The 48,352-nt window shown below is 74.0% G+C and carries 52 protein-coding genes; 26 read left to right on the top strand and 26 right to left on the bottom strand.

The window, feature by feature from the left end; all coding sequences use genetic code 11:
- Positions 1–243 precede the first annotated feature (243 nt).
- From ribB to Q8W71_RS24960, 7 genes are all read right to left on the bottom strand, one after another.
- A complete protein-coding gene (gene ribB, locus Q8W71_RS24930) occupies positions 244–1,320 on the bottom strand; it encodes a 3,4-dihydroxy-2-butanone-4-phosphate synthase (protein WP_305528113.1) in 1,077 nt (358 codons plus the stop codon).
- 144 nt (positions 1,321–1,464) lie between these two features.
- Positions 1,465–2,562: a chorismate synthase gene (gene aroC, locus Q8W71_RS24935; protein ID WP_305528114.1), complete on the bottom strand. Its 1,098-nt coding sequence runs from the start codon at positions 2,560–2,562 to the stop codon at positions 1,465–1,467.
- 48 nt (positions 2,563–2,610) lie between these two features.
- On the bottom strand, positions 2,611–3,618 hold the full coding sequence (locus Q8W71_RS24940) for a lysozyme inhibitor LprI family protein (RefSeq protein WP_305528115.1): 1,008 nt from the start codon (positions 3,616–3,618) through the stop codon (positions 2,611–2,613).
- 75 nt (positions 3,619–3,693) lie between these two features.
- Positions 3,694–4,296 carry a DUF3578 domain-containing protein gene (locus Q8W71_RS24945; protein ID WP_305528116.1) on the bottom strand — a complete coding sequence of 201 codons (603 nt, stop codon included), beginning with the start codon at positions 4,294–4,296 and terminating at the stop codon, positions 3,694–3,696.
- A complete protein-coding gene (locus tag Q8W71_RS24950; protein ID WP_305528117.1) occupies positions 4,293–5,426 on the bottom strand; it encodes an anhydro-N-acetylmuramic acid kinase in 1,134 nt (377 codons plus the stop codon). The genes Q8W71_RS24945 and Q8W71_RS24950 overlap by 4 nt, the downstream gene beginning before the upstream one ends.
- An 81-nt stretch (positions 5,427–5,507) precedes the next feature.
- Complete coding sequence (locus Q8W71_RS24955; RefSeq protein ID WP_305528118.1) at positions 5,508–5,981, bottom strand: hypothetical protein; 474 nt, start codon at positions 5,979–5,981, stop codon at positions 5,508–5,510.
- The gene (locus tag Q8W71_RS24960) at positions 5,981–7,099 is read right to left on the bottom strand and encodes an AAA family ATPase (protein ID WP_305528119.1); all 1,119 of its coding nucleotides are present in this window, start codon (positions 7,097–7,099) and stop codon (positions 5,981–5,983) included. Before Q8W71_RS24960 ends, Q8W71_RS24955 begins: the two co-directional genes overlap by 1 nt.
- Positions 7,100–7,265: 166 nt before the next feature.
- Here Q8W71_RS24960 and tyrS point away from each other — a divergent pair, with 166 nt between their 5' ends.
- On the top strand, positions 7,266–8,537 hold the full coding sequence (gene tyrS, locus Q8W71_RS24965) for a tyrosine--tRNA ligase (protein WP_305528120.1): 1,272 nt from the start codon (positions 7,266–7,268) through the stop codon (positions 8,535–8,537).
- Positions 8,538–8,595: 58 nt separating this feature from the next.
- On the opposite strand, the gene Q8W71_RS24970 is transcribed toward tyrS, so the two are convergent.
- On the bottom strand, positions 8,596–9,030 hold the full coding sequence (locus Q8W71_RS24970; RefSeq protein ID WP_305528121.1) for a hypothetical protein: 435 nt from the start codon (positions 9,028–9,030) through the stop codon (positions 8,596–8,598).
- 238 nt (positions 9,031–9,268) lie between these two features.
- Here Q8W71_RS24970 and argS point away from each other — a divergent pair, with 238 nt between their 5' ends.
- The 8 genes from argS (at position 9,269) to Q8W71_RS25010 (ending at position 16,720) form a co-directional block, all read left to right on the top strand.
- The gene (gene argS, locus Q8W71_RS24975) at positions 9,269–11,020 is read left to right on the top strand and encodes an arginine--tRNA ligase (protein ID WP_305528122.1); all 1,752 of its coding nucleotides are present in this window, start codon (positions 9,269–9,271) and stop codon (positions 11,018–11,020) included.
- Positions 11,021–11,058: 38 nt separating this feature from the next.
- Entirely contained in the window at positions 11,059–12,522 is a 1,464-nt protein-coding gene (locus tag Q8W71_RS24980) for an SPOR domain-containing protein (protein WP_305528123.1), read from the top strand.
- Positions 12,523–12,718: 196 nt separating this feature from the next.
- Positions 12,719–13,726 carry a beta-N-acetylhexosaminidase gene (gene nagZ, locus Q8W71_RS24985; RefSeq protein WP_305528124.1) on the top strand — a complete coding sequence of 336 codons (1,008 nt, stop codon included), beginning with the start codon at positions 12,719–12,721 and terminating at the stop codon, positions 13,724–13,726.
- A gap of 164 nt (positions 13,727–13,890) precedes the next feature.
- Positions 13,891–14,163: a twin-arginine translocase TatA/TatE family subunit gene (locus tag Q8W71_RS24990; RefSeq protein WP_305528125.1), complete on the top strand. Its 273-nt coding sequence runs from the start codon at positions 13,891–13,893 to the stop codon at positions 14,161–14,163.
- A 113-nt stretch (positions 14,164–14,276) separates the two neighbouring features.
- The gene (gene tatB / locus Q8W71_RS24995; RefSeq protein WP_305528126.1) at positions 14,277–14,897 is read left to right on the top strand and encodes a Sec-independent protein translocase protein TatB; all 621 of its coding nucleotides are present in this window, start codon (positions 14,277–14,279) and stop codon (positions 14,895–14,897) included.
- Entirely contained in the window at positions 14,894–15,694 is an 801-nt protein-coding gene (tatC, locus tag Q8W71_RS25000) for a twin-arginine translocase subunit TatC (protein ID WP_305528127.1), read from the top strand. The genes tatB and tatC overlap by 4 nt, the downstream gene beginning before the upstream one ends.
- Before the next feature lie 74 nt (positions 15,695–15,768).
- Positions 15,769–16,062, top strand: a complete 294-nt coding sequence (locus Q8W71_RS25005) for a hypothetical protein (RefSeq protein WP_305528128.1) — start codon at positions 15,769–15,771, stop codon at positions 16,060–16,062.
- On the top strand, positions 16,049–16,720 hold the full coding sequence (locus tag Q8W71_RS25010; RefSeq protein WP_305528129.1) for a nucleotidyl transferase AbiEii/AbiGii toxin family protein: 672 nt from the start codon (positions 16,049–16,051) through the stop codon (positions 16,718–16,720). Before Q8W71_RS25005 ends, Q8W71_RS25010 begins: the two co-directional genes overlap by 14 nt.
- A gap of 139 nt (positions 16,721–16,859) precedes the next feature.
- Here the strand turns inward: Q8W71_RS25010 and Q8W71_RS25015 are convergent, their stop codons facing one another.
- Entirely contained in the window at positions 16,860–18,119 is a 1,260-nt protein-coding gene (locus Q8W71_RS25015) for a deoxyguanosinetriphosphate triphosphohydrolase (protein ID WP_305528130.1), read from the bottom strand.
- 122 nt (positions 18,120–18,241) lie between these two features.
- Between Q8W71_RS25015 and Q8W71_RS25020 the strand changes: the two genes are divergently transcribed.
- On the top strand, positions 18,242–18,568 hold the full coding sequence (locus tag Q8W71_RS25020; protein ID WP_305528163.1) for a HesB/IscA family protein: 327 nt from the start codon (positions 18,242–18,244) through the stop codon (positions 18,566–18,568).
- Between the two features lie 151 nt (positions 18,569–18,719).
- A complete protein-coding gene (locus Q8W71_RS25025) occupies positions 18,720–20,597 on the top strand; it encodes a hypothetical protein (RefSeq protein ID WP_305528131.1) in 1,878 nt (625 codons plus the stop codon).
- Between the two features lie 68 nt (positions 20,598–20,665).
- Here the strand turns inward: Q8W71_RS25025 and Q8W71_RS25030 are convergent, their stop codons facing one another.
- The 3 genes from Q8W71_RS25030 to Q8W71_RS25040 are packed head-to-tail and all read right to left on the bottom strand — an operon-like array spanning position 20,666 to position 23,213.
- A complete protein-coding gene (locus Q8W71_RS25030; protein WP_305528132.1) occupies positions 20,666–21,445 on the bottom strand; it encodes an ABC transporter ATP-binding protein in 780 nt (259 codons plus the stop codon).
- Positions 21,426–22,163: an ABC transporter permease gene (locus Q8W71_RS25035; protein ID WP_305528133.1), complete on the bottom strand. Its 738-nt coding sequence runs from the start codon at positions 22,161–22,163 to the stop codon at positions 21,426–21,428. The genes Q8W71_RS25030 and Q8W71_RS25035 overlap by 20 nt, the downstream gene beginning before the upstream one ends.
- 60 nt (positions 22,164–22,223) lie before the next feature.
- Entirely contained in the window at positions 22,224–23,213 is a 990-nt protein-coding gene (locus Q8W71_RS25040) for an ABC transporter substrate-binding protein (RefSeq protein ID WP_305528134.1), read from the bottom strand.
- Between the two features lie 206 nt (positions 23,214–23,419).
- Here Q8W71_RS25040 and Q8W71_RS25045 point away from each other — a divergent pair, with 206 nt between their 5' ends.
- Positions 23,420–23,797, top strand: a complete 378-nt coding sequence (locus tag Q8W71_RS25045) for a 4a-hydroxytetrahydrobiopterin dehydratase (protein WP_305528135.1) — start codon at positions 23,420–23,422, stop codon at positions 23,795–23,797.
- A gap of 6 nt (positions 23,798–23,803) precedes the next feature.
- Here Q8W71_RS25045 and Q8W71_RS25050 read toward each other — a convergent pair whose 3' ends face one another.
- Positions 23,804–24,025 carry a hypothetical protein gene (locus Q8W71_RS25050; RefSeq protein ID WP_305528136.1) on the bottom strand — a complete coding sequence of 74 codons (222 nt, stop codon included), beginning with the start codon at positions 24,023–24,025 and terminating at the stop codon, positions 23,804–23,806.
- Between the two features lie 112 nt (positions 24,026–24,137).
- Between Q8W71_RS25050 and xseA the strand changes: the two genes are divergently transcribed.
- Both xseA and Q8W71_RS25060 read left to right on the top strand, forming a co-directional pair.
- Entirely contained in the window at positions 24,138–25,802 is a 1,665-nt protein-coding gene (gene xseA, locus Q8W71_RS25055; protein WP_305528137.1) for an exodeoxyribonuclease VII large subunit, read from the top strand.
- A gap of 112 nt (positions 25,803–25,914) precedes the next feature.
- Positions 25,915–26,343, top strand: a complete 429-nt coding sequence (locus Q8W71_RS25060; RefSeq protein WP_305528138.1) for a type II toxin-antitoxin system HicB family antitoxin — start codon at positions 25,915–25,917, stop codon at positions 26,341–26,343.
- Positions 26,344–26,356: 13 nt separating this feature from the next.
- On the opposite strand, the gene Q8W71_RS25065 is transcribed toward Q8W71_RS25060, so the two are convergent.
- Positions 26,357–27,112: a GNAT family N-acetyltransferase gene (locus tag Q8W71_RS25065; protein WP_305528139.1), complete on the bottom strand. Its 756-nt coding sequence runs from the start codon at positions 27,110–27,112 to the stop codon at positions 26,357–26,359.
- Positions 27,113–27,244: 132 nt separating this feature from the next.
- Here Q8W71_RS25065 and Q8W71_RS25070 point away from each other — a divergent pair, with 132 nt between their 5' ends.
- The 3 genes from Q8W71_RS25070 (at position 27,245) to dctP (ending at position 31,397) form a co-directional block, all read left to right on the top strand.
- On the top strand, positions 27,245–28,687 hold the full coding sequence (locus tag Q8W71_RS25070) for an alpha/beta hydrolase (protein WP_305528140.1): 1,443 nt from the start codon (positions 27,245–27,247) through the stop codon (positions 28,685–28,687).
- Positions 28,684–30,234: a GMC family oxidoreductase gene (locus Q8W71_RS25075; protein WP_305528141.1), complete on the top strand. Its 1,551-nt coding sequence runs from the start codon at positions 28,684–28,686 to the stop codon at positions 30,232–30,234. The genes Q8W71_RS25070 and Q8W71_RS25075 overlap by 4 nt, the downstream gene beginning before the upstream one ends.
- 140 nt (positions 30,235–30,374) lie before the next feature.
- Positions 30,375–31,397, top strand: a complete 1,023-nt coding sequence (gene dctP / locus Q8W71_RS25080; protein WP_305528142.1) for a TRAP transporter substrate-binding protein DctP — start codon at positions 30,375–30,377, stop codon at positions 31,395–31,397.
- Positions 31,398–31,485: 88 nt separating this feature from the next.
- Here the strand turns inward: dctP and Q8W71_RS25085 are convergent, their stop codons facing one another.
- From Q8W71_RS25085 to Q8W71_RS25095, 3 genes are read right to left on the bottom strand one after another with little or no spacing between them, the layout of a single operon-like run.
- Complete coding sequence (locus tag Q8W71_RS25085; RefSeq protein ID WP_305528143.1) at positions 31,486–32,229, bottom strand: sulfite exporter TauE/SafE family protein; 744 nt, start codon at positions 32,227–32,229, stop codon at positions 31,486–31,488.
- Positions 32,230–32,239: 10 nt separating this feature from the next.
- Positions 32,240–32,956: a GNAT family N-acetyltransferase gene (locus Q8W71_RS25090; RefSeq protein ID WP_305528144.1), complete on the bottom strand. Its 717-nt coding sequence runs from the start codon at positions 32,954–32,956 to the stop codon at positions 32,240–32,242.
- Entirely contained in the window at positions 32,953–33,579 is a 627-nt protein-coding gene (locus Q8W71_RS25095; RefSeq protein WP_305528145.1) for an FMN-binding negative transcriptional regulator, read from the bottom strand. The genes Q8W71_RS25090 and Q8W71_RS25095 overlap by 4 nt, the downstream gene beginning before the upstream one ends.
- A 95-nt stretch (positions 33,580–33,674) precedes the next feature.
- On the opposite strand from Q8W71_RS25095, the gene pdxR reads away from it, so the two are divergent.
- Positions 33,675–35,168, top strand: coding sequence for a MocR-like pyridoxine biosynthesis transcription factor PdxR (gene pdxR, locus Q8W71_RS25100; protein WP_305528146.1), 1,494 nt, complete (start codon positions 33,675–33,677; stop codon positions 35,166–35,168).
- Here pdxR and Q8W71_RS25105 read toward each other — a convergent pair.
- From Q8W71_RS25105 to Q8W71_RS25115, 3 genes are all read right to left on the bottom strand, one after another.
- Positions 35,143–35,445, bottom strand: a complete 303-nt coding sequence (locus Q8W71_RS25105; RefSeq protein WP_305528147.1) for a hypothetical protein — start codon at positions 35,443–35,445, stop codon at positions 35,143–35,145. The genes pdxR and Q8W71_RS25105 overlap by 26 nt on opposite strands.
- Before the next feature lie 398 nt (positions 35,446–35,843).
- Positions 35,844–37,061 carry a hypothetical protein gene (locus Q8W71_RS25110; RefSeq protein WP_305528148.1) on the bottom strand — a complete coding sequence of 406 codons (1,218 nt, stop codon included), beginning with the start codon at positions 37,059–37,061 and terminating at the stop codon, positions 35,844–35,846.
- Positions 37,062–37,223: 162 nt separating this feature from the next.
- Complete coding sequence (locus tag Q8W71_RS25115; protein WP_305528149.1) at positions 37,224–38,846, bottom strand: inorganic phosphate transporter; 1,623 nt, start codon at positions 38,844–38,846, stop codon at positions 37,224–37,226.
- A 292-nt stretch (positions 38,847–39,138) separates the two neighbouring features.
- Between Q8W71_RS25115 and Q8W71_RS25120 the strand changes: the two genes are divergently transcribed.
- The 4 genes from Q8W71_RS25120 (at position 39,139) to Q8W71_RS25135 (ending at position 41,192) form a co-directional block, all read left to right on the top strand.
- The gene (locus Q8W71_RS25120; RefSeq protein WP_305528150.1) at positions 39,139–39,351 is read left to right on the top strand and encodes a TOBE domain-containing protein; all 213 of its coding nucleotides are present in this window, start codon (positions 39,139–39,141) and stop codon (positions 39,349–39,351) included.
- A gap of 690 nt (positions 39,352–40,041) precedes the next feature.
- On the top strand, positions 40,042–40,422 hold the full coding sequence (locus tag Q8W71_RS25125) for a DUF6481 family protein (protein ID WP_305528151.1): 381 nt from the start codon (positions 40,042–40,044) through the stop codon (positions 40,420–40,422).
- A gap of 112 nt (positions 40,423–40,534) precedes the next feature.
- The gene (locus Q8W71_RS25130) at positions 40,535–40,822 is read left to right on the top strand and encodes a hypothetical protein (protein WP_305528152.1); all 288 of its coding nucleotides are present in this window, start codon (positions 40,535–40,537) and stop codon (positions 40,820–40,822) included.
- Between the two features lie 82 nt (positions 40,823–40,904).
- Positions 40,905–41,192, top strand: coding sequence for a hypothetical protein (locus Q8W71_RS25135; protein ID WP_305528153.1), 288 nt, complete (start codon positions 40,905–40,907; stop codon positions 41,190–41,192).
- 9 nt (positions 41,193–41,201) lie between these two features.
- On the opposite strand, the gene Q8W71_RS25140 is transcribed toward Q8W71_RS25135, so the two are convergent.
- The 4 genes from Q8W71_RS25140 to Q8W71_RS25155 all read right to left on the bottom strand — a co-directional run bounded on the left by Q8W71_RS25140 (position 41,202) and on the right by Q8W71_RS25155 (position 43,382).
- Complete coding sequence (locus tag Q8W71_RS25140; protein ID WP_305528154.1) at positions 41,202–41,408, bottom strand: hypothetical protein; 207 nt, start codon at positions 41,406–41,408, stop codon at positions 41,202–41,204.
- Positions 41,409–41,598: 190 nt separating this feature from the next.
- A complete protein-coding gene (locus Q8W71_RS25145; RefSeq protein ID WP_305528155.1) occupies positions 41,599–42,264 on the bottom strand; it encodes an HAD family hydrolase in 666 nt (221 codons plus the stop codon).
- A 133-nt stretch (positions 42,265–42,397) separates the two neighbouring features.
- Positions 42,398–42,778 carry a DUF2934 domain-containing protein gene (locus Q8W71_RS25150; protein WP_305528156.1) on the bottom strand — a complete coding sequence of 127 codons (381 nt, stop codon included), beginning with the start codon at positions 42,776–42,778 and terminating at the stop codon, positions 42,398–42,400.
- A gap of 145 nt (positions 42,779–42,923) precedes the next feature.
- Positions 42,924–43,382 carry an atp-dependent helicase gene (locus tag Q8W71_RS25155; RefSeq protein ID WP_305528157.1) on the bottom strand — a complete coding sequence of 153 codons (459 nt, stop codon included), beginning with the start codon at positions 43,380–43,382 and terminating at the stop codon, positions 42,924–42,926.
- Between the two features lie 184 nt (positions 43,383–43,566).
- On the opposite strand from Q8W71_RS25155, the gene Q8W71_RS25160 reads away from it, so the two are divergent.
- The 4 genes from Q8W71_RS25160 to Q8W71_RS25175 all read left to right on the top strand — a co-directional run bounded on the left by Q8W71_RS25160 (position 43,567) and on the right by Q8W71_RS25175 (position 46,393).
- A complete protein-coding gene (locus tag Q8W71_RS25160; protein WP_305528158.1) occupies positions 43,567–44,133 on the top strand; it encodes a NifU family protein in 567 nt (188 codons plus the stop codon).
- A 184-nt stretch (positions 44,134–44,317) separates the two neighbouring features.
- Positions 44,318–44,998, top strand: a complete 681-nt coding sequence (gene tsaB / locus Q8W71_RS25165; RefSeq protein WP_305528159.1) for a tRNA (adenosine(37)-N6)-threonylcarbamoyltransferase complex dimerization subunit type 1 TsaB — start codon at positions 44,318–44,320, stop codon at positions 44,996–44,998.
- Positions 44,995–45,513 (top strand): GNAT family N-acetyltransferase, encoded by a 519-nt coding sequence (locus Q8W71_RS25170; protein ID WP_305528160.1) that lies wholly within the window; start codon positions 44,995–44,997, stop codon positions 45,511–45,513. Before tsaB ends, Q8W71_RS25170 begins: the two co-directional genes overlap by 4 nt.
- A 4-nt stretch (positions 45,514–45,517) precedes the next feature.
- A complete protein-coding gene (locus Q8W71_RS25175) occupies positions 45,518–46,393 on the top strand; it encodes a lysophospholipid acyltransferase family protein (RefSeq protein ID WP_305528161.1) in 876 nt (291 codons plus the stop codon).
- Positions 46,394–46,406: 13 nt separating this feature from the next.
- On the opposite strand, the gene Q8W71_RS25180 is transcribed toward Q8W71_RS25175, so the two are convergent.
- Both Q8W71_RS25180 and Q8W71_RS25185 read right to left on the bottom strand, forming a co-directional pair.
- Positions 46,407–46,862, bottom strand: coding sequence for a DUF3617 domain-containing protein (locus Q8W71_RS25180; RefSeq protein WP_305528162.1), 456 nt, complete (start codon positions 46,860–46,862; stop codon positions 46,407–46,409).
- Between the two features lie 224 nt (positions 46,863–47,086).
- Positions 47,087–48,130, bottom strand: coding sequence for an IS110 family RNA-guided transposase (locus tag Q8W71_RS25185; protein ID WP_305524651.1), 1,044 nt, complete (start codon positions 48,128–48,130; stop codon positions 47,087–47,089).
- Positions 48,131–48,352 lie beyond the last annotated feature (222 nt).

The following is a 48,352-nucleotide window of genomic DNA, read 5'->3' on the forward strand; positions in this document are numbered from 1 at the left end:
CCCCACCCGGCGCAGCCCCAATCTCAGCACATCACAGGGCCGCCTCCTAGATACAAGGGTGGCGCCCGAAGGGCGTCGGGTGAGGGGAGCGGCGGTGCAGACCGTGGCGCCCGGGATCGGCTGCGAAGACTTCTTCTGAGGCCGGGCTCCCCTCTCCCGACTCCTGCCGACGCAGGAGCCACCCTCCCCCGCAGAGGGGGGAGGGAGAGCGGCGGCGTCGCGATCTGTCCGTGGATCCCCCGCTCACCCCTCCAGCGGCACATCCCCCAGAAGCTCGATGCCGAAGCCCGACAGGCCGACATAGGACCGCGCCGAGGTGGCGAGGTTGCGGATCGAGACGACGCCGAGGTCGCGCAGGATCTGCGCGCCGAGGCCAACCTCGCGCCACTGGCGGGCGCGCAGCGCCTCGGTGCCCTCCTCCGTCACGCTCTTGAGCGGCACGCCCGCCGTGCCGTCGCGCAGGTAGACGAGGACGCCGCGGCCCTCCGCCGCGAAGCGCTTCAGCACCGCGTCGATCTGGTGGCCGCCGCCGATCACGTCGGCGGCGACGTTGGAGCGGTGCAGCCGCACCAGCACGTCGCGGCCGTCGCCGATCTCGCCGGTGACGAAGGCGAATTGCTGGATCGCCTCGAACGGCGTCGAGAACACGTAAGCCGTGACCGGCCCGTGGGCGGAGGCGACGGGGAAGTGGCCGACCCGCTCCACCAGACGGTCGCGGGCCTGCCGGTAGGCGATCAGGTCGGCCACCGAGACCCGCTTGAGGCCGTGCGTCTCGGCGAAGGCGTCGATCTGCGGCCCCTTCATCACCGTGCCGTCGTCGTTGGCCAGCTCGCAGATCACCCCCACCGGCGGCAGCTCGGCGAGCCGGCACAGGTCGACCGCCGCCTCGGTATGGCCCGAGCGCATGAGCACGCCGCCGTCGCGGGCGATCAGCGGGAAGACGTGGCCGGGGCGGACGAAGTCGTTCGCGCCCATGTTGCCGTTGGCGAGCGCGCGCACCGTGTTGCAGCGCTGCTCGGCCGAGATGCCGGTGGTGAGGCCGTGCTTCACGTCCACCGTGACCGTGAAGGCGGTGCCGAGCGGCGCGTCGTTCGAGGCGACCATCGGGTCGAGCCGCAGGCGCCGCGCCTCGGCCAGCGTCAGCGGCGCGCAGACGATGCCGCAGGTGTTGCGGATGATGAACGCCATCTTCTCCGGCGTGCAGAGGGAGGCGGCGACGACGAGGTCGCCCTCGTTCTCGCGATCGTCGTCGTCGGTGACGACGACGATCTCGCCGCGGGCGAAAGCCGCGATGGCCTCGGTGACGGTGCAGTGGGGCAAGGGCCGGTCTCTCGTCTCACATCTCTCCTCCCCCTTGTGGGGAGGAGCCGGAGGTGGGGGTGGTCCAGGGGGCACCGGAGCGCTCGATCCTGGGCCACCCCCACCCCTACCCCTCCCCGCGAGGGGGAGGGAAGCGATCGCGGGTCAGGCGGATCCCACCTGCCCGCGATGGCGCAGATGGTGATCGGCCAGCACGCAGGCCATCATCGCCTCGGCCACCGGCACCGCGCGGATGCCGACGCAGGGGTCGTGGCGGCCCTTGGTGACGAGGTCGATCTCGCGCCCGTCCCGGGTCACCGAGCGGCGCGGGGTCAGGATCGAGGAGGTCGGCTTGACGGCGAAGCGCACCACCACCGGCTCGCCGCTGGAGATGCCGCCGAGGATGCCGCCGGCGTGGTTGGCGAGGAAGCGCGGGCGCCCGCCGTTGCCGGCCCGCATCTCGTCGGCGTTGTCCTCGCCGCGCAGCGCGGCGGCCGCGAAGCCGTCGCCGATCTCGACGCCCTTGACCGCGTTGATCGACATCATCGCCGCGGCCAGATCCGCGTCGAGCTTGCCGTAGACCGGGGCGCCGAGGCCCGGCGGCACGCCCTCGGCCACCACCTCGATCACCGCGCCGACCGACGAGCCGTCCTTGCGGATCTCGTCGAGATAGGTCTCGTAGAAGGCGGCCGTCTCCGCATCGGGACAGAAGAACGGGTTCTGGCCCACGGCCTCCCAGTCCCAGCGGGCGCGGTCGATCGCGTGCGGGCCCATCTGCACCAGTGCCGCGCGGATCGTGATGCCGGGGATCACCTTGCGGGCGACCGCGCCGGCCGCCACCCGCGCCGCGGTCTCCCGGGCCGAGGAGCGGCCGCCGCCGCGGTAGTCGCGGATGCCGTACTTGGCGTCGTAGGCGTAGTCGGCGTGGCCGGGGCGGTAGCTGTCGCGGATCTCGGAATAGTCCTTCGAGCGCTGGTCGGTGTTCTCGATCACCAGGGCGATCGGCGTGCCGGTGGTGAGCTGGCGCCCGCCGGTGCGGTCGTCCGAGAATACCCCCGACAGGATCTTCACCGCGTCCGGTTCGCGGCGCTGGGTGGTGAAGCGCGACTGGCCGGGCTTGCGGCGGTCGAGTTCCGCCTGCACGTCGTCGGCCTCGAGCGGCAGGCCGGGCGGGCAGCCGTCGACCACGCAGCCGAGCGCGACCCCGTGGCTCTCGCCGAAGGTCGTGACGCGGAACAGGTGGCCGAACGTGTTGTGGGACATGGGCCCCGCTCTAGCGCGGGAGGCGACCCCCCGGCAATTCGCCGGGCGTCAGCGCAGCGGGATCCGGGCCGCCCGGTCGAGGAGCGCGGCCGGCAGGGGGCACTCGTAGGCGCCCTCGGCGTAGGGGCCCACGCTGTAGGGGTCGAAGTACACGGTCGCGCCCGCGCCGGTGAACACCCAGTTGCGCAGGTCGGCGACCACGGGCGCGATCTTCTTGAGCAGCGCCGGGTCGGGCTCGGCCTCGCCCCCCTTCTCGGCCCGGGCCGCCTTGATCGTCTTCAGGCAGAGCGCGGCGAAATCCGCCGCCACCGGCTTGGCGAATAGGTCCGGGAAGGTCAGGATCCGGCCCGCGGCGTCGACCGTCAGGCCGAGCGTCCCGCTGGTCCCGTGGGCGCCGCCGGTGAACTCCCAGGTGTCGCGCTTGATCGAGATCAGGCGCGGCGTGGCATAGGCGATCGTCCAGAGTTCCTCGTAGCCCCAGGTGCCGGGGCCGTCCGGGTCCTCGGGCTTGTAGGGGATCGCGGCGAGCGCCTTGTCGGCCTCGGCGTTCACCGTGCGCTCCAGGGGATCGGCGGGATCGGGGAAACGGTAGACGCGGACCGCCACCGCGACCTTGTCGCGCGCGCCCGCCTGCCGGACGAAGACCGGCACCGGCCGCCGCTCCAGCGGCGGGCCGGCCTGCGCCTGCCCGGTCAGGACCCGCGTCCGGGCGGCGTCGGCCTCCGCGAGGCAGCGCGTCATCGCCGTGCCCTGGCCGGCGGGCTGGCCGGCACCCTGGGCCGCACCTTGGCCCGCGCCCTTCTCGGCGCAACGGGTGTTGCGGTCCTTCAGCCACGCGCGCTGGTCGTCGAGGGCGGCGCGGCGGTTCTCCCCGGCGATCCCATCGCGCAGGCGGTTGAAGGCCACCTCCATCGCCGCGTCGGCCGCCTTGGCGGCGGGATCGGCGCAGATCGCCCGCTCGACCGGCGAGCCCGCCTTGGCGCAGTCGAAGGCCCGGGCGGGCGCACACGCGGCGAGCACGGCGACAAGGCTGAGCCCGAGGACAGGTTGGCGCATCGCGAATCCCGCAGCGTTCGACGCCCACCGATGGCACCGGCGCGCCGGGCGATCCAGCCCCGCCGGCCCCCGCCCTCAGCCCGTCCCCAGGTCGAGGCCGCCCCGCGCCTTGAGCGCCCGGTAGGCGTCCACCGCGACGGCGAGGTCGGTGCGCAGCCGCCGCTCATCGCCGAGTTGATCGAGGGCGTAGGTCAACCCGAGGATGTGGGCGGCCTCGTAGCCCTCGGGCAGCGCGCCCGCGGTCCCGAGCGCGATGCCGCGATTCGGCAAGCGGTCGGCGAAGTCGGCGAGGCGCGCGCGCAGGCGGTCGCCGCTGGCGCGCAGGTGGGCCCCGGCGCGCGGCCCGTGCTCCCGGAGCGCGGCCACCGTGCCCTGTGCCAGCGACAGGTGCACCGCCGGGGTGTGGGCCGGGAACAGGTAGACGAGGTAGTAGCCCCGCGTCGCGCTGGTGGTGACCGCGGGGTCGAAGGTCGCGAGCCACGGCACCGCCGCCCAGCGGGTGCCGCGCCCGGGGCTGCCCTTGACGAGTAACGGCCCGTCGATCCCGGCGAGCGCCGCCCGCAGCTCGTCCGGCGCGCCCCGGCGGATCACCGCGGCGAGCGGGTGCCCGGCCGGCGGGTCGAGGCGGGCTTCCGGGTACTCTTCGGCGATCCGGCGCAGGGCGTGGCCGAGACTCACGGCCGGGCCAGCACCCCGCCGGTGATCGGCTCGCGCACGCCGGTGGTGGCGGGAAACGTGATCGGCAGCCCGAGCATCGAGCGCACGGCGAGGTAGGCGAAGGCCTGCGCCTCCAGGTAGGCCGAGGACCAGCCGATCGCGTCGGCGGTCGTGATCTCGGCGCGCAGGTGGTAGGTCAGCAGCCGCACCAGCTCGCCGTTGCGGGCACCGCCGCCGGCCACGATCCAGCGGGTCGGGATCTCCGGCGCGTGGTCGAGGGCGCGGGCGACCGCGCGGGCGGTGAAGGCGGTGAGCGTCGCCGCCCCGTCCTCGGTTGAGAGCTGGCCCGCGAGCTTGTGCGAGAACCAGTTGCGGTCGAGCGATTTGGGCGGCTTGCGGAAGAAGAACGGGTGCATCAGGAGCCACGCGAGCAGGGGCTCGTCGGCCCGGCCCCGGGCCGCGGTGCGGCCGCCGTCGTCGAGGTTCTTGCCCTCGCGCTCCTGCATCCACTCGTCGATCAGGGCGTTGCCGGGCCCCGTGTCGAAGGCGATGACGCCGCCCTTGGAATCGATCAGCGTGGCGTTGGCCACCCCGCCGATGTTGAGGATCCCGAACGGCCCGGCAAATCCCGAGGCTTCGGCCAGCGCCTTGTGGAACACCGGCACCAGCGGAGCCCCCTGCCCGCCGGCCTCGATGTCGGCCCGGCGCAAGTCCGACACGACCGGGATGCCGAGCCGCGCGGCGAGCGCCTGCCCGTCGCCGACCTGGACCGACAGGCGCTGGTCCGGCCGGTGGATCACGGTCTGGCCGTGGAAGCCGATCACGTCGATGTCGGAGGGCTTGAGGCCGTTCTCGGCGAGGAACCGCTCGACCGCCTCGGCATGGGCCTGGGTGACGAACGCCTCCGCCTCCGGCAGCCGCCCCGGCCGGTCGCCCGGCAGCACCACCGCCTCCGCGTCCCGGGTGGCGGCGCGCAGCAGCGCCTTCTCGTCGTCGGAATAGCCGCGGTAGCCCGTGGGCCCGAGCGGCTCCAGGAAGTTGTTGTGGCCCTTGCCGACGCGGATCGCCTCGCCGTCGGTCTCGATCAGCGCGATGTCGACGCCGTCGAGCGACGTGCCGCTCATCAGACCGATCGCCCGCGTCCACCCCATCGCCCTGACCTCCGTCGTGTCGCCGATGCGCCGAACAGGCTCCTAGACGGCGCACAGGGCCAGCCTGTCGTACTCAAGAAATCAGGATACCGCGGCGAGCGCCGCACAGACGCGCTCGATCTCCTGGCCATTGTGCCTCAAGAGTTCACCCTGGAGGATGCTGCCATCCTGCTGCCGGCAGCCGCGCGCGAGGGCTCGGCCGATCTCCTCGTAAGTCGCCGCCAGGCTTCTGCGCAACGCCTCGGGCTCGCTCCAGGTGCCGAGGACGAAAACCCGTTCGGTCAGGTCAGCCGGAATTCGAGTCCCGACAGAGCGCCGCCGGTCTGGATCCTCGTCGAAGTCGATCAGCAGGATGACCGCCCGATGCGGGCAGTTGCGCATCGCCTGGACATGATCGCTCTCGAAATTTTTGCAGACATTCAGCCATCCGCCGGCTTCTCTCAGGACCTGGATTTGCCTGCTGTCGAATTCAAGCGCGAAACCGACCGCCAATTGCCGGTTTGCATCGTCTTCCGGCAAGATGAAGACGTGAGATCGGAAGCGATTGACAGCCATCAGCCGACATCGCCGCGCAGGATCGCGTCCACGAAGTTGCCCGTGAGCACCTTGGACGCGCGCAGGTCCTCGACCGAACGCACGACGGTCGGGTCAAGATGGCTCGCACGCTCGCAGATCAGCGTGTTCTCGTCCGAGAATTGTCGGACGACCTCCGGATTGTGCGACGTGACGATCAGTTGACCGCCGCTGAGGAAGGCTCGGCGCAGGGCCAGGATCGACTGACCGATCTCGGCCGGCGCGAGGAAGTTGTCCGGCTCATCCCAGAAGCACAGCGACGGTCCGTAGACCTTCCGAGCGGCAATGGTCAGCGCATATACCATGAAGCACTTCTCACCATCGGACAATTCTTCAAAGTCGAGGCTCATCGTGCCGATCGCATTTGCGAATTGCACGATCAGACTTCTCGTCTCGCGTCCGATAACGGGATTCTTTATATCTTCGAGGTCCGGCATGACCTGCTTCAGGTAGCCGTCGATGAGCCCGTAAGCCGAAGGCTCGGAGGCGAGCAGTCCCGTGAACCACGCACCGAAATTGCCGACCGCCGCGTCCGGCTGTGCCGCTTCGACCTCCGAGTCGCCGCGCATCGCGCTCGGGACGGGGCGCAGGATCAGGATCCGGCCCAGCCACGCCCTGAAGATCGCGATCGGGTCGTCGGCCGCGTGCCGCTGGATGATCGGCAGGCCCACGAGGTGCCAGTCGATGCGGAAACTCGCTTCGCTGGCCCGGCCGGACGGAGCCAGACGGACCTCCGCCAACTCGCGCGCGAACAGAACGTCACCGTCGACGGTGATCGTTTCCTGAGCCACCCGCATTTCCCGGAAGCCGGCCGGAAAATCGAAGACCAAGGTATATCGATAGACCCGTCCGTCGATGCCGGCCTCAAGGTCGAAACTGACCGGTACGTCCCTGCGACCGCGGGTCGAGTCCTGCGGCGAGATCAGATCTCCGACCCTGTTGGTGCCGCGGGCGATGCGCTGGAAGATCTCGATCGCCAGCCCGATCGTGGTCTTGCCGGACCCGTTCCGGCCGATCACCAGAAGGCTCGGAAGATCTTCGAGCTTCAGCTCGAAATTCTCCAAACAGCGGAAATTGTGGATGTAGAGCCGTCGAATCATCGGTGGGCCATGAGGGTCTCGTCGGGCCCACACTCCGGTCTGTTCGCGCGCCCGGTCCGGCGCCGTTGCGTCCGGCAGGCATTTCGCTCATTGGCGAGCCCTTGCCGTCCATCGATAGCATGGCGGCGTGACCCTGTCGCGCCGCGGGACCCGACGAGATCACGCCATGACCGCCGACAGCTTCAGCCCGAAATCCGATTTCCTGCGGATCCTGACGGAGCGCGGCTACATCCATCAGGCCTCCGACCTCGCGGGCATCGACGCGGCGGCGCTTGAGGGGCGGCTGACCACCTATGTCGGCTACGACTGCACGGCGCCCTCGCTGCATGTCGGGCACCTCTTGTCGATCATGATGCTGCACTGGCTCCAGGCCACGGGCGGAAAGCCGATCGCGCTGATGGGCGGCGGCACCACCCGCGTCGGCGACCCCTCCGGCCGGGACGAATCGCGGAAAATCCTCACCGTCGAGCAGATCGACGCCAACAAGGCCGAGATCCGCAAGACCTTCGACCGGTTCCTGCGCTTCGGCGCGGGCCCGGGCGACGCGGTGATGACCGACAACGCCGAGTGGCTGACGCAGCTCAACTACATCGAGATGCTGCGCGATATCGGCCGGCACTTCTCGGTCAACCGCATGCTGTCGATGGACAGCGTGCGCCTGCGGCTGGAGCGCGACCAGGAGCTGTCGTTCCTGGAGTTCAACTACATGATCCTCCAGTCCTACGACTTCGTGGAGCTGAACCGCCGCTACGGCTGCGTCATGCAGATGGGCGGCTCGGACCAGTGGGGCAACATCGTCAACGGCATCGATCTCGGCCGCCGGATGGGCACGCCGCAGCTCTACGCGCTGACCTGCCCGCTGCTGACCACGTCGTCGGGCGCCAAGATGGGCAAGACCGCGGCCGGCGCGGTGTGGCTCAACCCGGAGATGCTGAAGCCCTACGATTACTGGCAGTTCTGGCGGAACACCGAGGACGCCGACGTGGCCCGCTTCCTCAAGCTGTTCACGCTTCTGCCGATGGACGAGATCGCCCGGCTCGCCGCGCTCGGCGGCGCCGAGATCAACGCGGCCAAGACGGTGCTGGCCACTGAGGCGACGGCGCTGATGCACGGGCGCGAGGCGGCGCAGGCCGCCGCCGAGACCGCCCGGAAGACCTTCGTGGAGGGCACGCTGGCGGCCGACCTGCCGAGCGTGACCGTTCCGGCCGCCGCGCTGGAGGCGGGCCTCGGCGTGCTCACCGCCTTCGGGCCGGACTACGCGGGGCTCGTGCCCTCGACGAGCGAGGCGCGGCGCCAGATCAAGGGCGGGGGCCTGCGCGTCAATGACGTGGCGGTGTCCGACGAGAAGGCCCTGCTCGGCCGCGCAGACGTGACCGCCGACGGGGTGATCAAGCTGTCCTTCGGCAAGAAGCGCCACGTGCTGCTGCGGCCGGCCTGACCGGCGCGGCCGCCGCTGCGCCGGATCCCGGGCGATCCCGGGATCCGGCGCGCCCGGCTCAGCAGCCGCAGTTGCAGCTCGCGACGTAGGTCGCGCAGCCGCCGTAGCCGTACCCGTAGCCGCCGTAGGCCGCGGGGGCGTAGCCGTAGCCGTAGGCGGGATAGGCGTAGCCCCCGCCATAGCCGCCATAGCCGCCGTAATACCCCCCGTAGCCGCCGTAGAGGCTGCTCGCGGCCAGGCCGACGCCGAGACCGACCGCCGCGCCGGCGAGCCCGTAGCCGAGACCGCGGCCGTACCCGTAGCCCCGCCCGTAGCCCCAGCCCCGGCCGTAGAAACCGCGCCCGTAGCCGAAACCCCGCCCGTAACCCACGCCGCGGTAGCCGCCGAACCCGCCGCCGTACCAGCCGCCGCCGCGGAAGCCGCCGGCCTCGGCCGCCGGGGTCGCCGCGAGGACCGCGCACAGGGCGGTCCCGCCGATCAAAAGAGCCCTCATTCCGTGTTCTCCCGAGTCGATACTCACCCGTCCGGGGTGGAGAACACAGGCTTCGCCGAAATGCTGCAAGTCTTCCGGCTACGTATCGGTAGTCGATAGCTGGGGAAAGCCTGTTGCGGTTAATGCGCGGCGACCGTCCGTGACACCTTCCTCCCCCCTTGGTATGCCGCGGCGCGGGCGCGCCCGACGGACCCGCCATCCCTGGCGCCGAGGCGGCGCGCGAGACGATTCGGACACCATGAACATCTTCGCCCTGTTCGAGGCGCGCGTGCGCGAGGCCCTGGAGGCGCTGACCCGCGCCGGACGCCTGCCCGAGGGGCTGGACCTCGGCCGGGTCGTGGTCGAGCCGCCGCGCGATTCCAGCCACGGGGACCTCGCCACCAACGCCGCCCTGGTGCTCGCCAAGGAGGCGCGGACCAACTCGAAGGCCCTGGGCGAGGCGCTGGCAGCCGAACTCGCCGCCGACCCGCGCGTGGTCGCGGCGAGCGTGGCCGGTCCCGGCTTCATCAACCTGCGGCTCGCGCCCGCCGCGTTCCACGACGTGCTGCGCGCCGCGCTGGCCGACCCGGACGGGTTCGGGCGGGCGCGGATGCAGGGCGGCCCGGTCAACATCGAGTACGTCTCGGCCAACCCGACCGGACCGATGCACGTCGGCCACGGCCGCGGCGCGGTGTTCGGCGACGCCCTGGCGAGCCTGCTGGTCGCCGCCGGCCGTCAGGTGACGCGGGAATACTACATCAACGACGCCGGGGCGCAGGTCGACGTGCTCGCCCGCTCCGCCTACCAGCGCTACCGCGAGGCGCTGGGCCTGCCCTTCGCGATCGGCGAGGGCCTGTATCCGGGCGACTACCTGAAGCCGGTCGGCGCGGCGCTCGCCGCGGCGCATGGCCGCGCCCTGCTCGACCGGCCGGAGGCGGAGTGGCTGCCGACCGTGCGCGAGACGGCGGTGGCGATGATGATGGAGGCGATCCGCGGCGACCTCGCCGCGATCGGCATCCGCCACGACGTGTTCTTCTCCGAGCGCACCCTGACCGATAGCGGCGCCGTGGCCGCCCTGCTCGACGACCTGCGCGCCCGCGGCCTCGTCTACGAGGGCCGGCTGCCGCCGCCGAAGGGGCAGGTGAGCGAGGAGTGGGAGGACCGGGAGCAGACCCTGTTCCGCACCAAGGAGTTCGGAGACGACACCGACCGGCCGCTGCTCAAGTCGGACGGCTCCTACACCTACTTCGCCAACGACATCGCCTATCACCGGGCCAAGTACCTCGCCGGGGCGACCGAGCTGATCGACGTGCTCGGCGCCGACCACGGCGGCTACGTCAAGCGCATGCAGGCGGCGGTGAAGGCGGTGAGCGACGGGAAGGCGGCGCTCGACGTCAAGCTCTGCCAGCTCGTGCGGCTGCTGCGGGCGGGCGAGCCGGTGAAGATGAGCAAGCGCTCGGGCGAGTTCGTGACCCTGCGCGACGTGATCGACGAGGTCGGCCGCGACGCGATCCGCTTCATGATGCTCTACCGCAAGAACGACGCGACCCTGGACTTCGACCTCGCCAAGGTGGTCGAGCAGTCCAAGGACAACCCGGTCTTCTACGTGCAGTACGCCCATGCCCGGGCTCGCTCGGTGCAGCGGCAGGCGCGCGAGGCGTTCCCCGAGGCGGACCTGTCGCCGGACGCCCTGCTGCGCGAGGCCGATCTCGGCCTGCTCGCCGATCCGGGCGAGGCGGAGATGATGCGGCTGGTGGCGCAGTATCCGCGGGTGGTGGAGGCGGCCGCGGCGGCGCACGAGCCGCACCGGATCGCCTTCCACCTCTATGAAACCGCCGCCGCGCTGCACAGTTTCTGGAACAAGGGCAAAGACTTGCCGCAATTACGTTTCGTTAATGCAAACGACCGAAAGTCGAGCTGGGCGAGGTTGGCGCTCGTCGAGGCCGTGCGGGGCACGCTCGCGGCCGGCCTCGGCGTTCTCGGCGTCAGCGCGCCGGACGAGATGCGCTAGGTCCGGCCGGCGGCCGGCGCAAGTGTGAGGATGCTGCCATGACGAACGCTTCGCGCGCGCCGGTCGACCTGGATGCCATCGCGCGCGACCTGCGTCACGACACGGGCCAGCCCCGCGCCGCGAACAAGGCGGATCCGCTGGCCGAACTCGCCCGGATCGTCGGCCAGGACGACCCGTTCCGCGCCCTCCTCGCCGCCCGCGGGGAGCGGGGCGACGGGCAGGGCCAGGCCGGCGCCGCGCCGGATCACGCGAGCCCGGATCGTCGCGGGCCGGAACATGGCGGGCCGGAGCACCGGGGCGACGCCCCGGGGCGTAGCGCCGAGCCGCCGGCCTGGGATGCCGGGCGCGTCGAGCCGCGCTTCGCGTCCGAGCCGCCCCGGGCCAACCCGGCCGACGCCTTCGACCAGTACCTCGCCTCCGTCGAGCAGGACACCCACGCCGAATCCGGGCACGGCACCGCGGCGGCCGGCGCCGACGAGGCCTACGCCGACGACCGGGCCCTGCGCCGGGTGCGTCCGCGCCGCCGCCTCGCCTCCGTGGCCGCGGGCGTCGGCGTGGTCGCCGTGGCGATCGCGGGCGCGCTCACCTACAAGGGCCTGCACGGGGGCGGCTCCGGCGGCGGCGGCGTGCCGGTCGTCCAGGCCGACACCGCCCCGCTCAAGGTCGCGCCGAAGGTCGCCGACGGCGTCGAGATCCCCGACCAGAACCGGCAGATCTACGACCGCAAGCCCGCGGCCAAGGACGGCCAGATCCGCATCGTGAACCGCGAGGAGCAGCCCCTCGACGTGGCCGAGGCGGCCCGCGCGGCGCAGGGCGGCACCGCGGCGGCCGGCCAGGGCACCACCCCCGGCAGCGGGCCGTTCGAGGCGTTCGGCGAGCCGCGGCGGGTGCGCACCGTCGCGGTCAAGCCCGACGCGCCGCCCGCCCTCCCCCCGCGCGACGCGCAGGCCCAGGTCGAGGCCGGGCCCTCGCCGATCCCGACGATGACGCTGCCGACCGATCAGCCGGCGGCCAAGCCCGCCCGCCCGACCCGGTCCGCGGCCGCCGCGCCGATGGTCGCCAGCGTCCCGACCCAGGCGCCGGCCGAGGCCGCCCCGGTCCAGGAGGCGCCGCCCGCCGCGCCGGTCCAGGCCGCCCCGAAGGCGGCTGCGGCCAAGACCGCGTCCAAGGCGACCCAGCGCGTGGCGGCGGTCTCGCCGGAGACCACCGCGGCGACGACCGAGCCCGCCGCGGAGAGCCCGGCCGTCAGCGACGGGCCGGTCGGCGGCTTCGCGGTCCAGCTCGGGGTGCGCGGCTCCGCCGCGGAGGCCCGCGCCGCCTTCCGCGAGATGCAGGGCAAGTACGGCCAGCTCGCCGGCAAGCCCGAGCTGATCCGCCAGGCCGAGGTCAACGGCAAGACGATCTACCGCGTCCGCGTCGGGCCGCTGGCCAAGGCGGAGGCCGCGAGCCTGTGCAGCGCGCTCCAGGGCGCGGGCGGCCAGTGCTTCGTGGCCAAGAATTGATCGTGGCCAAGAGCTGATTCCCTCGGACTCCCGGGCCGGCATGGCCGGCCCGCAACACTCGAGGCCTTCGCGCGCAGGGTCGCCGGCCGCGCCCGGTTTTCGCCTTGCCGCCGTCCCGTTGCCGTCCGACCCTGGTCGCTACGATTCGCCGGACGACACCGACCTGCCCAGCGCCGCTTCGGAACCCAGATCCCCGATGAGCTCCCGTGCCCTGATCCTCGGCTGCGCCGGCAAGACGCTCTCCGCGGAGGAGGCCGCCTTCTTCCGCGACGTGCGGCCCTGGGGCTTCATCCTGTTCAAGCGCAACATCGGCGCGCCGGACGAGGTGCGGGCCCTGACCCGCTCCCTGCGCGACTGCCTCGGCCGGGCCGAGGCGCCGATCCTGATCGACCAGGAGGGCGGGCGGGTGCAGCGGATGGGTCCGCCGCACTGGCCGGCCTACCCGGCCGGACGGCGCTTCGGCCGTCTGGAGGGCGCCGCGGCGGCGATCGCCCGGCTCGGCGCGCGGCTGATGGCCCACGATCTGGCCGAGGTCGGCATCAACGTCGACTGCGCCCCCGTGCTCGACGTGCCGGCGCCGGGCTCGCACGACATCATCGGCGACCGCGCCTACGGCAGCAGCCCCGATACGGTCGCCGAGATCGGCCGGGCGGTGGCCGAGGGGCTGATGGCCGGCGGCGTCCTGCCGGTGATGAAGCACATGCCCGGCCACGGCCGCGCCGCCTGCGACAGCCACCACGGCCTGCCGGTGGTCGATGCCGGCCTCGACGCCCTGGAGGCGGACGATTTCCGGCCGTTCCGGGCGCTCACCGACCTGCCGATGGCGATGAGCGCGCACGTGGTGTTCACGGCGATCGACCCCGAGCGCCCCGCCACGCAATCGGCCGCGGTGGTCGAGACGATCATCCGCGGCGCGATCGGCTACGACGGCCTGCTGATGACCGACGACCTGTCGATGCACGCGCTGACCGGCCCGTTCCGGGCCCGGGCCGAGGCGGCCTTCGCCGCCGGGATCGACGTGGCGCTCCACTGCAACGGCGACATGGCCGAGATGCGCGCGGTGGTCGAGGGTACGCCCGCCCTCGCCGGGGACGCCGCCCGCCGGGCCGCCGCCGCCCTGGCCCGCCTCGACGCCGCGGGCGAGGGCATCGACGTGCCGGAGGCCCGCGCCCGGTTCGCGGCCGCGCTCGCCGCCGCGGCCTGACACCCGGCGGCCCCTGAGGCCATCCGTCCACCCCCGTGGCACCGCCGCTGCTTGTGTTCGCGCAGCCCGATCCCTAGGTTCGCGCGGAATTCCTCACGCGGGACGAAAGGGCGCCCGCCCTCGGCGCGGTTCCCGCCCGGGGAGCAAGGGCGCGGGAGGTTGCCATGGGCAGCATGAGTATCTGGCACTGGGTCGTCGTCGCGGTCATCGTGATGCTGCTGTTCGGCCGCGGCAAGGTCTCCGACCTGATGGGCGACGTCGCCAAGGGCATCAAGGCGTTCAAGAAGGGCATGGCCGAGGACGAGACGCCGGCCCAGCCGGCCCAGCCCGTGGCGCCCTCCGAGCCGGTGCGCACGATCCCGCACACGGCCGAGACCAGCCCCGGCACCGCGGTGCCGGCGAGCCACCTGCCGGGCGGCGAGCGCAAGCCCGTCTGAGGGGCCGATCCCCGGCAGTCCGCGCCAGGGGACTGTCAGGGGGCGCCCGCTCGTGTAGAGCCCGACCGGGGCGCCGCGGACCGGCGCCCCGCGGCCGCAGGACCGTCGACGACATGCTGGACATGAGCTGGGGCGAGGTGATGCTGATCGGCGGCGTCGCCCTGATCGTCATCGGGCCGAAGGACCTGCCGAAGGCGCTGCGCACCGTCGGGCAGATCACGACCAAGCTGCGCCGCATGGCCGGCGAGTTCCAGATGCAGTTCAACGAGGCGATCCGCGAGGCGGAACTCGACGAGGTGCGCAAGGAGGTCGACAGCATCCGCGGCACCGTGCGCTCGGCCTCGGGCTTCAACCCCGTGCAGACCATCCGCGACGAGCTGAAGGGCGCGGTCGAGGGCCGGGCCCGGACCCCGGGCGCGTCCGAGGCGCAGGCCGACGCGCCGGCCGTGCAGGATCCGGGTCCGCCGGTCACCTACGGTCCGGAGAAGCCCGCCGCGGCCGGACCGGAAACCTCCGCCAAAGTGGCACCCGAGCCCGAGCCGCAAACCCCTGCCCCCGCCCCCAGGCCGCGCTCGCTCGCGGACGCGACCGCCCGGCTCAAGGCCGAGCGCGAGGCGGCCCAGGGTGCCCCGGCGCCGCTGCCGGTCCCGGGCTCGATCGACGATCCCTTCGGCATGCCCGAGCCGCCGCCGGCGCCGGCCGGAATCGCCCAGAACGGTGCCGCCGCGCGATGATCACGGACGCGGACGAGGCCGAGATCGAGGCGTCGCGGGCGCCGCTCCTCGAACACCTGATCGAGCTGCGCTCGCGGCTGATCAAGTCGCTGCTCGCGTTCATCGTGATGTTCTTCGGGTGCTTCTTCTTCGCCCGCGACATCTACAACGTGCTGGTCTACCCCTACGTCTCGGTGGTCGGGCCGCAGAACGCCGAGCTGATCGCCACCCACTTCCTCGAACAGGTCTTCACCAACATCAAGCTCAGCGTGTTCGGCGCGGCGTTCCTGGCCTTCCCGGTGATCGCGACGCAGATCTACGCCTTCGTGGCGCCGGGGCTGTACCGCAACGAGCGCAAGGCGTTCCTGCCCTATCTCGTCGCCACGCCGGTCTTCTTCATCCTCGGCGCGCTGGTGGTGTTCTTCCTGGCGATGCCGCTGCTGATCCAGTTCTCGGTGTCGCTCCAGCAGGTCGGCGTCGCGGGCGAGCCGACGATCAAGCTCCTGCCGAAGGTCGACGAGTACCTGTCGCTGATCATGACGCTGATCTTCGCGTTCGGTATCGCCTTCCAGTTGCCGGTGATCCTGACCCTGCTCGGCCAGATCGGGATCATCGACGCGGCCTTCCTGCGGGAGAAGCGCCGCTACGCCATCGTGCTGGTGTTCGTGGCCGCGGCGGTGCTGACGCCGCCCGACGTGATCTCCCAGCTTTCGCTGGCGGTACCGATGCTGCTGCTCTACGAGGCCTCGGTCTTTTCAGTCGCCCGGGTCGAGCGGCTGCGCAAGGCGCGTCGGGCCGCGGACGGGCTGGAGCCGTAGCGGCGCCCGTCGTCCTCCCTCGGGCGGGGGGCCGGATCGTGGTAGCGTGTTCGCGATGAGCCGTGGAGGTTCGGATGGGAATCCCGCGCGCGCAGGCCGGACGAGCCCTCGCCCTGGCGACGGGACACGTGAACGCGTCGGCGCCGACGCCGATCGCTCCGCAGGACCTGCTTCGAGCCCTCAACGCGGGCGTCGCGCCGCGCGGCTTCGAGGAGCACGTCTTCGCGTTCTTCGACGAAGTGGAGGTCGAGACGATGAGCGACCTCGTGCGGGCGGGTTCGACGACCTACGAACGTCTCGCCGCGGGGGCCCGGCGGCACCTCCCGGAGGGACACGGGACGCGGCGGTGGCTCGATGAGCGGTCCTGAGAGCCGATGGCGGCACCTGCTCGACCGTGCGCTCCCGGCACTGCGATACGTGCTCGGGCCCGAGGATCCGTCGCAGCCCCCGCGCTGGACGCTCGGCGGCGGCACCGCCCTGGCCCTGTGGCTCGATCATCGGATCAGCTTCGACATCGATCTCTTCGTTCCGACGGTGCCGCTGCGGCACTTCACGCCGGCCGAGAACCCGCACGCCGCGGCCATCTCGCGGCACTTCCAGTGGCCGGGCCATTATCTGAAATACGAGACGGCCGAGGGAGAGATCGACTTCCTCTCCCCGCCCCTTCAGACGACGCCGGGTTATGTCTGGACGACGATCGGTGCCGACGCGATCCCGCTGGAGACGCCGGAGGAGACGATCGTCAAGAAGATCCGTTACCGGTCCGCCCGACTGACGGCGCGCGACGCCTTCGATATCGCCGCCGTCGCGGAGGCGCGGCCGGCGCTCGCCGAAGCGCTGGCCCAATTCGTCCCCGACGCACTGCCGCGCGCGATCGAGGCGCTTGATTTTCTCATCGGCCGGGGAACGGACCTCGCGAGCGTCATCCGCGTGACGGAGACCTGCCGTCCGCTGCTGGGGACGGCCCTCGACAGGGCGCGGCGGACGCTCGTCGCGGCCGTCGAGCGCGCGGGGAGCACGACGTAGGCGGGATGTCGCCGGCCTCACGCCCCGTCCGCCTCGGCCACGGCGTAGCCCCGCGTGCCCAGCCCCGTGCGCAGCAGCCGCCGCGGGATACGCGGGGCCGGAGCCGGAACGGCGGCGATCCGAAACCCGAGGGTGGACGCTACGGCTCGGCGAGCGGCAGGCCGCGGCTCGGGGGCGACCAGTGCAGGTCGGGCGTCGTCGCGTAGAGCTTGCGATGGGCGAGCACCGCGTAGGTGTCGGTCATGCCGGCGATGTAGTCGGCGACGCGGCGGGCGAGCCGGCCCGCGGGGGCGCCGTCGAGGCCGGTGCTCCACTCCTCCGGCATCCGCGTCGGCGCGGCGGTGAAGGCGCAGAACAAGTCCGCGACGATGGCGTTCGCCTTCTCGCGCACCGCCACGACGCCGGGATGGCGGTACATCCGCGCCCACAGGAAGCGCATGATCTCGGCGTCCGCCGCGGCGATGGCCGGGGTGAAGGCGACGACCGGCTCGGGCGCGCCCCGGATGTCCTCGACGCGCCGCGCCCCGAGCGCCGCGATCCGCCGCGCGCTCTCGCCGATCACGTCCTCGACGAACCGGGTGATCACCCGCCGGGCCAGCTCGTGGATCCTGCGCGACGGCTCCAGCCCGCGGTGCAGTCGATCGATCTCGGCGAGCAGCCCCGCCAGGAACGGCACCTCCGCGAGGTCGTCGAGTTCGAACAGCCCGGCGCGCAGGCCGTCGTCGAGGTCGTGGGCGGCGTAGGCGATGTCGTCGGCGAGCGCGGCGGCCTGCGCCTCCGGGCCGGCCTGGGTGGCGAGGTCGAGGGGGTTCAGCGCGTCGTATTCGAGGATCGCCGCGGGGATGCCGCGCGCCGCGTAGCGCGGGGTCGGCCGCCCGTCCGGTGTGAGCAGCGGGCCGTTGTGCTTGACCAGCCCCTCCAGGGTCTCCCAGGCGAGGTTCAGGCCGTCGAAGCCGGCGTAGCGCCGCTCCAGCCGGGTGACGATCCGCAGCGCCTGGGCGTTGTGGTCGAAGCCGCCGTGGGCCGCCATGCAGGCGTCGAGGGCATCCTCGCCGGTGTGCCCGAAACAGGTGTGGCCGAGGTCGTGGGAGAGCGCCAGCGCCTCGGCGAGATCCTCGTCGAGGCCGAGCGCGCGGGCGAGCGCCCGGGCGATCTGCGCGACCTCCAGGGTGTGGGTCAGGCGGGTGCGGTAGTGGTCGCCCTCGTGGTGCACGAACACCTGGGTCTTGTGCTTGAGGCGGCGGAACGCGGTGGCGTGCACGATCCGGTCGCGGTCGCGCTGGAAGTCGCTGCGCGTCGGCGAGGCGGCTTCCGCGATCAGCCGGCCGCGGCAGCGCGCCGGATCCGTCGCGTAGGAGGCGCTCCAGCGCGCGCCGTTCACCCGTACTCCGCTGCTCACGCGCCCTCCCCCGCCGCCCGCGTTGCGGCGCGGGCCCGAGCCCCATATCTTGGGGGGCGGCGCGCCTCCGGCAATCGCGGGCGGGCGCGCCGTCCACCGAACCCCGCGTGGCCAGCCCCGATATGTCCGAGATCACCCTGACGCCCCGCGCCGCCAAGCGCATCAACGAGATCATGGCGTCCGAGCCGCCCGGCTCGTCCCTGCGCATCAGCGTCAACGGCGGCGGCTGCTCGGGCTTCTCCTACGCCTTCGACATCGTCCAGGCGCGCGAGGCGCAGGACGTGGCGATCGAGCGCGACGGCGCGACCGTGGTCGTCGATCCCGTCTCGCAGGAGTACATGGCCGGCTCGACCATCGACTTCGTCAACGACCTGATCGGCCAGTCCTTCAAGATCGAGAACCCGCTGGCGACCGCCTCCTGCGGCTGCGGCACGTCCTTCTCGCTCTGATCCGGTCGGGACTGCGCGGCCCGCCCGCCCTGGCGTTGCGGGCCCGCGACAGACGGCGCCTCTCGACGACCGCCGTGCCCGGCCGCGGTTGCCTCTCCGGGGGAAACGCGGCACCCATGCCGGACACGCCCCCCGCGATCCGGACCCGCCCATGACCGATCCGACGGCCCGCCGCCCGCGGGCGGCCCTCGCCGCCGCCTGCCTCCTCGCGGCGCTCGCGGGCGCACCCCTGGCGCCGGCGCCGCTCGCCGCGCAGGAGGGCGCCTCGGCGGTCCAGGACGTGACGCTGACCGACGTGACGCTGCCGCTCGGGAGCACGCTGCTGCGGGCGCCCAAGCTCACGGCGAGCGGCACCCGCCTGTCCCGGGAGGACCTCGCCGCGATCCTGAAGGCGGATTCCGCCGAGCCCTGGCCCGCACGGCTCGCCCGGCTCGACGCCGGCAGCCTCGTCATGCCCGTCCTCACCTCCGAGCACGCGGGCCCGGGCGGCGCCCGCCAGACCGTGACCTACCGCGACGTCGTCGCCCGGGACGTGCGCGCCGGCCGGATCGGCGAACTCGGCGCGGCCGGCGCGACGGTGAGCATCGCGGGCGGCCCCGGCAAGGGCAACGGCACCTACGGCCGCATCCGCGCCACCGACCTCGACCTCGCCGCCCTCAGCCGCCTCTACGCCGAGAGCGGCGACGGCAAGGGCCCGGTGCAGCGCGTCTACGGCGCGCTCCAGGTCGCCGACGTGACCTATTCCGACGCGGGCGGCACCACCGTGAAGATCGGCCGCATCGAGGGGCGGGACCTCGGCGGCCGGTCGATCGCGGGCGGCTGGGGCCGGGCCGTGGACGCGCTGACCGGGGGCCTCGACAAGCAGGCGGACCGCACCGCCCTGCTCGCGGCCGCCGATCTCGTCGAGGGGAGCAGCCTCGGCAGCATCGAGATGCAGGGGCTCAGCGTCAGCGACGCCGACCCGGCCGGACCGCTGCTCGCCGAGATCGGCCGGATCGCCTACGCGGAATCGGGGCCGACCGCCGGCCTCACGTTCGAGGACCTGTCGCTGTCGCGGGGGGCGGTCCGCGGCCGCCTCGGGCGGCTCGCGCTCACCGGCCTATCGCTGGAGCCGACCGCGGCGGGCCTGCGCGGCCTCGCCATCGCGCCGGAGGGGGCGGTGAGCGAGGACGACCTGCGCCGCCTCGCCCCGGCGCTCGGCGGCCTGACCCTGGCGAACCTGAGCGTCGACCTGCCCCCCGAGCCCGCGCCGAAGGAGGCGCGGCCCGCCGCACCGCCGCGTCCGCAGAAGCCCGGCGACAGGCCGGCCGAGCCCCGGGCGGGCGACCCGCTGACCGTGCCGGTCACCGCCGCGCCGCCGCGCGTCGCCCTGCGCGACGCGACCCTCGCCTTCGGCCCCACCCGGGACGGCGTGCCGAGTTCCGGCCGGCTCGCCTTGTCCGGCCTGAGCCTGCCGACCGCCGTCGTCGCCGGCCAGCCCCTGCTCGGCGCCCTGCCGGCCTACGGCTACCAGGACCTCGACCTCGACCTCGCCGTCGACGCCGCCTGGGACGCGGGCGCCCGCGACGTGACCGTGCGCGAGATCGCGCTGACCGGCCGGGACATCGGCAGCGTCCGGCTGTCGGGGGTGATCGGCGGCATCGGTCCCGAGCTGTTCTCGGGCAGCGTCCCGGCCGCGACGATGGTGATGTTCTCCGGCAGCGCCAAGGCCCTGGACCTGACGGTCGAGAATGCCGGCCTGTTCGAGCGCTTCCTCGCCGCCCAGGCCAAGGACATGAGCCTCAAGCCGGACGAATTGCGCAAGGAATACGTCACGGCGAGCCTGCTCGGCGTGCCGGTGATCCTCGGCAACACCTCCGCCGCCAAGGGGATCGGCGCGGCGCTCGGCCAGTTCGTGATGAAGCCCGGCCGCGTCGCCCTGCATGCCAAGTCGAAGGACGCCGCCGGCATCGGCTTCATCGATCTCGGCGCCGCCCGCTCCCCGGCCGCGATCCTCGACCGCCTCGACATCGAGGCCAAGGCCAACTGATTTTTTTTGTACTGGGCTTTGCCCTTGTGGGGAGGCGAGCTTCGTCGGGGAGGACGGAAGCGGCCGCGCTACTCCGCGATCACCTCGGGATGGCGCTGGGCGAGCGCCTGCCGCGTCGCGTCCGCCCAGGCGCGGTCGCGGGCGCCCCGGGGCCGGTCGAGCGCCACGTCGGCGACGAGGCTCGCCGGGCGCTTCGAGACCAGCAGCAGCCGGTCGGCGACCGCGATCGCCTCGGCGACGTTGTGGGTGACCATCAGCACGCTGGTGCCGGCCGTATCGACCGCGTCGACCACGAGGGCGCGCAGGCCCGCCGCCGCCGCGTCGTCGAGGGACACGAACGGCTCGTCGAGGACCAGCACCCGCGGTCCGCTGGCGAGCGCCCGTGCGAGCGCCACCCGCCGCTGCATCCCGAGCGACAGAGCCCCGGGGTAGCGGGCCCGCCAGGGCCCGAGCCCCAGCCGCTCGAACAGCGCGTCGAGGTCCCGGGCCCCGCGCTCCGGCCGGGGGAGCCCGAGGCGGACGTTGTGCTCGACGCTGCGCCACGGCAGCAGCCGCGGCTCCTGGAACACCATGCCGGCGCCCTCGGCGCCCGCGACCCGGCCCTCGAAATCGGGGTCGAGGCCGAGCAGGATGCGCAGCGTCGTGGTCTTGCCCGCCCCGGACGGGCCGATCAGGCAGACGATCTCGCCCCGCCCGACCGCGAAGGCGAGGTCGCGCACCGCCTCGACCGGCTCGGCCCCCTTCGGGCGGTAGGTCTTGGCGCGGATCGCCACCGACAGGACGGTCGCATCGCCGCCGGCGGGAAGGTCGCCGCCGGCGGCGGAGAACTCAGCGCCAGCGGCGGACATGGGCTTCGAGCCGCTGGAGCAGGAGCACGTCGATGCCGATCATCACCGCCATGAACACGAGGCTGTAGCCGATGATGGCGGCCACATCCGTGCTCTGCACGAAGTAGTAGTTGATCGCGAAGCCGACCCCGTCCGGCCGACCGAGCAGCTCGACCACCAGCACGATCTTCCAGGCGAGCGAGAGCCCCGAGCGCGCCGCCGCCACCACGTAGGGCTGGAGCTGCGGCACCAGCACGTCCCGGGTCCAGGTCCAGCGGTCGAAGCGGTAGGCCCGGGCCATCTCGTCGAGGCCGGGATCGAGGTTGCGCGCGCCCTCGCGCACGATCACCGCGACGTTCGGCAGCTTGTTGAGCACGACCGCGAGGATCGCCGCGGTCTCGGTCAGCCCGACCCAGACGTAGGCGAGCACGGTGATCACCAGGGCGGGCGTGTTCAGGAGGACGAGGAGCGGCGTGTCGAGGGCGAGGTCGGCCCGGCGCGAGCGCCCGAGCGCCACGCCGAGCAGGACGCCCAGCAGCATCGCCGCCGCGAACGAGATCGCCACCCGCAGGAGCGTCGCCCCGACATTGTGGAACAGGTCGCCGCGCGCCGCCTCGGCGGCGATGAAGCGCAGCACGGCGGGCGGCCCCGGCAGCAGCCGCGAGTCCGCCTCCCACGCGGCGGCCTGCCACGCGGCGACGAGCACCGCCAGCGAGACGACCCGGGTCAGAGCCCCCATCGCGGACCGGGTCTCGCTGGCCTCGCGGGTCGGGCCGGGCGCCCGGATCCTCCGGCCGCCTCAGCCATTGCGGGCGCCGTCGTAGTAGAGGTCCTTCGGCAGGCTGCCGCCGGGCCCGACGAGGCGCTCGCCGCCGAGCCGGGCCATCACCGCGTAGAGCTTCTCCGCGTCGGCGCGCTCGGCCGCGATCGGGCGGCGGGGGATGCCGGCCAGGAACTCGCGCTTCAGCGCCTCGAACGTGGCCTCGTCCTCGGCCGCCATCAGCGGCCGCACCTCGGCCCAGGCGCTCGGATCGGTGGCCAGCATCTCCTTGGCGGCGCGCGAGGCGCGGGCGAAGCCGGCCACCGCCAGCGGCTTCTCGGCGACGGTCTCGGCCCGGAACAGGTAGCCGATCAGCGCCACGTCGCCGGTGGCGCCCAGCGCGCGCATGATGTCCTCGGCGCCGATCAGCCGCCGGAAGCCCTTGGGCTGGAGGCGGGCGCAGTAGGTCCAGTAGGTCAGCGCCGCGTCGAGCGCCCCCTGCTCCAGCTTGAGCGTGATCAGCGGCGGCGCGCCGTAGGCGATCTCGGCCGCGCGCTCCAGGTCGAGGCCCGCGGCGTCGCGCGCCTGCGCCTTCAGGAGCAGCCAGTTCTTGTCCAGCGCACCGCCCGCCACCCCGAGCCGCTTGCCCGCGAGGTCCTTCAGCCCCTTGATCGGGCTGTCCTCGGGGACCATCACCGCCCCCTCCGAGGTCGAGTACGGGATGAAGCGGATCGGCTGCCCGTCGTTGCTCAGGCGCGCCGCCCAGAGCAGGTCCCCGATGATGGTGTCGACCTGCCCGCCGATGAAGCTGATCCGCGCCGCGTCGTTGCCGGCGAGCTTGACCGTGTCCAGCCGGAAGCCGTTGGCGGTGTCGAGGCCGCGCGCCTTGATCACCGCCGCCTCCCAGGTGGAGGTTCCGAAGGGCAGGCTGCCGAGGCGGATCACCGGCAGGTCCGCCCCCTGAGCCCGCGCCGCGCGCACGGCCAACCCGCCGGCGAGTCCGGCCAGCACCGCGCGCCGTGACAGCATGGCGTTTCCCTGAGGTCTCAAAGCGGCTCTCTCCCGGGGTGGAGCGTCGAGGCGGCGCCCCCCGGCGTCATTGCCGAAAGGTCATAGGGCGCCGGCCGACGCCCGTCCACACGCCCGGCTCCGGAGCGGCCCCGTGGATCTGAGACCTTGCGCCACGCCCGGCGGCCGGGCACGCTCGTCCGGACCGAGGATGGGGAGTGCGGGCCATGACCGAGCGGCGCGAGGGTGCCCTGGACGACGCGACGGTGGAGGCGCGGCTCAAGGCCGAGCTGCCCGCGTGGCGCCTGGAGGACGGCTGGATCCGGCGCACCTACAAGACGGCGGGCTGGAAGGGCACGCTGATGGTGATCAACACGGTCGGCCACCTCGCCGAGGCGGCGTGGCACCACCCCGACATCACCGCCTCCTACGCCTGGGTCGAGGTGCGGCTGATGAACCACGCCGCCAAGGGCATCACCGACAAGGACTTCGCCCTGGCGAAGAAGATCGAGGAGGTCGTCTCCTGGCAGCCCGCCCTGGAGGACCAGGGCCTGGAGGGCACGCCCACCGACCCGCGCTTCGCCTACATCAAGTACGACAAATAGGGGCCTTCACTCCGCGCCCTTCACCCGCCGGCACGCGGTCTTGAGGTAGGCGGACTTGCCGATCTCCTCGCGCAGCTCGGTGCGGGCGATGATCTCCTGCCAGCCGGTGGCGCAGCCGAGTTCGTTGGCGACCCGGACCTTGCGCACCTCCAGCGCCGCCGCCTCGGTGCAGGCCTGCTGGGCGAGGCCGTTGGCGCAGACGAGGACGACGGCGATGAAGGCGGGCATGGGCGAGACTCCTGTGGACGCTCGGCCACGCCTACGCGCGGATGCCACCGTCGGTTTCAGTCCGGGTAGCCGGAGCCTTTACCGGGCGTGCCCGCGCGCCTAGCGTCGGCCGATGCCCCTCGTGCCGCCCCCGCGCCCCGCAGCCGCGCCCGCCGCGGACGTCCCGCCGACCGCGGTGCTGAACGCCAACCAGCCCGAATGGAGCGTGGGCGAGCTCGCCGGCGCCCTCAAGCGCACCCTGGAGGACGCCTTCGGCCACGTGCGCCTGCGCGGCGAGATCTCGGGCTTCCGCGGCGTCCACGGCTCCGGCCACGCCTACTTCTCGCTCAAGGACGGGCAGGCGCGCATCGACGCGGTGGTGTGGAAGGGCGTCTACGGCCGGCTGCGGCAGAAGCCGCAGGAGGGGCTGGAGGTGGTCGCCACCGGGCGCATCACCACGTTCGCCGGCAAGTCCTCCTACCAGATCGTGGTCGAGAGCCTGGAGCCCGCCGGGCTCGGCGCCTGGATGGCGCTGCTGGAAGAGCGCAAGAAGCAGCTCGCCGCCGAGGGCCTGTTCGCGCCGGAGCGCAAGAAGCCGATCCCCTACCTGCCGCGGGTGGTCGGCGTCGTCACCTCGCCGACCGGCGCGGTGATCCGCGACATCCTGCACCGGCTGGAGGACCGGTTTCCCCGCCCCGTACTGGTCTGGCCGGTGCGGGTGCAGGGGGACGGGGCCGCGGAGGAGGTGGCCGCGGCGATCCGCGGCTTCAACGCCCTGCCCGCGGGCGGGCGGATCCCGCGGCCGGACGTGCTGATCGTCGCCCGCGGCGGCGGCTCGATCGAGGATCTCTGGGCCTTCAACGAGGAGTGCGTGGTCCGCGCCGCCTCCGAGAGCGCGATCCCGCTGATCGCGGCGGTGGGACACGAGACCGACACGACGCTGATCGACTACGCCGCCGACCGCCGGGCGCCCACCCCCACGGGCGCGGCCGAGATGGCGGTGCCGGTGCGCGCCGACCTGATCGCCACGGTGGCCGATCTCGGCGCCCGCGGCGGCGGCGCGGTGCGACGGCGGCTCGACCGCGACCGGGCGGACCTGCGCGCCATCGCCCGGGCGCTGCCCGGCGCCGACGCCCTGCTCGCGGGCAAGCGCCAGCGCCTCGACCTCGCCGAGGCCCGGCTCGGCCCAGCGCTCGCCGCCGGGGCGGCGCGCCACCGGGCCCGCCTCCAGGGCCTGCTCGACCGGATGGTCCGGCGCTCCCCCGACGTGGCGCTCGCCAACGCCCGCGCCCGCCTCGCGCGGATCGACCACCGGCCGCTCCACGCCCTGCGCAACGACGTGCTGCGCAAGGGCGACCGGGTCGCCGAGCTCGGCCGCCGGCTCGTGGCGGCCCGGGCGGCCACCCTGGAGCGGGCCCGCGCCCTCCAGGCCCGGCGGACCGACCGCCTCGCCGCGACCGCCGCCCGCCTCGCCCAGGCCGGGGCCCGAACCATCGAGCGCCGCCGCGACCGGCTGGGCGCGCTCGCCGGGCTGCTCGGCTCGCTCAGCTACCGCGCGGTGCTGGAGCGCGGCTTCGCCCTGGTGCGCGACGAGGCCGGCCGGCCGTTGCGCCGGGCGGCCGAGGCCGGTGCGGCGGCTCGGCTCAGCCTGCAATTCATCGACGGGACGGTGTCGGCCGTGCCGGAGGGCGCCCCGGAGCCCCCGCCGGACCGTCCGGCCAGGCGGGCGCCGCCGCGCCCGTCTCCGAAACCGGCGCACGGGCGTACGGCGCGACAGGGCTCGCTGTTCGACGCTTGAGGGCGACGGACCGCATCCGCCGCGGCTGCACATTCGAGCCGATGCATGGCGGCCGCAAGGAACTCGGCACCGGTCTCGTCAACGCCATCAAGAAGCAACTGGGTTTGAAGTGATGGTGGCTTTCCCGATCGCGCTGGAGCCCGACGACAACGGCACCCTGCTGGTGACCTGCGCGCTCCTGCCGATGGTGGCGACCTACGGCGCCGACGAAGCCGAGGCGCGTCGGCGTCGGCACGCGGCCGACGCGATCGAGACGGCTCTCGCCAGCATGATCGCCGACGGTGAGACGATCCCGCGCCCGCCGGACGATCGGCCGGGTGCCGTCCGCCTGACGGCGCGGACCGCGCTGAAGCTCGAACTCTACTGGGCGCTCCGGGATGCCCGCGTGAGCCGGGCCGAACTCCAGCGCCGGCTGGGCTGGAAGCGCGAGAGCGTCGATCGGCTGCTGCGGATCGACCACGGCTCCAGGCTGGAGCAGATCGAGGCCGCTTTCGCGGCCCTCGGCCGCGAGATCGTGGTCGACGTGCGCGCCGCGGCGTAGGGCACGGCCTCTCTCACGCGCGCGCCAGCCGGATGCGGTAATGGTAGCGGTACAGCTCGCGCGCGAAGCCGAGCCGCGTGTAGAGCGCCCGCGCCGGGGCGTTGTCGGCCTGGACCTGGAGGCAGGCGGCCGTGGCGCCGCGGCTCCGGCCCCAGTGCAGCAGGGCCATGACCGCCCGGCGGGCGTGGCCGCGGCCGCGCAGGTTTTCGGGCGTCGCCACCGACTCGATCACCAGCAGCGCGCGGTCGAGGACCGCGAAGGCGATGGCGCCGATCCCGCTCTCGGTCCGGGCGGCGGCGAAGGCCGTGGGCAGGGCGATGGCCGCCGCCGCCGCGCGGAAGGCGCGGGCCGTCTCGGGATCGTGTCCGTTCATCGCGTCGCGCAGGGCGAGCCAGTCCGCCGCCGGGGCCTCGGCGACCGAGACGCCCGGCTCCGGCCCGTCCGGGCCCGCGGGCAGATCGCGGAACAGGGTGCAGGTCTCCCCGCGCACCCCGTAGCCGAGCCGCGCCAGGACCGGGTCCATCTGCGGGGCGATCCCGGGGATCCGGAAGATCGCCGGACGCCCGAGCGCGGCGTAGGCCGCCTCGCAGGCGGCGACCGCCGGTTCCGGGGCGCCCGCGCCGCGCATCGGGTTGACGGAGTTGGTCCGCCGCCAGGGGCCACCCCCCGACCGCAGCAGGTAGCCGTCGACGAGGAGGTGGCGCGGGCTCGGCCACGCGTTGAGGCAGGCCTCCTCGACCCGCCAGCACAGGTCTTCGTCCGGCGTCACGATTGATCTCCCGCCTGAAACGCACGTGTCGGGCATCCCCGGCCCCGCCCGATGCCGCTTTCGTCGGGGATGGGGGTGCAGCGCGGCGTCGCGCCCGCTTGCTGTATGTTAGGTGCGCCCGATCTCGGAACGATGTCGGAGCCCGCCACCACCCTATTCTGCCTGCACTTCCTCGGAGGCAGCGCCCGCACCTGGGCGCGCGTCGAGCGCGAGCTCGCCGGGGCGCTGCGCGTGGTGCCGGTCGATCTGCCGGGCTTCGGCGACGCCGCGGACCGGCCCGGCTACGCCGTCGACGCCATGGCCGACCACGTGGCGGAGCGGATCCGGGCGGCGGCGCCGGGCGCCTACCACGTCGCCGGCCACAGCATGGGCGCGAAGGTCGCCCTGGCGCTGGCCCGCCGCGCGGAGGACGGCGCGGCGGATCTCGCGGGGCTCGCCGGCCTGATCCTGGTCTCCGGCTCGCCGCCGAGTCCCGAGCCGATCCCGGACGACAGGCGCGCGACCATGCGGGCCTGGATCGACGCCGATCCCGAGACGCGCGCCCGCGAGGCCCGGGCGTTCGTGCGGCAGAACGTCGGCGCGTCTCTCGATCCCGAGGCGGAGGAGCAAGCGGTGGCGGACGTGCTGCGCGCCGCACCGGCCGCGTGGCGGGCGTGGCTCGATTCCGGCTCCTGCGAGGACCACTGCGCGCGCGTCGGCGTGCTGCGCACCCCGGCCCTGATCCTCGCCGGCTCGAAGGACGCCGATCTCGGGCCCGACGCCCAGGCGGCGCTGACGGCGCCGCACCTCGCCCATCACCGCCTCGTGACGGTGGCGGGCGTCGGCCACCTGCTGCCGCTGGAGCGGCCCGAGGCGCTGGCCGAGCGCGTGCTGGAGCACGTCCGCCGGCCGCCAGGGTCTGCGGTCGCGCCGCCCGCCGTGCCGCCCGCCTACAGTGCGCTGATCGACTCGGACCGGGTCAACAGCCGCCTGCGCGGGGCCCTGCGCGCGCGTGCCGAGCCGGACGACCCGGCCTACGACCCGAAGGGCATCGATCCGGTGGAACTGGCGATCCTGCGCGCCGTCTTCGCGCGCGTGCTGCCGGTGCCGGGGCTCGACCTCGCCGCCCGGCTCGACGCGCGGCTGGCGTCGGGCGCGGGCGACGGCTGGCGCTTCGTCGCCCTGCCGCCGGACGCGCAGGCCTACCGCGCGGCGCTGCGCACCCTCGACGCGGCGTCCCGCGCCGCCCACGGGCGGCCGTTCGTGGTCCTCGGCGGGCCGGAGCAGGACGCGCTGCTGACGCTCGCCCAGCGCGGCGAGCTGGCGGTGCCAAAAACCCTCGGCGGCCGGCTCGACGCCGACCGGATGCGGTTCTGGTTCGAGGATGCCCGCGCCGACGGGGCCCGCCTCTGGCTCGCCCATCCGGCGGCGCTGGCCCGGCTCGGCTTCTCCGGCATCGGCGCGGGCGGCGACAGCCCGGAGCCGATCGCCGCCGGCCTGCCGGGCTTCGTCGAGGTCGGCCTCGACGCGCCCGAGTCCTGGGAGCCGGCCCCGGAACCCACACCGGAACCCACCCCCGCGGAGGCCGCCCGATGAGGCTCGACGGGATGCGGACCTACGCCGCCGACGAGGCGGTCGACGCGGTGGTGATCGGCACCGGCGCGGGCGGCGCGCCGGTCCTCGCGCGGCTCGCCGCCGCCGGCCTGAGCGTCGTGGCCCTGGAGGCCGGACCGAACTTCACGCCGGAAGACTTCGCCTTCGACGAGACGCTCGCCGACGAGATCTACTGGACCGAGGAGCGGCTGAGCGGCGGCTCGACGCCCGAGGCGTTCGGGGCCAACAACAGCGGCACCGGGGTCGGCGGCTCGACCCTGCACTGGGGCGCCTTCGTGCCCCGGCCGGACGCCCGCGACCTGCGGCTGCACACCGAGACCGGCGAGGGCGTCGACTGGCCGATGGGCCTCGACGCGCTGGTCCCGTTCTACGAGCGGGTCGAGCGCTTCATCGGCGTCTCGGGGCCGCAGGCCTATCCCTGGGACGAGAGCCGGCGCTACCCGCTGCCCCCCGTGCCGCGCAACGGTTCGGCCCGGCTGATGGCCGGGGCCTGCGACCGGCTCGGCCTCAGGTGGGCGGACGCGCCGGCGGCGGTGGTTTCCCGAGATTTCCCGTCCGAGGGCGGCCCGACGCGCCACGCCTGCATCAATTGCGGCTACTGCCACCAGGGCTGCCGCAACGGCGCCAAGACCAGCATGGACGTGACCTACCTGCCGCTGGCAGTGACGCACGGCGCCGAGATCCGTCCGGACGCCTTCGTCCACGGGCTGGAGCAGGGCAAGGACGGACGGATCGCGGCGGTCGTCTACACGCGGGACGGCCGGGAGCAGCGCCAGCGCTGCCGGGCGGTGTTCCTCTGCGCCGGGGCGGTCGAGACGCCGCGGCTGCTGCTGCATCTCGGGCTCGCCAATTCGAGCGATCAGGTCGGCCGCAACTACATGGGCCACGTCGCCACCCAGGTCTGGGGCACCTTCCCGCACGAGGTGCGGATGAACCGCGGCTACCCGTCCTCGCTCATCACCGAGGATTTCGTGCGGCCGCGCGACGCCGACTTCGCCGGGGGCTACCTGATCCAGAGCCTCGGCGTGGTGCCGCTGACGCTGGCGAACTCCGTGGCGCGGGGGCGCGGCCTGTGGGGGCCGGCGCTGCTCGACTATCTGGGCCGCTACAACAACCTCGCGGGCATCGGCATCAACGGCGAGACCCTGCCCTGCGACGCCAACGTTCTGACGCTCTCCGACGAGACCGACGCGCGCGGGATGCGCAAGGCGCAGGTCAGCTTCGGCTACAGCACCAACGAGCAGCGCCTGAACGCCCACGCGACCCGGACGCTGCGCGCGATCTGGGAGGCGGCGGGCGCCGAGGACGTGTGGGTGCTGGAGCGGGTCGCCCACACGATCGGCACCTGCCGGATGGGCCGCGACGGGGGAAGCGCCGTGGTCGATCCGTTCGGGCGCAGCTTCGACATCGACAACCTGTGGATCAGCGACGGCTCGACCTTCCCGTCCTCGCTCGCGGCGAACCCGGCGCTGACGATCATGGCGCTGGCCCTGCGCAGCGCCGAGGCCTTCCTGGCGGCCGGGCGCTGACCGGCGGGCGCCACGGCCGCGCGGCGCAACAGATCGCCGCCGGTCTATAGCCCTCGATCTTGTTGCGCGCCTGAGCGCCGCCACTCTCCGCGCCATCGCGGCGCTCGAACGCCGCGGCGGACATCTCGGGAGGGAACGGAATGATCGCGAGACGGACTCTGCTCGGAGCGGCGGGCGCGGGCGCCGGCCTCCTGGCCTGCCCGCCCCTGCTGCGGGCGCAGGCGCCGAAGATCCTCAAGCTGTCGCACCAGTTCCCGGGGGGCACGCTGGAGGAGGGCGATGCCCGCGACCGCATCTGCCGCAAGTTCGCCGCGGAGCTGGAGAAGCGCTCCAACGGCGCCCTTCAGGTCCACGTCTACCCGAACTCGTCGCTGATGAAGACGCTGGCGCAGTTCAACGCCGTGCGGAAGGGCGCCCTCGACCTCAGCCTCGTGCCGCTCTCCTACGCGGGCGGCGAGGTGGTGGAGTGCAACCTCGCGCTGATGCCGGCGCTGGTCACCAACTACGATCAGGCGATGAAGTGGCGCACCGCCAAGGTCGGCGAGGAACTTTCCAAGGTTCTGGCCGACAAGGGCGTGATCATCCTGACCTGGATCTGGCAATCGGGCAGCGTCGCCTCGCGGACCCACCCGGTCGTCGTGCCGCCGGACGTGAAGGGCATCAAGATCCGCGGCGGCGGCCGCGAGATGGACTTGGTGTTCCAGGCGGCCGGCGGTCAGGTCTCGTCGATGCCGTCGAGCGAGATGTATATCGGCATGCAGACCGGCGCCCTCGACGCCGCGGTCAGCGCCTCGACCAGCCTGATCTCCTTCCGGCTCGACGAGCTGACCAAGAACCTCACGTCGGGCCGCGGCCGCTCGTTCTGGTTCATCCTCGAACCGCTGGTCATGTCGAAGATCATCTTCGACGGCCTGCCGCCCGAGCAGCAGAAGCTGATCCGCGAGGTCGGCCTGGAACTCGAACCGTTCTCGTTCGAGGCGGCCAAGCGCGACGACGACGAGCTGGTAAAGATCTACGCCGCCCGCGGCGCCAAGATCCACGATCTCACGGCCGAGAACATCGAGACGTGGAAGGTGCTGGCCCGCGACACCGCCTGGAAGGACTTCGCCGGCAAGAACGCGCGGACGGCGGAGTTGCTGAAGCTCGCCGAGCAGGTGACCTGACGCGCGCGTACCGTGCGCGGGCGGTCCCCCGTCCGATTGCGGGCGGAGGGGAGCGCCGGGACAGGCCTCGGGGACGGTTCGCGCCCCGTCACCGCACCCCGGCATTGGCCAGGATCAGCGCGAGCCCCGACAGGCCGAGCAGGGCGACGACCACCCGGTCGAAGCCGCGGTCGCTGAGGCGGCGGTAGACGCGCAGGCCGGCCTGGACGCCCAGGATCGTGCCGGGCAGCGCGAGGAGGTAGAGCCCGCCGACCTCGCGGGTGACGAGCCCCCCGGCGGCGTGGATCGCCAGCGTCAGCACCAGGATCGCGGTGTTGTAGCCCTGGAAGACGCCGCGGCGGTAATCCTTGCTCCAGCCCTGGAGGGTCGCCCACATCGTCGGGAGCGGCCCGGACAGGCCGGCGAGCCCGCCGAGCACCCCGCCGCCGAGCCCGATCGCGGCGTCGGCGGCGCGTCCGCCGCGTCCGGCCGCCGGGCGCCCCCGGCCGGTGGACATCACCGCGCTGAACAGGACGAGCAGGATCCCGCAGCCCAGCCGGAACGCGGCCGGGTCGGCGCGGGTCAGCAGCAGGGCGCCCAGCGGCACGCCGAGCGCCCCCGCGAGCAGCATCGGCGCGAGGCGGCGTCCGTCCAGCGCGTGCCAGATCGCCGGCAGCGTCTGGAGCTGGGCGGTGACGGAGCAGGCGGCCACCAGGGTGGCGGCCTGGACGGGCTCCAGCACGTGCAGCCACAGCCCGAGCGCGACGATGCCGGTGCCGAACCCGGTGAGCCCCGACACGAAGCCGCCCGCGAAGGCGCCGGCGGTCACGACCAGGGCCGCTCCCAGGGTCATCCGGTGCGGCTCACGCCGGGGCCGCCCGCAGTTCAGCCAGTCCCCGCCGCTGCCGCCCCGCCGCGTCGAAGTTCCCGGGGTCGAGCCAGGCCGCGAAGCCGGCCCGCACCCGCGGCCACTCGGCGTCGGTGATCGAGAACCACGCGGTGTCGCGCGAGCGCCCCTTCACCACGACCGCGTTCCGGAAGATCCCCTCGAAGGTGAAGCCGTAGCGCAAAGCCGCCGCCCGCGAGGGGGCGTTGAGGCTGTCGCACTTCCACTCGTAGCGGCGGTAGCCGAGTTCGTCGAAGGCCCGGGCCATCATCAGCGCCATCGCCTCGGTGCCGGCCGGGCTGCGCCGCAGCGGGACGCCGAAATGGATATGGCCGACCTCGATCACCCCGTTGGCCGGATCGATGCGCAGGTAGGCGGCCAGCCCGAGCGGCGCGCCGGTGCCCGCGTCGAGGATCGCGTGGAACAGCGGGTCCGCGCTGTCCGCCATCCGGGCGAGCCGGTTCCGGTAGGCGGCCCCGCTCTCCGGCAAGTCGTCGCCGAGATAGGTCCAGCCGCGCGCGTCCGGCGCCGCCCGGTACAGGGCGTAGAGCCCGGCGGCCTGGGCCTCCGGATCGAGGGGGACCACGCGGCAGGTGCGGCCGCGCATCTCCGTGCGCGGCGGCCGGGGCCGGGGCGTCCAGTCCGGCAGGGCCGGTCCGACCGGCTGGCCGAAGGCGTTGACCCGCGCGCTCATGCCGGGCTCCGCTCGGCGACCAGGGCGGCGACCGCTCCGGCCCCGTCCGCGCACAGCCCGTCGACGACGCCGCGGCGGTCGGCCTCCGGCCGGTTCTGGCTCATCTTCCACTTCCCCTCGATGCGGGTGATCGGGATCTCCAGGCCGACGAGCGCCCGCACCTGCGCGGCCACGAACTTCTCCGGCGCGTCGTCGACCGCCCAGGGCTCGGCCCGCGCCGCCTCCCGCGCCGCCGTGAGGTCGGCGATCTGCCGCCGCAGCCACTGCTCGTCCTCGATCACCCGCGGCCGCCCCCGCGCCTGGACGACGACGTAGTTCCAGGTCGGGACCACGCGGCCGTGCTCGCGCTTGCTCGCGTACCACGCGGGCGTCACGTAGGCCTGCGGGCCCTGGAACACGACGAGGCACTCGTCGGTCGCCGCCAGATCCTGCCATTGCGGGTTGGCGCGGGCGAGGTGGGCGCGCAGCGTCCCGTGCGGGCCGGCCCCGTCGATCAGGAACGGGACCGGGTTGGCGACGAGCCCGCCGGGGCCGGCGCTCACCAGGAGCCCGAGCGGGTGCGCGCGGATGAGCGCGTGCTGGGCGGCGCGGTCGTCGTCCCGGAAATGCGGCGGCTGGTACATCGCTCCCTCGCGTCGCGGTCGGCGAAGCGAGGCTTGACGCCTGAGCGGACCACGCGAAAGGTCCAATCTCGACGTTTCGACTGGACCGCTTCGCCGTGGCCCGCGTCCCGCTCCCCTTGAGCCTGACCCTCGATCCGGAGGCGTCCGCGCCGCTGCACGCGCAGGTGCGCGAGGCCCTGCGCGCCGCGATCCTCGACCGGCGCCTGCCCCCCGGCAGCCGCCTGCCGGCCTCGCGGGTGCTCGCCGCCGATCTCGGCTGCGCCCGCGGGACGGTGATCCTGGCGCTCGAACAGCTCGCCGCCGAAGGCTACCTCGCGGCGCGGCCGGGCTCGGGCACGCGGGTCGCGGCGCGCCTGCCGGACGAGGTGCCCGCGGCCCCGGCGCCCGCGCCGGGACGACCCGCCCCGCCGCCGCTCCTGTCGCGGCGCGGCGCCCGGCTCGCCGAGGCGCCGGCGCGGCGGTACATGGCCGGGCCGGGGGTGCCCGACGCCTTCGCCCTGGGCCGGCCCGCCGCCGACGCCTTCCCGTTCGAGGTCTGGGCCCGCCTGCTCCAGGCGGAGTGGCGGCACGGCCCGCCGGAGCGGCCGGACCCGCGCGGCTCGCCGGCCCTGCGCCGGGCGCTCGGCGCCTACCTCGCGCAGGCGCGCGGGATCGCCTGCGAGCCCGACGCGGTGATCGTCACCGCCGGCATCCGCCAGAGCCTGCGGCTGCTCGCCGAATTGCTGCTCGATCCCGGAGAGGTTGCGGCGGTCGAGGAACCGGGCTTTCCCGGCATCGCCCAGGCGCTGGCGGGCGCGGGCCTGCGGACGGTGCCCGTCCCGGTCGGGCCCGGGGGGCTCTGCGCCGCCGACGTCGCGGCCCGGGCGCCCGGCGCGCGGCTCGCCGTGGTGACCCCGGCCCACCACTACCCGCTCGGCCACGCCATGAGCCTGCGGAACCGCCTCGACCTGCTCGCCTGGGCGGAGGCGGCCGGCGGCTGGATCGTCGAGGACGATTACGACGGCGCCTACCGCTACGCCGGCCGTCCGCTGACGCCCCTGCGCGGCCTCGATCGCGCGGCCCGCGTCGTCTACGTCGGCAGCCTGTCCAAGGTGCTGCTGCCGGCGCTCGGGCTGAGCTACCTCGTGCTGCCGCGCGGGCTGGTGGCGCCGGTGGACCGGGCGCTCGCCGAGACCGGCCCGGTCCCGCCGCCGCTCGGGCAGTGGGCGCTCGCCCGCTTCATCGAGGAGGGCCACCTGGCCGCCCACCTGCGCCGGACGCGGCGGCTCTACGCCGCCCGGCAGACGGCCCTGGTCGAGGCCGCGGCAACCCATGCCGCCGACGTGCTCGCGGTGGCGCCGATGGAGGGCGGGATGCACCTCGTCGCCCGCCCGGGACCCGCTTGGCGGTTCGGCCCGGACGACCGGCGCGCCGCGGCGGCTCTGGCGGCGGCCGGGCTCTCGGCGGTGGCGCTCTCGGCCTACCACGCCGGTCCGCCCGAGCCGGGCCTGCTGCTCGGCTACGCCGCGGTCCCCGAGCGGGCGATCGAGCCGGCGGTGCGGCGCATGGCGGCGGCGCTGCGGCTCACTCCGCCCGGGGCGTCAGGGTGACCGTGGCCTGCCCGCGGCCCGACCGGAGTTCGAGCGAGCGCAGGGCGCGCGGGCGCAGCACGGCGCCCGCCCCCGGCACCGCGCGCGTCACCCGGTCACCGTCGATCCGCAGGCTGAACGGCACGTCGGCGGTGATCCAAAGGCGCGGCGCGGCGCGGTAGGGGGCCAGCGTGACCGCGGTCCAGCCCGGCCCGATCGTGACCCGCCCGGGCGGCGGCAGGGTCTCGCGCCGGGCGGCGAGCCAGGCGAGGCCGGCGATGGCCAGGATCGCCAGCACGGCGTGCCGGATCCGGACGCGGAACCGGCGGCGCGGACGACGCCACGGCGCCTTCGTCGGCGGTGCGGCAGGGGCAGGCGCCGCCCGGGGAACCGGCGAGGCCGCCCGCGGCGGAGGCGAAGCGGGGGGCGGCGCAGGTCTGGGCGGCGCAGGCTGCGATGGCTCAGGCTGCGGTGGCGGTGGCCGGTACGGCGTCGGCTGGGGCGCCGGCCGGGGTGGCTCCGGTGGCGGGGGGATCGAGGGCGCCGGGGCCGCGGGCGGCGGCGGGGCCGTCCGCTCCGGCTCGGGCCGCGCCTGCGCCGCGCCGCAGAACGGGCAGAACAGCACGGGCGCGTAATGCCCGGCGCCGCAGGCCGGGCAGGCCTGCGGGGGTTCCGGTGCGGTCTCGGCCGCGGCGCTCAGGGCGCCAGGACTCCCGTCTGCGCAAACCGGATCAGCCGGTCCGCGAAGGGCGCGACCACCGTGCGGTCGAGCTGCCGCACGAGGCCGCCGCGGGCGTGGGCGAGGTTGGCGAGTGCCGGCTCCAGGGCGAAGCGCCGCCACGCGCCGTCCTCGGACCGGCAGGCGCGCCACGCCGCCTCGATCGCCGCGAAGACCTGCGGCAGGCGCTGCGCGGGGTCCTCGACCGTGTCGTAACCGTGGTCGATCAGCCCGCCGAAGGTGTGGAAGCCGAGTTCCGACAGCAGCGCGACCGCCCGGGGCGCCCCGGCCATCACGAACGGCAGCCCCATCGCCGCCGCCTTGATCGACTTCTCGGTGATGCGCTCGACGCCGGTCTCGAAGAAGTCGGTCTCCGAGATCACCGTCAGGTCGCTCGCGGCGTAGGCGGCGCGATCGAGGGTCAGCACGAGGTCGCCGGTGGCGCCGGCCGTGTCGAGCCGCCGCGCCTGCCGCGGGATCCAGTCGCCGACATCGGCGAGCAGGTCGGCGAACGGCGCGGCGATCTCGGGGGGCGCGTGGAACACGTCCAGGCCGCCGGCCTTCGGGTTGTCGGCGCCGATGCCGTGGAACGAGATCAGCCCCTCCCGGTCGAGCCCGGTGCGCTGGAACCAGCGGTAGAGCAGCACCCGGTGCCAGCGCAGAGCCGCGTTCTGGCAGAGGAAGCGCCGCGCGCCCTCGGCCCGGAGCGGCGCGTAATCCGTGCGGTCGAGGGGCGCGGTGGGGAACAGCCGCGGCCCGGCCTCGGCGTCGAGCCAGAGGGCGACGTGGAGCGGGAAGAAGTCGAAGGTCCAGAATCGCAGGCCCGGCCCGTAGGCGCGCTCGTAGTCGCGCCGCAGCACCCGGTTCTGGCTGACGAGCACGACGCGGTCCCGGGCGATGCCCAGCCCCTCCAGGTTGCGGTGGAGCGCGTCGAACACGTGGGCCTGGAAACCCGGCCCCTCGTTCGACAGGTCGAGCATCAGCGCCGCGCGGCCGGCGGCGATGTCCGCCACGTCCCGCGGTTCCAGGAGGTCGAGCCGGCCGCCGCGCTCGGCGAAGCCGAGGCGGACGAAATCGAGCACCGGCAGGCAGACGACGTAGAAGCCCGCGCCCGGCTCGGCCGTGACGGCCGGCCCACGGCCGGTCCAGCCCAGCCCCGCGGCGACGAAGTGGTTGCCCTGGTCGCGCAGGACCATCGGGACGTCGTGGATTCGGGCTGGCATGTCTCTACGGGGACGGCCCGGCGCCGTCCCGCGCCTGATACCGGCTGCGCGGGACGGCGTCGAGGCGGGCCGTCTCTGGCGCCTCCCGCAGCGGCGTGGGGCCGGCCCGGCAGGCGGCCGTCGCGGAAAAGGCGCCTACCGGAAGACGTGGCGCAGGATGAAGAACAGGCCGCCCGCCAGGGTGATCGCCGCGGGCAGGGTCAGGATCCAGGCGAGCGCGAGGTTGCGCACGGTGCTCGCCTGAAGGCCCGAGCCGTTCGCGGCCATGGTGCCCGCGACCCCCGAGGAGAGGATGTGCGTCGTCGAGACCGGCAGGCCGTAGCCCTCAGCGAGCCCGATCGTACCCGCCGCCACGATCTCGGCGGAGGCGCCCTGGGCGTAGGTGAGGTGCGTCTTGCCGATCCGCTCGCCCACCGTGACGACGATCCGCTTCCAGCCGACCATCGTGCCGAGGCCGAGCGCGAGGGCGACGCACACCTTCACCCAGTCCGGGATGTAGCGGGTGCCCTCGTTGAGCAGGGCGGCGTAGCTCTTGAGCACGTCCTGCTCGGGCCCGGTCAGCGCGGCGCCGGTCGAGGGCAGGACCCGCAGGGACTCGGCGAGGATGTACATGTCGCTGCGCAGGTTCGGCGTCTGGGCGGCGGGCACCGTGCGGATGGCGCCGTAATCCTTCACCTTGGCGGCGATGTCGCTCGCCAGGGCGTCGAGCGCCGCGTAGACCTGCGGCCGGTTCAGGTCCTTGGTCTTCAGCGCCGCGTTGACCGTGCTCCGGGCCTCGGCCCCGTCGGGCTTCGGCGCCCCGGCGGCGTGGGCGGCGAACACCGCTTCCGCGCGCTGGGACTGTTGCAGGAAGCCGGGGGTGGCGGCCTCGGTCATCGTGCGGTTGAGGGCGTAGGCGGTGGGCGCGGCGCCGATCAGGATCAGCATGATCAGGCCCATGCCCTTCTGGCCGTCGTTGCCGCCGTGGAAGAACGACACCAGCGTGCAGGTCGAGATCAGGACGCAGCGGATCCAGAGGGGCGGCGGCCCGTCGCCCTTGGGCGCCTCGTAGAGGTCCTTGCGGCGCACGACGAGCTTGAGGATCAGGAGCAGCAGCGCGGCGAGCACGAAGCCGCAGACCGGGCTGAAGGCGAGTGCCTTGAGGATGTTGATCGCCTGCCCCCAGTCGACGCCCGAGGTCGCGTCGCGGCCGCCCATGAGCTGGTTGGCGAGCCCGACGCCGAGCACCGAGCCGATCAGCGCGTGCGAGGAGGAGTTCGGCAGGCCGAGCGCCCAGGTGCCGAGGTTCCAGATGATGGCGGCGAGCAGCAGCGCGAAGATCATCGCGTAGCCGGCCCCCGAGCCGACCTGGAGGATCAGCTCGACCGGCAGCAGCGTGACGATGGCGTAGGCCACCGCCCCGGAGGACAGCATCACGCCGAGGAAGTTGAAGGCGCCGGACCAGATCACCGCGACGAGGGGTGTGAGGGAGCGGGTGTAGATCACCGTCGCGACCGCGTTGGCGGTGTCGTGGAAGCCGTTCACGAACTCGAAGCCCAGCGCGATCAGCAGGGCGAGGCCGAGCATCGCGAAGGCGCCGACCGCCAGCGGATCCTCGTGCACGGCGTTCATGTCGGCGACCAGGCTGACGACGGCGTAGACGAGGCCGGCCACGAGCACGAGCAGGAAGGCGATGATGCCGCCCGGCCCGGCACCGCGGTCGAGGCCCGGGACGCCCCGGCGCGACGGCAGGGCGGCGGTCGCGGACGTGTCCGACATCAGGTCTCTCGCGGTGCGGGCGCTCAGGTCATCCCAGTGTATTCAACATTTCGCAAAAGGCCCATGACAAGGCCGATGACGAAGCCTCGATCGGCGCGCCGCCGGATGCCGGCGTGTCGGCCGCGATCTGCCAGGGTTCCGGGCACGCGGTCCGGACGGCGGGGCCGGGAGCCCGGCATCGATACGGGGACCGGCCGGCCGAGACGATCACCGCGCCGCCTTGCCGCGCCGCCCGCGCGTTCCACCCTCTGTCGGAGGGCGCGCGCGCCCGGAACGGTTCGGAGAGGACGGCATGAAGCACGGGGCCCGCAACGACATCCCCGCCACCGTGGTCGCGATCAAGCGCGGCGGCGTGATGGCGCAGGTGGAGGCGGAGATCGAGGGCACGCGCTTCCGGATCACCTCGGTGATGACCCTCGATTCGCTGAACCAGCTCGGGATCGCCGAGGGCGACGTCGTCCGGGTGGTGGCCAAGGCGGTCAACGTGCTGCTGGTCAAGCCGTAACCTGTCGAGCCGTAGCCTTGCGGGGGCCGGGCTCCGAACTCGGGTTAACGCCGGGCCATCCCGGCTGCGATCCACCACTACCGTCATTCCGGGGCCGCGCAGCGGAGCCCGGAATCCAGAACCACAGGGCGTGCCGGGCTTGGCTGTCGTCGGCGTGTCTGGATCCCGGGCTCGCCTCCGGCGCCCCGGGATGACGGCGTGCGTGTCAGAATCGGCGATGAACACGCTGCGGATGTGTCGCGTCAATCCGAGTTCGGAGCCCTGCTTGCGGGGGCCGGGCCCGCGCCCTATCTCAGTCCCAGGCGATCGGTGGCCGTGCAGGCCGCCCGACGCCGCGCCTCACCAAGCTCCGCCTGCACGGATCTCGACCCGCCGGCTTGAGGCATTTCCGCACCGTCGAGCGAAACTTTTACAGAGATCGCGGCTTTTGTCGCCGGATGCATCGTCTGAGCGGTTCACCGCGATTGCGCCGGAGGCCGGGCCCGTGGCATGGGCTGGTTCGCCCCCGACATGGATCGACCCGAGCGCCGGCCGCGGCGCCGACGCTCGGGTCGATCCATCGGACGATCCGATGGTTTCGAGACGGTTCCGCGCCACGGGGACGGCGGGGGACCGGACACAAGCGTCCGCTGCCCGGCCATGGCCGGATGTCCCCGTGACGCGCGTGACGTATCCTACGAGAAAGGCCAGATGAGCGCATTCGACTTCCGTAATTTCAACGATCGCCGCGAGAGTTCCGCCAACGCCAAGGCCGCCCTGCTGGCCAAGTTCAAGGCCCGCCCGGCCTCCGACGATCCCGAGGTGGTCGCCCGCTCCAAGGCGCGCGCCGAGGTCGCCCGGGCCCGCGAGGAGCGCGCCCGCGAGCGCGAGACCGCCCGCGTCGAGGCCGAGCGCAAGGCCGCCGAGGAGAAGCGGCAGCGCGAGGAGGCGGAACTCGCCGCCAAGCTCGCCCGCGAGGCCGCGGAACTTGCCGCCGCCCAGGAGCGCAAGTCCGCCGAGCTGGAGGCCAAGAAGGCCCTCCGCGACGCTCGCTACGCCGCGCGCAAGGCCAAAGCGAAGGTCAAGCGCTGATCGGACCGGCCTGCGCCGTCTCTCGACCGCCGGCCGTCCGACCTATCAACGCCGCCCGTCCCACGGGCGGCGTCGCCGTTTCCGCACGCCCAGCTCCGTCCGGAGACCGCCGATGCGCGCGCCCTGGATCACTGCGCTTTTCATTTCCGCATGGCTCGCGGCCCTGACCGCGGCGCCGGCCTCTGCCGTGGACGGCCCGGCGGTGATCGCCTGCGACTCGCTGCTGGCCGCGCGCCGCGTCGACGCCGCCGCGTCGCGGCCGGCCGAACCCGGCCCGGACTGTCGCCAAGTCGACGGCAGCGGGGTCGGAGCGGTGGAGCGGCGGGCGCTGGTCGGCGGCGCGCCCTACGAGTGCCGGGCGGTGGCCGGGACGCCCGACTGCCTCTGGATCGTGCCCTGACGGTTTTGCGGCCGGCGAAGCTTCACCGGGGCGGGTCCCGCTCTATCTCGATACCCGAGATACGAAGGGGGAACACCGAGTGATGCCGCAGATCCGCGCGCGCCTCCGCCGTTGGACCTTGCCCGAAGGGTGCCTCGGCATCCTGCTGGCACTGGGCGGTCTGGCGCTGGCTGGCGGCCCCGCCCGTGCCGAGCCGATGGTGCGCAGTCCCCAGGACGCGGCCTGCCGGATGGAGGCGCGCGGCCGGGTATTCTCGACGCCCAATCCCCGCGGTCTGGAGCCGGAGGTCCTGGGCCGGCAGATCTACCACGCGTGCATGCGCCGGATCGCGGGGCCGCAGACACGGCAGCGGCGGCATCGGCACCGCTGACCGGAGGGCTCAGGCCCCCAGCGGTGCGCCGATCCGGGCCCGCAACTGGAGCCGCAGATCCTCGTCGCCGCCCTGCGCGTCCAGCGCCGTCATCAGCCGCAGGAGCTGGCTCAGGGGGGTCGTCCGGCTGCGGACGGCCTCGGCGATCTGTTCGGGAAGGGATTTGTCGTACGGGACGAAGCGGGGCTCCGTGCCGGCGGTGCAGCTCTGACGCATCGGCGCGCTCGTCCTTCGAGACGTTCCAGGTTAGGCCGGCGGCTCGCTACGCCTTTCGCGCGCCCGGCGCCAGCCCCCCAGAGGTCGAGTCGGTAGCCGGCATCGCACCTTGTCGCCCTGGGGCCACAGGGCATGCGGAAACCTGGGGACAGATCTGCGCGCGCGCGGGATCCGGCCCGCTGCGGGGGCCTCAGCGCGCGGCGAGCGGCGAGGCGTCGAATCCGTCGAGCAGGTCCTGCGGATCGCGATAGATGGCCACGCAGCCCGCGGCCGACAGGTCGGCCTCCGGAAACCCGCCGCAGAGCAGGCCGAGGGTGGCGAGCCCCGCCTTGCCGGCGGCCTCGGCGTCGTAGGGCGTGTCGCCCACCGCGATCATCGCGCGCCGGTCGATCCCCGAGAGCTTGGCCAGCACCGCCTGGAAGATGTCGGGATGCGGCTTCGAGCGGTCGGCGTCGTCCGAGCTGGTCGCCGCCTGGACGAGGTCGGCGATGCCCAGGATCTCCTGGTAGTGCTCCACTTCCGCGCGCTTGCCGGAGGAGGCGAGCGCGACCGTCGACCCTTGCGCCCGGATCCGCTCGAACAGCGGCCGGACGCCGGGGAACGGCTTCACCCGCGCGAGGTAGGACCGCTTGAACAGGTCGGAGCGGTAGGCCTCGATCGTCTCGCCCTCGCGCGCGACGCGCTCGGGGGGCAGGAAGACCGGCATCAGCTCGTCGCCGCCCTTGCCGATCTGGCTCCGGACCGCGGCCGCGTCGGTCTCGACGCCGAAATGCCGGAACGCCTCGACCCAGGCCTCGGCGTGCAGGTCGACGCTGTCGAGCAGGGTCCCGTCGATATCGAAGATCACCGCCCGCATCGCATCCCCCGCCGCGCCCGGCCGGACAACCGCCCGCGACCCGGCCCGTTCCGCCCCCGATCCGCCCGCCCCGAACGGCGCGGGCCCGCCCCGATGAGGGGCGGGCCCGGGACGGCCATCCGAGGAGGCGGGATCAGTGCAGGGCGGCGGGGGCGCGGGCCGCCTTCGCCTTGGCGGCGAGACCGGCGGCGACGGCCGCCTTCGGGGCCTTGGCGGCCTTCGGCGCGGCGGGCTTGGCCGCGGGCGCAGCGAGCTTGGCCGTGGGTTTCGCGACCGGCTTGGCGGCGGCCTTGGCCTCGCTTTTCACCTCGCTCTTCGCCTCACTCTTGGCCTCGGTCTTCGCGGCGGCCTTCTTGGCAGGCTTGGCCGGCGCGCGGACCGCCTCGGCGGCCGGGGCGGTGCGCAGCTCGGCCTCGGCGCGGATCCAGTGATCGGCGGCCCGGCCGTGGACCCGGCCCTCGCCCTCCCAGATGTAGTAGGCGCGCTCGCGCACGTGCTGTTCGCTGATCTGCATGCGTCCGGTCTCCTGTCGGCTCCCGCCCGGACCCGAAGCGGCGGGCCGTCGGCGCGGGACCTCGCGTCGGCGCCCGCTCTCGCGACGGGGACGGTCCCGCCGGGCAGCGCTGGCGCGACGATGGAAGCCGGTGGTTAAAGGGGGGTTAATCGCCCCGGATGCCGAGGATGCGCCGGCCTTCGGCGAGCAGCACCGCGTGCCGCTCCGCCGCCGGGCCGGCCTCGGGCGCCTCCCGTCCGGCCCGGGCGACGCGCGCGCGGAACCGGCGCCGGTCGAGACCGAACCAGCGCAGGCTCGCGGCCGCGGCGGCGATCACCTGACGGGCGGCGACGTAGCGCTCCTGGGATCGGGCCAGATCCTCGGCGAGGGCCGCGCGCTCGGCCCGGACCCGCGCGAGGTCCGGCGCGGCCGCCGCGTCCGGCCGCAGCCGATCGACCTCCGCGGCCAGCGCGTCGGCCCGCGCCCGCTCGGCCTCAAGCGCGTCGGTCAGCGCCCGTTCCGTCTCCCAAGCGCGCTCGTACTGGTGCGTGCGGAGCGCGAGCAGCACCCGCAGCTCGGCGGCATCCGCCCGCGCCGCCGCCAGTGCCGTCTCCGTCTCGTCCACCGCCTGAACCCCGCACGCTGCTCGCGCACCTCCTGAAGCGGGCGGCCGCGAATGTCCACCGCGGCCCCGGACGCCGCCGGTTGAGAAAATCCGCCCGCCGGTCCACATGATGGGGCCACGCGCCGCCCGGCGCGCCCGAAAAGATCCCCGCCGGCCTTGACCCGGCGCAGCGGAGTTTTTCCCGATGTTCATCCAGACCGAAGCCACGCCGAACCCGGCGACCCTCAAGTTCCTCCCCGGCCGGGTGGTGCTGCCGGAATCGACCTTCGAGGCCCGCGACGCCGAGGCCGCCGCCCGCTCGCCGCTCGCCGCCGCCCTGTTCGCGGTGCCCGGCGTGTCGGGCGTCTATTTCGGGCACGACTTCATCTCCGTGACCAAGGCGGAGGATGGCTCCAAGTGGCCGCAGGTGAAGCCCGCCGTGCTCGGCGCGATCATGGAGCATTTCCAGTCCGGCGCGCCGGTGATGGGCGCGGGCGCCGCCGACCACGCCGAGGCGGAGGAGGAGTTCTACGACGCGGCCGACCACGACACGGTGGTGACGATCAAGGACCTGCTGGAGACGCGCGTCCGCCCGGCGGTGGCCGGCGACGGCGGCGACATCACCTTCCGCGGCTACAAGGAGGGCGTGGTCTACCTGGAGATGAAGGGCGCCTGCTCCGGCTGCCCCTCCTCCACCGCCACCCTGCGCCACGGCGTGCAGAACCTGTTCCGCCACTTCCTGCCGGAGATCCGCGAGGTCCAGGCGATCTGATCCGGGGCGGCGCAAGTCGGTCGGCGCAATTCGGTCGGCGCAAGCCGGCAACACCCTGCGGACAACGCGCCCGCCACGGCCGCCCCGCGCTGACGGGGCGGCCGTTTTGCAGTAACGCTTCGGGTCCGCGCCCCGGTGCGCGGGAGGAGGCGGCGGCCGGCGCGACCGGCATTCGGGAGTGGGCGTGCGGATCCTGGCCATCGACACCGCGCTGGACGTCTGCGCCGCCTGCGTGCTGGCGGAGGGCGACGACGCGCCGCTCGCCGCGGAATCGCTGCCGATGAGCCGCGGCCACGCCGAGGCGCTGTTGCCGCTGATCGAGCGGGTGCTCGCCCGGGTCGAGGGCGGCTTCGACGGGCTCGACCGGATCGCCGTCACCGTCGGACCCGGCAGCTACACCGGCCTGCGGGTCGGCCTCTCCGCCGCCCGCGCCATCGGGCTCGCCACGGGGCGGCCGGTGGTGGGCGTCGGGACCCTGTCCGCCCTGCTCGCTCCGCTGCTCTCCGAATCCGGCCCCGGCACCATCGCCGCGGCGGTCGATGCCCGGCACGGGGCGGTCTACGTCCAGGCGCTGTCGCCCGGCACCGGCGAGGGCCTCGCCCCGGCCCACCTGCCGCTGGAGGAGGCGGCCGCACGGCTGCCGGCCGGCCCGGTGACGCTCGCCGGGTCCGGCGCGCCGCTGCTCGCCGCCGCCCTCGAAGTCCGCGGCGTCCAGGCCCGGATCGCGGGTGCGGAGGCCGCCGACATCGCGGCGGTCGCGCAGCTCGGCCTCGTCGCCGACCCGGCCCAGGCCCTGCCCCGGCCGATGTACCTGCGCGGCCCCGACGCCCGCCCCCAGGATCACGCGAGGCTCGCCCGGCGATGACCCGTCCGGCCTTCCCCTTCTGGCCGCTCGACTGGTGGACCGCGTGGTGGGACGCGTTCACCCCGCCGCCGCACGTGCTGCCGCTGACCGATGCCGGGCAGGCCCCGGCGCTCGCCCGCCTGCACGCCACCGCCTTCGCCCGCCCCTGGGACGCGCACGAGTTCGAGCGCATGCTGTGCGAGCGCGCGACGCTGGCCCACGGCCTGTGGCGGGCGGGGGTGCTCCAGGGCTTCGTGCTGTCGCGGCTCGCCGCGGACGAGGCGGAAATCCTCACCGTCGTGCTGGCCCCGGCGCTGCGCGGCGGCGGCCACAGCCGGATGCTGCTGCGCGAGCACCTGAGCCGGCTGGCGCGAGCCGGCATCGCCCGGGTCCACCTGGAGGTCGACGAGGGCAACGCCCCGGCCCTGAAGCTCTACGCCCGGCACGGGTTCCGCAAGATCGGCGAGCGCACCGGTTACTACCTCAAGGCCGACGGCAGCCGGGCGACCGCGCTGACCATGTCGGCCGACCTGTGACCGCGTGAGCCGGGCCGGCCTCGCCCTGCGCGTCGGGGCGCTCGCCCTCGCCTTCGCGGTGCTGGCGCCGCCGCACTGGTTCGCCCTCCGGGTGCTGGGGCGGCGCTCGCCCTGGCCGCCGGTCCTGTTCCACCGGGCCTTCCTGCGCCTGTTCTCCGTGCGGGTGACGCAGAGCGGCACGCCGCCGGAGCCCGGCGAGGCGGCCCTGGTGCTGGCCAACCACGTCTCCTGGCTCGACATCGCGGCGATCGGCGCGCTGCGGCCGCTCTCCTTCGTGGCGAAGTCCGAGATCGCCGGCTGGCCGGTGATCGGCGGGCTCGCGGGGCTGCAACGCACCCTCTACATCGACCGGCAGCGCCGCGGCGCCACCGCGGCGGTCAGCACGGCGATGGGCCACCGGCTGGCCGAGGGCGAGTTGATCGTGCTGTTCGCCGAGGGCACGACCGGCGACGGCACGCGCCTGCTGCCATTCCGCTCCTCCCTCGTGGGCGCCGCCCGCGCCGCGCTCCAGGCGGAGGCGGGCCGCGGCCGGGTGCGGCTGCAACCGCTGGCGATCACCTATCCCCGCCGCAACGGCCTGCCGGTGGCCCGCTCCGAGCGGGCCGAGATCGCGTGGTACGGCGACATGGAGCTCGCGCCCCACCTCGCCGCCTTCGTCGACGGCGGTCCGATCGACGTGCACGTGGTCTGGGGCGCGCCGATCGCCTTCGAGGCGGGCAGCGACCGGAAGGTGGCGGCCGCCGCCGCCGAGGCGGAGGTGCGCCGGGCGATCCAGGGGATCGTCACCGGCCGCCCGGCCCCGCAGGTGGCGCCCGTCCCCCGGCCGCGCCCCGCGCCGGAGGGCCTCGGCCTCGGGGGGCCGGACGTGGCGCCGGTCTGAGGACGGATCCGGCTCAGCGGGACGGCGCAGCCGGGTCGCAGGCGCCGGTGCGCCGCCCCGCCTGCACCTCGGTCATCGTCATGTTCTTGCCGCCCATCTGCATGACGATGCGGCCGTCGAACCCGTCCGGCCGCAGGGTGTAGTGCGCCTTCGCCCGCGCCGCGTTGCGCCCCTCGCAGGCGATGTCGAAGGCGAGCTGCCCCGCATCCGCGTAGACGTTCCGCACCGGGCACCCGACCAGCGGATTGTTGGCGCTCAGCACCGCGAAGCCGTGATTGTCCGCCCCCGCCTCGGACGACAGGCAGACCCGCGCGTCCGTCCGGTACGGCCGGGTTTCGAGATGGGGGAGTTCGACGCGCACCGCGACGGCGTAGGCGCCGCTGCGCAGGACGATCGGCTCGCCAGCGGCGGGGGCCGCACACAGGAGCGCGGCGAGACACGCCGCCCGCGACGTCCACGCCGTCCGCATGCAAGGCCCTCCCCGTCCGGGCGATAAGGACCACGTCTCCGGCGCTGCGGCGACCCGGTTCTTGCTCCGAAAACCCTGCGCCGAAAACCGTCCAGGGCATGGGGCCGGGCGGACCCTCGCGACCCACACCGCAGGCATGTCATTGCTTCCGTCTGAACCGTTCGGTGATCCGGCCCCGCGCCGTCATCGCGAGCCGCAGGCGAAGCGATCTACCGTGTCTCGGGTCAAGCGGGTTTGAAGGGCTTTCCGGCTCGGATCATCGCGTTGAGGACGGTGACGAGCTTCCGCAGGACGGCGATGAGGGCGAGCTTGTGGGGTTTGCCGTCGGCGCGCAGGCGGTCGTAGACGGCCGTGAAGGTGGGGTTGTGGCGGCTTGCGGTCAGCGCTGCCATGAACAGCACGTCGCGCAGGGGCTTGCGGCCGCCGGCGATGGCGGCGGCGCGCAGGGCCGAGCCGCTGTGGCGGGTGATGGGGGCGACGCCCACGAGGGCGGCGACGGTGCGGCGGTTGAGGGTGCCGATCTCGGGCAGCCAGGCGAGGACGGCCTGACAGGCGCGCGGGCCGACGCCCTTGCACGAGCGCAGCAGGGCGGCCTTGCGGGCGAGGTCGGCGTCGGCGGCGATGGCGGCGTCGAGGGCTTGGGTCATCGCGGCGATCTGCGCCTCGATCACGGCGAGGCAGGCCGCGATCGAGGCGCGCACGGCCGGGCTCTCGGCGCGCTCGGCCCGGCAGCGCTCGGCGTGGCGCTGGTCCTTGAGCTGGGTGAGGCGGGCCATCAGCTCGGCCAGGGCGCGCTGGGCCGGGCTGGGCGGGGGCACGGCGGCCTCGTCTGCGGTGAAGGCGGCCAGCCCCGCCAGGACGGCGGCGTCGATCCGGTCGGTCTTGGCCAGCCGGCCCGTGGCGCGGGCGAACGCGCGGGCGCGGTTGGGGTGGAGGCGGCGGATCGGCAGACCGAGGCTCTGGGCGGCGGCCAGCAGCGGGCGCTCGTAGCCGCCGGTGGGCTCGTAGGCGAGGGCGGCGCAGGCGGCGGGCGCCCAGGGGCCGGCGAACGCCGCCGCCAGGGCCTCGGGGGTGTTGGCGGTGCGCAGGCTGCGGCCGGTGGTGTCGGCGAGATCGACCCAGGCCTTGGACACGTCGGCGCCGACGAAGCGGGCCGCAGGCGAGGGAGCGGGGGACGGAGCAGGCGGCGTGGGGAAGGGCGTGGGGAAGGGCGTGGCGGGGGACGTTCCGGCGCGGGACGTTGCGCTGGGCTGGACGGAGGCTACCATGGCGAGACCTTTCGCGAGAGAGGCGAGGTCCTCTGGCACCGGATCGTAGGCTCGGGCTGCTCCCGCTCTACCGTTCGTGCTCAAGACCGCGGAGGGACGGCCGGCGGATCCAGATTGCTTGCGACCTCGCGGTCCACCCAGGAGCGATCTCGCCGGCCGCCCTCCATCATCGGTCCGACCGGTCAACCGGCAAACCGATGGAGATGACGTACGACCCAGGGC

The sequence above is a fragment of the Methylobacterium amylolyticum genome (assembly GCF_030700245.1).
Taxonomy (GTDB): Bacteria; Pseudomonadota; Alphaproteobacteria; order Rhizobiales; family Beijerinckiaceae; genus Methylobacterium.

Coding starts and splice junctions, on each gene's coding strand:
- aroC (WP_305528114.1), bottom strand. CDS start 2,562: ATGTCCCACAACACGTTCGGCCACCTGTTCCGCGTCACGACCTTCGGC.
- Q8W71_RS24940 (WP_305528115.1), bottom strand. CDS start 3,618: ATGCGCCAACCTGTCCTCGGGCTCAGCCTTGTCGCCGTGCTCGCCGCG.
- Q8W71_RS24950 (WP_305528117.1), bottom strand. CDS start 5,426: ATGGGGTGGACGCGGGCGATCGGTCTGATGAGCGGCACGTCGCTCGAC.
- Q8W71_RS24955 (WP_305528118.1), bottom strand. CDS start 5,981: ATGGCTGTCAATCGCTTCCGATCTCACGTCTTCATCTTGCCGGAAGAC.
- Q8W71_RS24960 (WP_305528119.1), bottom strand. CDS start 7,099: ATGATTCGACGGCTCTACATCCACAATTTCCGCTGTTTGGAGAATTTC.
- tyrS (WP_305528120.1), top strand. CDS start 7,266: ATGACCGCCGACAGCTTCAGCCCGAAATCCGATTTCCTGCGGATCCTG.
- Q8W71_RS24970 (WP_305528121.1), bottom strand. CDS start 9,030: ATGAGGGCTCTTTTGATCGGCGGGACCGCCCTGTGCGCGGTCCTCGCG.
- argS (WP_305528122.1), top strand. CDS start 9,269: ATGAACATCTTCGCCCTGTTCGAGGCGCGCGTGCGCGAGGCCCTGGAG.
- Q8W71_RS24980 (WP_305528123.1), top strand. CDS start 11,059: ATGACGAACGCTTCGCGCGCGCCGGTCGACCTGGATGCCATCGCGCGC.
- nagZ (WP_305528124.1), top strand. CDS start 12,719: ATGAGCTCCCGTGCCCTGATCCTCGGCTGCGCCGGCAAGACGCTCTCC.
- Q8W71_RS24990 (WP_305528125.1), top strand. CDS start 13,891: ATGGGCAGCATGAGTATCTGGCACTGGGTCGTCGTCGCGGTCATCGTG.
- tatB (WP_305528126.1), top strand. CDS start 14,277: ATGCTGGACATGAGCTGGGGCGAGGTGATGCTGATCGGCGGCGTCGCC.
- tatC (WP_305528127.1), top strand. CDS start 14,894: ATGATCACGGACGCGGACGAGGCCGAGATCGAGGCGTCGCGGGCGCCG.
- Q8W71_RS25005 (WP_305528128.1), top strand. CDS start 15,769: ATGGGAATCCCGCGCGCGCAGGCCGGACGAGCCCTCGCCCTGGCGACG.
- Q8W71_RS25010 (WP_305528129.1), top strand. CDS start 16,049: ATGAGCGGTCCTGAGAGCCGATGGCGGCACCTGCTCGACCGTGCGCTC.
- Q8W71_RS25020 (WP_305528163.1), top strand. CDS start 18,242: ATGTCCGAGATCACCCTGACGCCCCGCGCCGCCAAGCGCATCAACGAG.
- Q8W71_RS25025 (WP_305528131.1), top strand. CDS start 18,720: ATGACCGATCCGACGGCCCGCCGCCCGCGGGCGGCCCTCGCCGCCGCC.
- Q8W71_RS25030 (WP_305528132.1), bottom strand. CDS start 21,445: ATGTCCGCCGCTGGCGCTGAGTTCTCCGCCGCCGGCGGCGACCTTCCC.
- Q8W71_RS25035 (WP_305528133.1), bottom strand. CDS start 22,163: ATGGGGGCTCTGACCCGGGTCGTCTCGCTGGCGGTGCTCGTCGCCGCG.
- Q8W71_RS25040 (WP_305528134.1), bottom strand. CDS start 23,213: ATGCTGTCACGGCGCGCGGTGCTGGCCGGACTCGCCGGCGGGTTGGCC.
- Q8W71_RS25045 (WP_305528135.1), top strand. CDS start 23,420: ATGACCGAGCGGCGCGAGGGTGCCCTGGACGACGCGACGGTGGAGGCG.
- Q8W71_RS25050 (WP_305528136.1), bottom strand. CDS start 24,025: ATGCCCGCCTTCATCGCCGTCGTCCTCGTCTGCGCCAACGGCCTCGCC.
- xseA (WP_305528137.1), top strand. CDS start 24,138: ATGCCCCTCGTGCCGCCCCCGCGCCCCGCAGCCGCGCCCGCCGCGGAC.
- Q8W71_RS25060 (WP_305528138.1), top strand. CDS start 25,915: ATGGTGGCTTTCCCGATCGCGCTGGAGCCCGACGACAACGGCACCCTG.
- Q8W71_RS25070 (WP_305528140.1), top strand. CDS start 27,245: ATGTCGGAGCCCGCCACCACCCTATTCTGCCTGCACTTCCTCGGAGGC.
- Q8W71_RS25075 (WP_305528141.1), top strand. CDS start 28,684: ATGAGGCTCGACGGGATGCGGACCTACGCCGCCGACGAGGCGGTCGAC.
- dctP (WP_305528142.1), top strand. CDS start 30,375: ATGATCGCGAGACGGACTCTGCTCGGAGCGGCGGGCGCGGGCGCCGGC.
- Q8W71_RS25085 (WP_305528143.1), bottom strand. CDS start 32,229: ATGACCCTGGGAGCGGCCCTGGTCGTGACCGCCGGCGCCTTCGCGGGC.
- Q8W71_RS25090 (WP_305528144.1), bottom strand. CDS start 32,956: ATGAGCGCGCGGGTCAACGCCTTCGGCCAGCCGGTCGGACCGGCCCTG.
- Q8W71_RS25095 (WP_305528145.1), bottom strand. CDS start 33,579: ATGTACCAGCCGCCGCATTTCCGGGACGACGACCGCGCCGCCCAGCAC.
- Q8W71_RS25110 (WP_305528148.1), bottom strand. CDS start 37,061: ATGGTCCTGCGCGACCAGGGCAACCACTTCGTCGCCGCGGGGCTGGGC.
- Q8W71_RS25115 (WP_305528149.1), bottom strand. CDS start 38,846: ATGTCGGACACGTCCGCGACCGCCGCCCTGCCGTCGCGCCGGGGCGTC.
- Q8W71_RS25120 (WP_305528150.1), top strand. CDS start 39,139: ATGAAGCACGGGGCCCGCAACGACATCCCCGCCACCGTGGTCGCGATC.
- Q8W71_RS25125 (WP_305528151.1), top strand. CDS start 40,042: ATGAGCGCATTCGACTTCCGTAATTTCAACGATCGCCGCGAGAGTTCC.
- Q8W71_RS25130 (WP_305528152.1), top strand. CDS start 40,535: ATGCGCGCGCCCTGGATCACTGCGCTTTTCATTTCCGCATGGCTCGCG.
- Q8W71_RS25135 (WP_305528153.1), top strand. CDS start 40,905: ATGCCGCAGATCCGCGCGCGCCTCCGCCGTTGGACCTTGCCCGAAGGG.
- Q8W71_RS25140 (WP_305528154.1), bottom strand. CDS start 41,408: ATGCGTCAGAGCTGCACCGCCGGCACGGAGCCCCGCTTCGTCCCGTAC.
- Q8W71_RS25145 (WP_305528155.1), bottom strand. CDS start 42,264: ATGCGGGCGGTGATCTTCGATATCGACGGGACCCTGCTCGACAGCGTC.
- Q8W71_RS25150 (WP_305528156.1), bottom strand. CDS start 42,778: ATGCAGATCAGCGAACAGCACGTGCGCGAGCGCGCCTACTACATCTGG.
- Q8W71_RS25160 (WP_305528158.1), top strand. CDS start 43,567: ATGTTCATCCAGACCGAAGCCACGCCGAACCCGGCGACCCTCAAGTTC.
- Q8W71_RS25170 (WP_305528160.1), top strand. CDS start 44,995: ATGACCCGTCCGGCCTTCCCCTTCTGGCCGCTCGACTGGTGGACCGCG.
- Q8W71_RS25180 (WP_305528162.1), bottom strand. CDS start 46,862: ATGCGGACGGCGTGGACGTCGCGGGCGGCGTGTCTCGCCGCGCTCCTG.
- Q8W71_RS25185 (WP_305524651.1), bottom strand. CDS start 48,130: ATGGTAGCCTCCGTCCAGCCCAGCGCAACGTCCCGCGCCGGAACGTCC.